Genomic DNA, 48,430 nt, shown 5'->3' on the forward strand with positions numbered 1-48,430 from the left:
ATTTCCAAAGTATTTAAAATTACGAATACTGATAAAATTCAAGTGAATCTGACAGAAGGTATTGGCGCAGGAGTACTTTATCCCAAAACTAATACTACTTTACTTGGCAAAGAGCGCCACGACGATTTTCATGTTTCAGGATATGGAGCTTCGGTAAAAGCAGGTGTAAATGTTACCTTTTTTAAACATTTTTATATTCAAGGAGAAATCAAAGGCGGTTACATCAACATGCCAGACATTCGCACGACGCAAAGCACCGCGGATCGTGCTTCACAAGATTTTTTCTTTTTGCAAAGAATCATAGCTTTTGGTGGAATATTTAAACTATAACACTTTCGCAACAATTCAAAGTACAAAAAAACAGATTCTATAATAAAGAGTCTGTTTTTTTGTTTAAGCTTAACATTAAAAATATTGTGATAAAATCATCCTACTTATTGATAAATATTGACTAGATTTGAAGTTAAACTCTTTGATAACCAAAACAAAAACTAAACAAATATTAATTTTTTATTTGGCTTAGAAATAGTATCATTTAGGTGAAACAATCATGACTAAAAACAAAGAAAATCCTGATCCTGCCGGAATTTATCATTTTGATAATTTCTTTAAAATATCTGCAGACTTTATTTGTATTGCAGGATTTGACGGTTATTTTAAAAGAATTAATCCTGCCGTATCCCAAACTTTAGGATATACTGATGCAGAACTTTATGCTAGACCAATAAGTAGTTTTGTGCACGAAGCTGATTTAAAAATTACAATTGAAACCAGGGATCAGGTCTACAAAAATAAACCTCTTCTCAATTTTGAAAATCGATACCTTACTAAAAGCGGAGAGATTATTTGGTTGTCATGGACTTCAATGCCAGTGATAGAAGAAAAATTAGTGTACGCAATTGCAAAAAATATAACGCATACCAAAAAGAGAGAGGAAGAACGTGATATTTTATTAGCAAAACTGACACAAATTAATAAAGAACTCACAGTACTTTCGCATAAAATTTCACATGACTTAAAATCGCCACTAAATAATATGATGGCTATTTTCAACTTGATAGATACATCTAAAATAGATGATAGCGAAACTCTAGAATTAATAAACATCTTACAGGAAACAAGTCAAAATTTAAGAAACACACTAAATGATTCACTTGATCAACTAGTGGTTAACGAAAATTTACACCCTCACATTGAAACCGTAAATATCCCCGAAACGTTGGCGTTAGTAACAGCCTCAATCAAATCATTAGTTTTAAACTCTAAAGCTACTATTGCAACTGATTTTTCTGCTTTTGATGAAATAAATTTTAACAAAGGCTATTTGCAAAGTATTTTTTTAAATCTGCTCAGCAATGCCATTAAATACTGTCAAGTTGCTAGTGCACCCAATATTGTAATATCCACAAAATTTAATGGTGGTACCAAACAATTAATTTTTAGCGATCAAGGAATTGGTTTTGATATGGAAAAAGTTAAAGATAAAGTTTTTGGTCTTTACGAAAAATTTCATGATAATTCAGACAGTAGTGGTATTGGATTGTATCTCGTTTACAATCATGTGAACAGCTTGGGTGGAAGTATTTCGGTTAATAGCAAACCGAATGAAGGAACCACCTTTACTATTTCATTCAAATAATATAAAACATAAAAAAGCCTGTCTCTTTCAAGACAGGCTTTTTTTGTAATTTCAAGTTTTAATTACATTTTCGCTTTTAAAGCTTTTGCTTCAGCAGTCATTTCAAGTGCATTGTAAACACCTAATAAAGTTTTAGATACATCTTGATTTGTTGGATTTAATTCAACCGCTTTTGCCAAAAATGGAATCGTCGCTTTGAACATATCTTCTCTTTTCTTTTTCAATTCGTCGTAACGTTTTTGATCTTTTGTAGAAGTTCCTAATTTATTCATCTCATCAATAATCACCTTCTCATCTTCCAATTTCATGGCAGCAAGATTAATGTAAGCATTCACGTATTGAGGATTGATATCGATTACTCTTCTGTAGTATTTCTCAGCATCAACTACATTTTTAGCATTTGCGCTAAGAACACCTAGGTTAAAAATTAGTTCGGAATCATTCGGATTCTTTTCTAAAATTTCAGAAACTAACTTTTTGTAAGTGTCATAATCTTTAGTTTCTAGGTACAAATTAGCTTCTGTTAAAGCTAGAGATCCATCTTCTGGATTTGTTTTACGAGCCTCAGAAATTGCTTTTTTAGCCTCATCTGTTTTTCCTTTTTCAACCAAAATTAAAGCCATGTTTTTGTAGATCTCTCCTCTTTTTGAAGGTACAACCTCTGTTCTTGGCTTTTCGTGTGTACCAAGTTTTACCAAACGGTCTCTTTCTTGTGCCGTTGAAAAGAAATCCTCTGCAGATGTCAGCTTGTTAACAGCAATAAAATTGGTTGCTTTACCAGAATAGTTCAATGTTTTCAATGTGCCGTAAAGTTCAAGTGCTTTATCGTAATCTTTAGCATTTACATAAGTTGAAGCTGCATAATACAAGTTGATTGTATCTTTTTTATCCAACAAGTAAGCATCATATAACTTTTTAGAACCCTCTGCAAATTTTTCAACTTTAGAATCTGCAATTGCACTATTGATTAATTTATATTTTATCTCAGTAACTGATTTTATTGCTTGTGCAGAAAATTTTGATTTCCCTGAAGCCTTTTCAGCATCAATTAAATCTTGAAATGCTTTGGCAGCGGCAGAAAGACTAGCGTCTGTGTTTACATTTTTATTAGCTAAATCTAAGTATGTATTACCCTTAACGAAAAAGAATTGTGCTTTTTCAGCATCTGCTGCATTAGCAATTAATGCCTCCGCCTCAGTTAAAAATGTTGCTGCCTCTTGAGATTTACCACCCTTTAAAGCCTTTTCAGCAGCTTTAATTTGGTCTTTTTGAGCAAAAGTAGTTACTGATATCAATAACGCTGATGCTAATACTACATATTTACTGTTCATGGTATTCTAATTTAATTTATAATTGTTTTAATTTATGTTTATTCTTCAGATTCTTCTTCGTCTTCAAGATCTTCATCGTCCTCGATAACTTCGTCTTCGTCGTCTTCATCCTCTTCAACAACTTCTTCTTCTAGTACTTCCATAACGGGTTTTACTCTTTCAATAGCCGCTGTTTCAACGACATTTCCATCTTCATCAACAACAACCTCGGCAACATCATCTTTCATTACTTTAGTTACCGCTGCAATAGAGTCCTTGCCTTTCAAGTTGATTAATTTCACTCCTTGTGTTGCGCGTCCCATAACTCGTAAATCTTCAATTGCCATTCTGATTGTAAGTCCTGATTTGTTAATAATCATCAAATCATCAGCATCTGTAACGGCATTAATCGAAATTAATTTACCTGTTTTTTCAGTAATATTGAGTGTTTTTACACCTTTACCACCACGGTTAGTAATACGGTAAACATCCTCTCCATCTTCGTCAACTAATTTGGTACGTTTTCCGTATCCGTTTTCAGTAACAACAAGAATTTGTGAATCGTTGATATTGTCCTTAGCAACAGTAACCATGCCAATTACTTCATCAGATTCGTCTTTTAAAGTTATTCCGCGAACTCCAGATGCTGTTCTACCCATTGGTCGTGTTTTAGTTTCCTCAAAACGAACCAATTTACCGGATTTAACCGCCAAAATAATTTGACTTTCGCCATCAGTTAATTTTGCTTCAAGTAACTCATCACCTTCCTTAATTGTGATAGCTGCCACCCCATTTACGCGTGGTTTTGAGTATTTTTCTAATGAAGTTTTCTTTACTTGACCTTGTTTTGTAACCATTATTAAGTTGTGACTATTGATATAATCTTTGTCCTTTAGGTCTTGGGTACAAATGAAAGCTTTCACTTTGTCATCGCTTTCAATGTTCACTAAGTTTTGAATGGCTCTACCCTTAGCTGTTTTACTTCCTTCTGGAATTTCGTAAACACGCATCCAGAAGCATTTCCCTTTTTGGGTAAAGAACATCATATATTGATGGTTTGTAGCCACAAACATGTGTTCTAAGAAATCTTGATCACGAGTTCCAGCGCTTTTTTGTCCAACTCCACCTCTATTTTGAGTTTTGTATTCTGTTAAGTTGGTACGTTTGATATATCCTGCATGCGAAATAGTAATTACTACATTTTCATCGGCAATCAAATCCTCAATACTAACGTCTCCACCAGAATATTGAATAGTAGAACGACGCTCATCACCGTACTTATCACGGATTTCTTCAAGTTCTTCCTTAATCAAAGCCGTTCTCAAATTAACATCCGCTAATAATGCTCTTAAATGATCAATCAATTTCATGATCTCATCGTACTCCGCTCTTAACTTGTCTTGCTCCAGACCTGTTAATTGACGCAAACGCATTTCAACAATGGCACGAGATTGAATATCAGATAACTGAAATCTCTCCATCAATTTGTTACGAGCTTCCTCTGTATTTTTAGACGCCTTAATTAATGCAATTACTTCGTCAATATTATCTGAAGCAATAATCAAACCTTCTAAAATATGAGCTCTTTCTTCGGCTTTACGCAAATCAAATTGTGTTCTACGAATAACCACATCATGACGGTGCTCTACAAAATAATGAATCATATCTTTCAGATTCAACATTTGCGGACGTCCTTTAACCAAAGCGATGTTGTTTACACTAAATGAAGATTGCAATTGTGTAAACTTATAAAGTGTATTCAAAACTACGTTTGGAGTAGCATCACGTTTTAAGATGTACACAATACGCATTCCGTTTCTATCCGATTCGTCGCGAATATTGGCAATACCATCTATTTTTTTATCGTTTACCAAATCAGCAGTACGCTTAATCATGTCTGCTTTATTGACTTGGTATGGAATTTCAGTTACAATGATACACTCTCTTCCATCTACTTCTTCAAAACCAACTTTGGCACGCATGACAATACGTCCTCTTCCTGTTTTGAAAGCTTCACGAACCCCTTCGTAACCATATATAATACCACCTGTTGGAAAATCAGGCGCTTTAATATGTGTCATCAACTCATCAATTTCGATTTCGTTATTATCGATGTAAGCTAATGTTCCGTTGATTACTTCGGTAAGGTTGTGTGGTGGCATGTTAGTAGCCATACCTACTGCAATTCCTGTTGCTCCGTTTATCAATAAAGTCGGAACGCGTGTTGGCATTACTTTCGGTTCATATAAAGTATCGTCAAAGTTCAATTGAAAATCGACTGTTTCTTTTTCAATATCTGCCATGATTTCTTCAGAAATCTTGCGCATTCTAGCCTCTGTATAACGCATTGCTGCAGGGCTATCACCATCAACAGACCCAAAGTTACCTTGACCGTCAATTAATAAATAACGCATGCTCCATTCCTGAGCCATACGCACCATGGCATCGTATACAGAAGTATCACCGTGTGGGTGGTACTTACCAAGAACCTCTCCTACAATTCTTGCGGATTTTTTATGGGCTTTATTTGAAAAAACTCCTAAATCATACATACCATAAAGAACTCTTCGATGTACAGGCTTTAAACCATCTCTAACATCTGGAAGCGCTCGAGATACAATTACAGACATTGAATAATCAATGTAAGCTGACTTCATTTCATCTTCTATGTTAATAGGAATTAACTTTTCTCCTTCAGACATAAGTTGTTATATTAAAATATTATATTAGTTTCAAAACGTGCCAAGATACACTTTTTAGATTTTTTTTTACCACTTTACAGCAACATATTTCAATGATTTATTAACAAAATCAAACCCGCTTTTAGTTGATAATTTAAGGTAAATTTAACTCTTAAATCGTAATATTTTTTGTCTCTTAGCTGACATGCGCAACAAGAGGAACGGTTTTTGTTTTTCAAATTGTAAATCATTAAATTTACGAGATTAAATATATAATATGGATGATAATTTTTCACCAAGAGTAAAAGACGTAATAACCTACAGTAAGGAAGAAGCCTTGCGCTTAGGTCACGACTTTATAGGTACTGAACATTTAATGTTAGGTATTTTGAGAGATGGCAGCGGAAAAGCAATACAAATTCTGAACAATTTAGATGTTGATTTAGACCATTTACGCCGCAAAGTAGAAATTTTAAGTCCTGCAAGCCCTACCCTAGAAATCAATGTAGAAAAGAAAAATTTACATTTGACTAGACAAGCAGAGCGTGCCTTAAAAACCACTTTTTTAGAGGCAAAAGTATTCCAAAGTACCTCGATTAGCACCGCACATCTACTTCTGTGTATCTTAAGAAACGAGAACGATCCTACAACCAAGCTATTGAATAAGCTCAAAATAGATTATGATATAGCTAAAGAACAATACATTAATATGACGCCAAACGACGAAGATTTCAGAGAAAATTTGCCACGCAATGAGTCTTACAACGACGATTCAGGACAAGATGACAGTTTGAAAGAAGGAACTTTCAACAATCCGACAAACAAATCCAATAAAAAGTCAAAAACTCCAGTTCTAGATAATTTTGGTCGCGATTTAACCGAAATGGCCGAAGAAGGACGACTTGACCCTGTTGTGGGACGCGAGAAAGAAATTGAGCGCGTATCGCAAATTTTAAGCCGTCGTAAAAAAAACAATCCTTTACTTATTGGTGAGCCCGGAGTGGGAAAATCAGCAATTGCTGAAGGTTTAGCGCTCCGCATTATTCAAAAAAAGGTTTCACGTACACTTTTTAACAAACGTGTGGTAACTTTGGATTTAGCAAGTTTAGTTGCTGGAACAAAATACCGCGGGCAGTTCGAAGAGCGTATGAAAGCGGTCATGAACGAACTAGAAAAAAACGATGACATTATTTTGTTCATTGATGAAATCCATACTATTGTTGGAGCAGGTGGTGCTACAGGCTCATTGGATGCATCTAACATGTTCAAGCCAGCTTTGGCCCGTGGAGAAATTCAATGCATTGGGGCTACAACTTTGGATGAATACCGTCAATACATCGAAAAGGATGGCGCGTTAGAAAGACGTTTTCAAAAAATCATTGTTGAACCTACATCTGTTGAGGAAACAATTACGATTTTGAACAATATCAAAAACAAATACGAAGATCACCACAACGTAACTTTTACACCTGAAGCCATTGAGGCTTGCGTAAAACTGACCGACAGATATATGTCTGAGCGATTTTTACCAGACAAGGCGATTGATGCTCTTGACGAAGCAGGTTCACGTGTACACATAACTAATATCGAAGTGCCTAAGCAAATCTTAGATCTAGAACGTCAGTTAGAAGAAGTTCGCGAGATGAAAAATGTAGTGGTCAAAAAACAAAAATACGAAGAGGCTGCAAAACTTAGAGATGATGAAAAACGCATCGAAAAAGATCTTGCTATTGCTCAAGAACAGTGGGAAGAAGATGCTAAAAATAACCGTATTCAAGTAACCGAAGACAATGTTGCCGATGTAGTTTCGATGATGAGCGGTATACCCGTAAATCGTATCGCACAAACCGAAAGTAACAAACTTGCCAAATTACCAGAGCTAATTGAAAACAAGGTTATTGGTCAAAAAGAAGCCGTTGTTAAAATAGCACGCTCTATTCAGCGTAACCGTGCAGGATTAAAAGACCCAAACAGACCAATCGGATCATTTATCTTCCTTGGCCAAACAGGAGTAGGAAAAACACAGTTAGCTAAAGTTTTAGCAAAAGAACTATTCGACTCAGAAGATGCGTTAATCCGCATTGACATGAGTGAATACATGGAGAAATTTGCCATTTCAAGATTAGTGGGTGCGCCTCCAGGATACGTAGGCTATGAAGAAGGCGGACAACTTACTGAAAAAGTAAGAAGAAAACCTTATTGTGTAGTATTATTAGACGAAATTGAAAAAGCACATCCTGATGTGTTCAACATGCTATTACAGGTATTAGATGACGGATTTTTAACTGACAGCTTAGGCAGAAAAATTGATTTTAAAAACACCATAATCATCATGACCTCTAATGTTGGTGCTAGACAGTTAAAAGATTTTGGTCAAGGCGTTGGATTTGGAACAGCTGCAAAAGTGGCCCAAGCAGATGACAATTCGAAAAGTATTATTGAAAATGCTTTGAAGAAAACATTTGCTCCTGAATTTTTGAACCGTATTGATGATGTTATCGTATTCAATGCACTTGAAAAGCATGATATTGATTTAATCATCGAAATCGAACTGAAAAAACTATATGCTCGTGTGGCTGAATTGGGTTACAATTTAAACCTTTCAGATACTGCAAAAGCATTTATCGCTGATAAAGGCTTTGACAAACAATTTGGTGCTAGACCACTAAAAAGAGCGATACAGAAATATGTAGAAGACACACTCGCCGAAGAAATAATTACTTCAAAAATTCTATTAGGCGACGAAATATTCATGGATATAGAAGAAGGAGCTCAGGAATTAACCGTAAAAGTACACAAAGCGGGCGAAGCAAGTAACTTGTAAAAACCACTTTTTAATTGATAATAAACCCGTTACGTTTTTATAACATAACGGGTTTATTCTTTACAGTAAACCAACATTTTGTGAAAACAAATAGCTACATTTGAATTTTAAAATAAGATTAAATCCGCAATTTATGTCAGATAATAAAGTAATTTTAGGTAGCGAAGAATGGTGTTCTTTTCCAGAATTAGGCATTCCTACCATAAAAGCCCGTGTCGATTCAGGTGCTAAAACATCAGCATTGCATGCTATTAACATCGCACCCTTTATCAAAAACGATAGCAACTGGGTAAAATTTGACATCAATCCCATTCAAAATAACTTAAAAACAGTAATTCACTGCGAAGCTCCACTAGTAGACAAACGTATTGTAAAAAGTTCAAGTGGTTTTAGAGAACACCGATATGTAATCCAAACTAATGTTCAACTTGGTAGCGGGCAATGGCCTATAGAAATGACTTTGACCAATCGTGACTCCATGGGTTTTCGTATGTTATTGGGTCGTGAAGCTATGAGCGGAAGAGTTTTAGTTGATCCTGAACAAAAATATTTACTAGGGCAGCCTTCGAGCGATACTTTAAAAGAATTGTATAAAAATTCAGAAAAAGCAAGTTCAGGATTACGCATCGGACTTTTGGCTAGTAACCCTGAATTGTACAGCAACAAACGTATTATGGAAGCCGGCGAAATGCGAGGCCATGAAATGCACTTTTTGAACATAAAGGAGTGCTACATGAAATTGGATGCTAAAACTCCTGAAATTCACTATCGTGGTGGTAAAATTTTAAATCAATTTGACGCTATAATTCCGAGAATTAGACCAAGTATCACTTTTTACGGCTGCGCCTTGACACGTCAATTTGAAGCTTTAAAAGTATATTGCTTGAACTCGTCTAACGCCATTACACAGTCGCGCGACAAATTATACTCATTACAATTATTACTCAATCATGGTGTAGCTATTCCTACAACTGGATTTGCAAATTCTCCTTTGGATACTGATGATTTAATTAAAATGGTAGGTGGATCTCCTTTAATTGTAAAACTACTTGAAGGAACACAAGGAAAAGGTGTTGTTTTGGCAGAAACTAAAAAAGCGGCGGAAAGTGTTATTAACGCCTTCAAAAGTTTGAATGCTAATATTTTGGTTCAAGAGTTTATAAAAGAAGCTAATGGTAAAGATATTAGATGCTTTGTAATTGACGGAAAAGTAGTTGCTGCTATTCAACGTGAAGCAATGCCAGGAGAATTCAGAGCCAATATTCACCTTGGCGGAACTGCATCTGTTATTAAAGTAACTCCAGAAGAAAAGAAGATCGCCATTCGTGCAACTAAAGCAATGGACTTAAAAGTGGCAGGAGTTGATATTATTCGGTCTTCAAAAGGACCATTGTTACTTGAAGTAAATTCTTCACCTGGACTAGAAGGTATTGAAGGAGCAACCAATAAAGACATTGCTGGCGAAATGATTAAGGCAATTGAAAAGAACTTCAGACAAAAAATAGAACTTAAATAAAAAGAGTCTATCTAAAACAAAAAAACCATTCTGAGAATGGTTTTTTTTATTTTTGATATTTTGCTTAGATAAAAATACGAAATAAGTAGTAGATAAGAGCTGCAAGAATTGCTGAGATTGGAATTGTCAGTACCCAAGCCCACATTAAACTTACTGTCATACCCCAACGAACTGCAGATACACGATTCGTTAATCCAACCCCAATAATCGATCCTGTTATTGTATGTGTTGTACTCACCGGAACTTTAAAATGCTCTGTAAAATATAAAGTTAAAGCTCCTGCAGTTTCTGCCGCTACACCTTCAAATGAAGTTACTTTTGTAATTTTAGACCCCATTGTTTTCACAATTTTCCATCCACCACTCAAAGTACCTGCTGCAATGGCAGAGTAACATGCTAAAGGAATCCATTCTGGCATTTTGAAAACACCCTCATCATTTGGCAAAACAACATCCAACCACTCAGGCATCATATCTTGCGAAATACCACTTGTTTGAATATACACCGTTACAGCAGCAGCAATAATTCCCATTACTTTTTGAGAATCATTTCCACCATGCCCTAAACTAAAGGCAGCAGAAGACAATAATTGCATCTTTTTTAACCATTCAGTTGATTGATGTAAGTTTAAACTACTAAAAATCAAACAAAAGGTACTAATTGAGAGTATAATAAAAGCTACTAAAAACCATTTGATGTTATGCGTTTCGAAAACTACGCTCCAAAAATGCGAATCGAAACGAGGTTTGGCTATATCCTCATAATATACCATTTGACTTTCTACAAACCAGATAGTTAACAAAATCACAAACCCAGTAAATATTTTTGGTCCAATTTCTCTTTTAGAGGCGTTGAGCAACCAAATAGAAATTAAATAGGACATTAAAGCACCCAATAAAGGAGCTAAAACGATAAAAGCAATAATTACAAGTACTCCAGAAGGAAAACCTCCACTTTTGCTTGCAGTGTACCAGTTTACAGTCTCATACCAGTAGGCTGTCTCCATTTCAGCACCTGTACCAGTCGTGTAAGACGAAAAACCATGTACTGCAATAGCGTGCGCAATCGCAGCTCCAGCAAAACCACCAATTAAGGTATGGGACGAACTTGAAGGAATACCTTGCCACCATGTGAATAAATTCCAAATGATAGCGGCAATGACTCCTGCGAGAATCACAACCAAATCAATTTCCATGGTATTGGCTGTTTTTGCAACAGTATCTGCAACACCAAAACCAAAAACCCAGTATGCCAAAAAGTTAAAAAAAGCAGCCCAAACAACGGCTTGAAAAGGTGTCAATACCTTTGTAGCAACTACTGTCGCAATCGCATTAGCAGCATCATGAAAACCATTGATGTAATCAAAAATTAATGCTAAGACTATGATTACTATTAAAAGAGTAAATTCCATATTTATGATTTCAGAATAAAACGGATTGAATTAAGAGTGCTTCACAGAAATAGATTCTAAAACACCTGCAACACTTTTGCATTTATCAGTTGCCGTTTCTAAAACAGATAATACTTCTTTGTACTTGATGATATTTTTTGCATCAGTTTCGTTTTCAAACAAATCTAAAACCGCTTTATCATAAACGTTATCTGATTTATTCTCTAATTTATTGATACGAGCACAAGCATCAGTGATATTTTTCATTTTTTTCAAATCTCTCAATTCGCGAATAGCCACATCGATATTTTGACATGCTTCTAAATTGATTTCAGTCAACTTACGAATCGATTTTGTGATTTTGTCAACTTGATACAAACGCATTCTACTTGCTGCACCGTGTAGGTTACCTGCAACGTTATCAATAGCAGTAATTAACGAGTGAATATCCTCTCTATCAAACGGAGTAATGAAATTTCTACTCAATTCTAAGTTAGTTTGACGTGCAATGTCCTCTCCTTTTTGTTCCAATACATCAATTTTTTGAAAAAGTATTTCACGCTCTTTCAAAGGTAAATTAACTGCTTCGTGTAAATTTTCAGCAATTTCAATCAAATTGCTTGAAGCTTCTTCAAAAAGGGGGAAGAACTTTTTGTCTTTTGGAACCAAAAATTGGAAAAAATTATTAATGTTCATTTCATTTAAATTTAGTTTGGCAAAATTACTTCATTATTCAGCGCGAATGTTAAGTTAACATTAATAAATCACTTTCAATATCGAAAGAGTTCAAAAAAGCAATTGTCTTTTCGATGTCATAATGCAATATTCTGTCTTCTTTAACAAATGGTACTTCGCCACGGTAAGCTGTCAAAAAACTTTCTATAAACGGACTAGATTGGAAAGGCCTTCTGTATGCTATTGCTTGAGCTCCTGTGAGCAGCTCAATAGCTAAAATGCGCTCCACATTTTCAAGAACTCGTAAGGCTTTCGTCGCAGCATTGGCACCCATACTCACGTGATCTTCTTGACCATTACTCGACACAATGCTATCAACGCTTGCAGGCGTTGCCAATTGTTTGTTTTGACTTGCAATACTTGCTGCGGTGTATTGCGGAATCATTAAACCCGAATTCAATCCCGGATTATCAACCAAAAAGGGAGGCAAATTGCGTGTTCCTGAAATAAGCTGAAAGGTTCTACGTTCCGAAATACTACCCAACTCCGCTAGCGCAATAGCCATAAAATCAAGCGCTAAAGCCAACGGCTGACCGTGGAAATTACCACCAGAAATAATCTAATCTTCGTCTACAAAAATATTTGGGTTATCGGTTACCGAGTTTATTTCTATCTTGAAAACTTGTTGTACATAAGCTATAGCATCTTTTGAAGCACCATGAACTTGCGGCATACATCTAAAAGAATACGGATCTTGTACCTGCACTTTTGGCTGTGAAATAATTGCACTACCTTCTAAAAATTCTTTAATCCTTTCGGCTGTTGCCAATTGTCCTTTGTGAGGTCTGATTTGGTGAATTAACGCATCAAACGGTTCTATCCTACCATCAAAACCCTCTAATGAAATGGCTCCAATTAAATCTGATAAATACGAAATTTTAGCTGCTTTTAAACTTAAATAAGCTCCATAAGCACTCATAAACTGTGTTCCATTTAATAAAGCCAATCCTTCTTTTGATTGTAAAACAATAGGTTCCCAATTAAAAAATTGCATTACATGTTCAGTCGGAACTATCTTGCCCTCAAAATACACTTCGCCTTCTCCTAATAATGGCAATGCCAAATGTGCCAGCGGAGCCAAATCGCCAGATGCGCCTAAGGACCCTTGCCCATATACCACAGGCCAAATTTTATTGTTGTACATAGCAATTAAACGCTCAACCGTTTCGAGTTGTACACCTGAATATCCATAACTCAAAGACTGAATTTTTAAAAGTAACATAAGCTGCACAATTGCAATAGGTACCTTATTTCCGATACCACAAGAATGCGACTTGACTAAATTTTCTTGTAATTGAGCTAAGTTATCTTTAGAAATTTTGACATTACAAAGTGATCCAAAACCTGTATTAATACCATAAATGGGTGCTGCATGCAACTCCATTTTTTTGTTTAAGTAATTTCTACAACTTAAAATTTTGTCCTTGCTCTCCTCTGATAAGCACAGTTTTTTATCTTGAGTGATTATTTTATGTAACAAATCAAAATCAAGAGTTTCACTTGTAATATAATGCGTTGAATTCATCGGTTTTCTATTTGGAAAGTAAAAGTGATTAATTCTTTAGGATTACACAATACCAGTTGCATTTTATTTCAAAAAAAGCTTCAACAAATCTTAATAATTTTGGTGAAAACTGTAAGTGAGATACATAGCTTTTAATAGAGCTCACAACTAGAATCCGAATCAAACTCTCATTTTTGAATATTGTTTCAGCTAAAAACTAGGATTTATTTCCTCTTTTTTCATGATTAAAAAAGGGATATAAATACGAATACTGAAAATTAACTATTCATAAAACAACCAATATTTAGCAATTATTAATTTAAAACTACAATAATCAAATATTCACAAAAAGAGCACTTTAGACTTTCATTTCTACAAAAAACCTTATTTTTGAAAAACAATCATGGAACAAAAAAATTACATACTAGTTTCTTCTAAATCGATCTCAACTGAGGCGGTTATTACCATGACGTTTACTACAACTACCACTACCCCTTTGGGGTAAACAAACTACATATAACCAAGTATTTTTATTTGTCTCCTATTTACAAAGAGACTAAACTACAGTTGTAAAAAGGTATTTACAACAATAAAATACGATGTCATTCAAACAAAAACAGCACACAACTTTATACATTACAACACATGAAAGTCTTAAAATTTGGTGGCACATCGGTAGCCAATGCACAAAACATAAAATTAGTTTTACAAATAATTGAAGAATCAAGATCAGGAGAACGCTTAGTTGTTGTGGTTTCTGCTTTCAGCAAAGTCACTGATTTACTGCAACTCGCATCGCAAAAAGCAGCACAAGGCGATGATAGATTCAAAGAAATAGTAGCCGAAATAGAAACCAAACATTTAGAAGCGCTTAAAGCATTGATTCCTGTGAGCGAGCAAAGTGCTTTGTTGAGTCATATAAAACGTATCATCAATCATCTTGAAACTTTATTGGATGGCTGTTTCTTGCTGGGCGAACTATCTGCTAGAACATCAGATACAATACTGAGTTTTGGTGAACTACTTTCAGCATACATTATTTCTGAAGCTTTACAGCAAAAAATAAAAAACAGCGGTTACAAAGACAGTCGCGAACTCATTAAAACTGATAGTAATTTCGGAAAGGCAAGCGTGAATTTTGAGGTAACGAATGCTCTAATTCAAGAGTTCTTTCAAACAAACAGTCAGGAAATTGTTATTATGCCTGGATTTATAGCTGCTTCAACAGAAGGAATTACTACTACTTTGGGGCGTGGAGGTTCAGATTATACGGCAGCAATACTTGCAGCAGCCTTGCGAGCGCATCAATTAGAAATTTGGACGGATGTAAACGGGATGTTTACTGCAAATCCTAAAATTGTAAAGCAAGCCAAACCTATTGCAAACTTGTCGTATCAAGAGGCTATGGAATTGTCTCATTTTGGAGCCAAAGTACTTTATCCGCCTACAATTCAGCCTGTTTTACGCGAGAGCATTCCGATTTTGATTAAAAACACTTTCGAACCCACTGCAATTGGTACTTATATTTCGAATGACATTTTTACGCAAAACAATCCCGTAAAAGGAATTACGCACATCGATTCCATTACATTGGTAACTTTGGAAGGTTCAGGAATGATTGGTGTTTCTGGATCATCAAAACGTCTTTTTGAAGTGCTTTCACAAAAAAACATAAACGTAATTTTTATCACACAAGCTTCATCGGAACATTCAATTTGCATTGGAATTTTAAATTCAGATGCTGATACAGCTGAAAATTCCATCAATAAAGCCTTTGAAGTAGAAATTTCTCAAAATAAAATTCAACCTTGCATCGTTGAAAAAAACTTATGCATCATCGCTTTGGTTGGTGAAAACATGAAAAACCATCAAGGTTTGAGTGGCCGAATGTTTAGTACTTTGGGTAAAAACAATGTCAATATTCGAGCCATTGCTCAGGGTGCTTCAGAACGAAACATATCAGCAGTGATTAATGAGCGTGATGTAAAAAAGGCTTTAAACACGCTTCACGAGAACTTTTTTGAAGAAAACACCAAGCAATTGAATCTGTTTGTGATGGGCGTAGGTAATGTAGGCGAAAAATTCATTGAACAAATTCACCAACAGAAAAAATTCCTAAAAGAAAAATTAAAAATCAACTTACGTGTTATTGCATTATCAAACTCACGTAAAATGTATTTTGACGAAGACGGAATTTCTTTAAAAGAATGGCAATTTTTGCTAGACACAGGTGATGCAGCTGATGCTTCTTTGTTTTTCAAAACAGCCAAAGACCTCAATTTACGTAACAGTATATTTGTTGACATTACTGCAAATGAAAGCGTTTCACAAACCTATGAACATTATTTAAAACAAAATATAGCGGTGGTAACTTGTAACAAAATTGCTTGCGCATCTGAGTTTGACAATTATAAAAAATTGAAAAAATTATCTCGCCAATACAATGCACCATTTTTATTTGAAACCAATGTTGGAGCGGGTTTACCAATTATTGATACCGTAAAAAATCTGGTTGCTTCTGGCGATAAAGTCAATAAAATTCAAGCCGTTTTATCGGGTAGTTTAAACTTTATTTTTAACAATTTCAATGAAAGTAGCAGTTTTCATGATGTGGTTAAAGAAGCAGGTGTACAAGGATTTACTGAGCCTGATCCGAAGATTGATTTGAGTGGAATTGATGTAGCGCGTAAAATTTTAATTTTGATTCGCGAAAGCGGCTACAAAATGGAGATTGACGAAATTTCAAACGAATCTTTCCTACCAGCGGCTTGTTTGGAAACAACTAACAACGAGGCCTTTTTTGTATCATTAATTTCGCATGCTGATCATTTTAACACCATATTTCAAGAGGCAATTGCCAAAGATTCGCGATTAAAATATGTAGCTCAGTTTGAAAATGGAAAAGCTAATGTTGGCTTGCGTTTCATCCCGAAAGACCATCCTTTTTATAATTTGGAAGGAAAAGACAATATCGTACTCTTTTTTACAGACCGATACTCCGATCAGCCGTTGCTAATTAAAGGAGCTGGTGCAGGAGCTGCGGTTACTGCTTCAGGTATTTTTGCTGATGTGATTCGAATTGGAAATATATAGAAAATAGTTTAAAGTCTTCTTTGTTTAAAGTTTCAATTTCAAGAACTGAAAACAACCATAAACTTTAAACCTGAAATAAAAAATCATGAACGAAATAAAGTTATTTTGCCCTGCAACAATTGCCAATTTATCCTGCGGATTCGATGTGTTAGGCCTTTGCTTAGAAACCGCCGGCGACGAAATGATTGTTCGAAAATCTACTGAAAAGGGAGTTAGAATCATCAAAATAGACGGTGCTTATTTACCTTTGGAAACCGAAAAAAATGTGGCGGGTGTCGCAGCTCTCGCGATGCTGGAGCAAATTGATTCCCCATTTGGATTCGAAATTGAAATATACAAACGCATCAAAGCCGGCAGTGGTATTGGCAGTAGCGCAGCTAGTTCAGCAGGGGCAGTTTTCGGCATCAACGAATTGTTAGGTCAACCTTTTACCAGAAAAGAATTGGTATTATTTGCCATGCAAGGCGAAAAGTTGGCAAGCGGAAATGCTCATGCTGATAACGTGGCGCCTGCCCTACTTGGCGGCTTTACACTCGTTAGAAGTTCGAGTCCGCTTGATATTGTAAAAATTCCAAGTCCAACCGATTTATATGCAACCGTTGTTCATCCTCAAATTGAACTCAAAACTTCTGATGCCCGCTCCGTCTTAAAGCAAACTGTTTCGTTAAAAAGCGCCATCACACAATGGGGAAATGTAGGCGGCTTAGTTGCTGGCTTGTACACGCAGGATTATGAATTGATTGGTCGCTCGTTACACGACGAAATTGTCGAACCACTTCGATCTGTATTGATTCCTGGTTTTGATCTCATTAAAAAAAGTGCTTATGTAAATGGCGCGCTCGGCTCTGGTATTTCAGGTTCTGGACCTTCAATTTTTGCCTTGAGCAAAGGACTTGAAACTGCTAATGCTGTTGCAAAAGGCATGAGCAAAGTATACGATGAAATGAACCTACCTTATGAAATACATGTTTCAAAAGTAAATGATGAGGGAATTAAAATCATATAAAAGAACAGTTCGATTTTCTTACATAGAAACAACTAAAAATTAAACAACTACTTACAAAATACAGCATGCAATACTATAGTTTAAACCACAATGCACCAAACGTTACTTTCCAAGAGGCCGTTGTGCAAGGATTAGCCAGCGACAAAGGTTTGTATTTCCCAGAATCAATAACACGACTTCCTGACAGTTTTTTCGAAAATATTGAAAAAATGAGCCATGAAGAAATCGCTTTCGAAGCCATAAAACAATTCGTAGGAGATGAAATTCCGGAAGCAATTTTAAAACAAATCATTTCAGAAACACTTTGTTTTGATTTTCCTGTTGTTGAAATAGAGAGCGGTGTTTTTTCGCTTGAATTATTTCATGGTCCAACCATGGCGTTTAAAGATGTTGGAGCAAGATTCATGTCGCGCTGCTTGGGCTATTTTAACTCTGATAAAAATAACAGCCACAATACCGTTTTAGTTGCTACATCTGGCGACACAGGAGGTGCAGTTGCAAGTGGTTTTTTGGGAGTTCCTGGCGTTGATGTAGTAATTTTATATCCTTCAGGAAAAGTAAGCGACATTCAAGAGCGTCAATTGACAACCTTGGGACAAAATATAACAGCACTTGAAGTTGATGGCTTTTTTGATGATTGTCAAGACATGGTTAAAAAAGCCTTTTTGGATGAATCATTACAACACAAAAATCTTACTTCGGCTAATTCAATTAATATTGCGCGTTGGTTGCCGCAAATGTTTTACTTTTTCTTTACCTACAAATCTTTAAAAAAATACAACAAACCTCTAGTATTTTCGTGCCCAAGTGGAAATTTTGGCAATATTTGCGCTGGAATTGTAGCCAAAAAAATGGGTTTACCTGTTCAACATTTTATTGCAGCTACAAATATAAATGATACAGTTCCATGCTTTTTAGAGGAAGGGAAATACAATCCTAAACCATCAAAAGCAACCATTTCAAATGCTATGGACGTTGGAAACCCGAGTAACTTTATCCGTATTCAGGAGCTGTATCAGAATGATTTAGCAGAATTCAAAAAAGATTTTAGTTCATTTTCATTTACTGACGAGGAAACCTTGATTGCAATGAAAAATATATTTGATAAATCAGGCTATGTTGCTGAACCTCACGGCGCGGTTGGCTACCTTGGTTTAAAACAAGAATTACAAAACCATCCTGATTCTATTGGTATATTTTTAGAGACAGCCCATCCCATCAAATTTTTAGATACTGTAGAGCCTGCTTTGAAGATAAAACTACCAATTCCGATGCAAATTGCACCCATATTAAACAAAGAAAAATTGAGTGTTTCAGTACGTAATTACGAGGATTTAAAGAGCTATTTATTACAGAATTAATTCATTAGAAACAAAATTATATCAGGATTTCAAATGTGCGGTTTACGATGCGCCTTTTTTATATCTTTGACATCCAAACACGCAAAAAAATATGATTACCAAAGCAACAGCATCTGATATAACAGCACTCAACGCATTGATAAATTCGGCTTATCGCGGCGAATCTTCTAAAAAAGGCTGGACCACCGAAGCCAACATTTTAGAAGGTTTGCGAACCACCGAAAGGGAATTAGCAGAAACCTTAAATGATCCGAAAAATACTATCTTAAAATACACTGATCAAGACAAAATTATTGGTTGTGTTTTGTTAGTTCAAAAGGAAAATCAACTGTATTTGGGAATGCTGACAGTATCACCCGATTTACAAAATGGAGGTGTTGGTAAAAAACTACTTCAAGAAGCTGAAATTCATGCCAAATCACTTTCATTACCCAAAATTGTAATGACAGTAATATCTGTTAGAGATGAACTTATAGCATGGTACAAACGTAATGGCTATACAGAAACAGGTGTGCGCGAGCCATTTCCTGCAAGTGAAGTTCATATTCCGATTACAGCTGAGCCACTAGAATTTTTAGTTCTCGAAAAAGTTCTTTAAGAAAATCATTTTGGCTACAAAACCATTTCTTCAAATAGGCGTTGGGTAGTTAAATCTAAATCATCGCACAGGCCCGCGTGCGGACGCGAAGTTTGTATCACAGAGCTGCGCAAGGCAGTTAACCATCTAAAACGAGAAGGAATATCAAACTGCGCTATCGGACCTGCTTGCTTTTCGCCATGCGCAATTTTTGCCAAAGCCTCGATATTTAATTGCAGTTGCTCAACGTCTAATTCTTTCGAAAATAATTCCAGTTTCAAGGCATTGATGGTATAAAGAACTTTGATAAATTTGGCTTTTTTACAAAACAGAATGACACCAACATTGAGAAATTCCTCGCGCTCAACTTGAGGTACCACTCGTATTACCGCGTACTCATATAAGTGTTTTTCTTGCATTTTGCGCTTCTTTTATAAAAATTTCAGAATGTTGTAATCGGGTCGTTAAAAAGTTGAAATATACTTGGCGGATTTGCTCTGGAGTTTCATCTGTATCTTCCCATTGCAACCAAACCTCAGGTATTAAATTGACAATTTCTTGTAAAACAGCAGTCGTTAAAAGAGCTTTACTCGCAGCATCTACTTCATCAAGTAATGTGGCTTGCGGCAAAAGCACATGATCTTTAATCAACCCAAATGGGCTTTGTGCATGCTTTTCCCAAGTGGTCCAAGAATGATGAAAGTACAAACTGGCACCGTGGTCAATCAACCACAATTCTTTTTTCCACAGCAACATGTTAGTATTTCTAAACGTGCGATCTACATTGGTAATAAATGCATCTAACCAGACAATTTGAGAAGCTAATTTAGCATCAACTTGCGTAACTACAGGATCAAAATTAATAGCACCTGACAAGTAATGCAACGCCAAATTAAGACCTTGACTACCTTGTAGTAAATCCTGAATTTCTTCATCTGCCTCCGAGCGACCAAAAGCTTCATCTAGGTTGGCAAAAACCAATTCAGGCATTTTCAAACCCAAAAAACGAGCAATTTCTCCCCCAATTAACTCGGCAATAAGTGCTTTAACACCATGCTCTGCTCCTTTAAATTTTAAGACATATTTAAAATCATCATCGGCTTCAGCTAATGCGGGCAACGATCCACCTTCCCGTAAAGGCGTAATGTAACGCGTCACGTTTACTGTTCTCAGATGCAGTGTTTTATCCATAATTTAATTGGCTAAGTCATTTTTACCTATTTGCAAATTTACAAATAAGTGCTGGGAAATTTTGGAATTAGTGCCATTACTATTTTTTAAACACTGATCATCGATAGAATTGCTATTTATTTTTCTAACCTTTAATATAAAAACAGACTACCGAAAACGATTGAAATAATCCCTCAAAGAACCTTTGTCACACCGAATAAAATCAATAAATTAGCCACTTAAAATTTTAGATTCAACACAATGAAAAATACTGCGCTAACGCACATACATGAAAGTTTAGGAGCAAAAATGCTACCATTTGCAGGCTTTAACATGCCTATTTTATACGAAGGAGTAAATGCTGAACACGAAACCGTACGTAACGCGGTAGGTGTTTTTGATGTTTCGCATATGGGCGAATTTTTGCTTACTGGACCAAATGCTCTAGCTTTAATCCAAAAAGTAACATCAAATGATGCCGCTACTTTAACTATTGGAAGAGCGCAATATTCTTGTTTACCAAATGCTGATGGCGGAATTGTAGACGATTTATTGGTGTACAAAATGAAAGAAGAACAATATCTTTTGGTAGTAAATGCATCAAACATTGATAAAGATTGGGAATGGATTTCTAGCCACAATGATTTAGGCGTGGATATGAAAAACCTTTCAGACGATTATTCACTTTTAGCTATTCAAGGGCCAAAAGCGGTTGAAGCTATGCAAGCTCTCACTTCTGTTGATTTAGCGTCTATTGCCTATTATCATTTCGAAGTAAGTGACTTTGCAGGGATTGAAAATGTTATTATTTCAGCAACGGGATACACAGGTTCAGGCGGCTTCGAAATTTATTGCAAGAATGATGAAGTAGAGCAAATTTGGAACAAAGTTTTTGAAGCAGGTACTTCATTTGGAATCAAACCAATTGGTTTGGCAGCTCGTGATACTTTACGCCTAGAAATGGGATTCTGTTTGTACGGAAACGACATTAACGATACGACCTCGCCATTAGAAGCTGGTTTAGGCTGGATTACAAAGTTCAATAAAGATTTTGTAAATGCTGCAAATTTAAAAGAACAAAAAGAAAAAGGAGTTAGTCGCAAATTAGTAGCTTTCGAAATGCAAGAACGTGCCGTACCAAGACACGATTACGAAATAGTGAATGCCGAAGGAACTGTAATTGGTATTGTAACTTCGGGAACTATGTCGCCTTCCATGAACAAAGGAATTGGATTAGGTTACGTTACTACAGAAAACAGTACTGTTGATAATGATATTTTTATCCGAATCAGAAAAAATGATGTTCCTGCGAAAGTAGTTAAACTACCATTTTACAAAAAATAATCCTAAAAAGGATCTTAAACAAAAAACCGGTAAGCAATAGCTTCCGGTTTTTTTTATCTCGAACTTCAAGAAGATTCTTTATTTTTTGTGAATTGTGATGCTTGCTTTCTCCCCTTTCTTTAAATTTGACATCAAGTCGAAAGAAGTATCTCCATCAAATAAAGTAATTTTGGCGGTATTAGGAGCAATTGTACCTTCGTTAATTGCTTCAATTTTAAACTCATTTTTAGCCCCATCAAGTATCACTTCGATAATTCTTTTTGCATTGGTTAATTTATGCTTAGCCAGAATTAATTTATTATTTTGATAAATATTTACAACATCGCCATCTTCTTTACCAATGTCGTAAATCTCCATTTTAAATTTATTCGATCCCCAGAAAACATTTAAATTTTCATCGTTACTCAATCGATTTGTTTTTAAACTGTCTAACACTTTCAAAGGATTAATATTCTCTTTAGTTTTTACATCAACCTTACTAGATTTTTGAATGCGATTATTTACCTTATTTACCAAATTATAAAGTTTAGTACTTCCTATTAAAACAAGTGTACCATCAATACACTTTTGTTTGTTTTTATAAAGTCCTTTGAAAGCTCCTTCCAATTTACTTGTACTTTGTACCAACTTTAATTTTCCTGAGAAATTAACAAAACAAAATGCACTCTGCTCAAACTTTGATTTGGTGTACACAATATTGGTTTCGCGGAACTCAAACAACTTTAGTTTTTTATTATAGCTACCTTCTATTAAATTCTTGGTTTCATGTTTACCAGCTAAATCAGTAATAGAGTAACCTTTTAATTTCCCGTTCAATTCTTCAAAAACCAAACGGTACGTGATGACACTTTTATCATTCCCATTCAGTTTTAATGCTCCAAGAAACTCGTAATTATTTTGTGAAAATGCATTTTCTACTGTCAGGAAGTATGCTAGAAAGGCCACAAAAAAAATTGTTATTTTTTTAATAAAAATATACATCGGTATTTTATTTTTTTATTTATATTTGGCACAAACTTAAACTTTTTCTTATGAAAATCAAATTACTTTTTACAGTTGTACTGTTATTTTTAGGTGTTTTAACAACAACCTACGCATCTTTCCCTGTGCAAAGAGCAACAAGTGAAAACACTACAGTGGTGAACACGCAAGAAGATGAGTTATCATCTCCAGCCGCTATTGCAAGCGGAAAAAGCCAATTGACAGCCTTGTTATTGGCTATTTTTGTTGGTGGAATCGGTATTCACCGTTTTTACTTAGGGTACACTTGGCAAGGAATTGTTCAGTTGTTGACATTTGGAGGTTGCGGAATCTGGTCTTTAATTGACTTAATTCGTATCATCACTGGAGATTTACAACCAAAAGACGGTTCTTACTCTAAAACACTTTAATACAACCTAAAAATGCGTAAAGCTTATTTTTACCTTTCGAATCTTGTATTGATATTAGCACCAATTGTTTTGCTCTTTTTACCAAAAACTTGGTTTGATAAAGGAGAAAGCACTTGCTTGTCTGTAGTTTTGGCTGGAATTGAATGTTATGCTTGCGGACTCACAAGAGCTGTAATGCATTTTATTCATTTTGACTTTGTAAAAGCTTGGGAATACAACCCACTTTGCTTTGTTGTAGTGCCGATGCTGTTTGTCATGTGGCTAAAAGCAATTTACGATATTCAGGGTAAAAAAATGCCAGGCATGATAGGTAGATTAACTTATCCAAAAGAGGCTTAGGCCTCTTTTTTTTGCTTTATTTTTTTATATTTGCACTTCAAAATAATTAATAGAAATGGGAAGAGCGTTTGAATTTCGAAAAGGAAGAAAAATGAAACGTTGGTCAGCAATGGCCAAAGCGTTTACCAGAATTGGTAAAGATATCGTGATGGCTGTTAAGGAAGGTGGACCAAATCCAGAAGCCAACTCCAGACTTAGAGCGGTGATCCAAAACTCGAAGGCAGTTAACATGCCAAAAGAAAATGTGGAACGCGCCATCAAAAAAGCAACTGATAAAGATACAGCTAACTACAAAGAACAATTATTTGAAGGTTACGCTCCACACGGAATTGCAATTTTAATTGAAACAGCAACAGATAACAACAATCGTACAGTAGCCAACATTCGCAGTTATTTTAACAAATGTAACGGTACTCTAGGAACACAAGGATCTGTAGAATTCATGTTTGACCATACTTGTAATTTCCGTATTCCAAATAACAATCAAGATATTGAAGAACTTGAATTAGAATTTATCGATTTTGGTGCAGAAGAAATTTTTGCTGACGAAGATGGTATTTTAATTTATGCACCTTTTGGAAGCTTTGGAACCATTCAAAAAGAACTAGAAAGCCGCGGAATCGAAATTCTTTCTTCAGGTTTTGAAAGAATTCCACAAATTACCAAAAAACTTACTGAAGCTGAAATGGCAGATGTAGAGAAATTGATCGAAAAAATCGAAGAAGATGATGACGTGATGAACGTGTATCACACTATGGAAGAATAAATTTCTTCTTATACAATTCTAAAAGCTCTTGTTTTACAAGGGCTTTTTTTTTTATGGAAATCAAGTACCAAAAAGCAAAAAAAACTCCAGATTGCTCTGGAGTTTTGTATGGAATTTAATTCAATATTGAATTATTTAATGAATTCGATTTTTTGAACTTCTTCTTCATTGATGCTATCAAAAAAGCCTTGCTCATTCATCCAATCATCGTTAAATACTTTGCTCATATATCGAGAACCATGATCAGGAAAAATAGCAATTACATTGCTGTTTTCATCAAACTCTCCTTCTTCAGCATATTGCTTGATGGCTTGCATTACTGCACCAGATGTATATCCTACAAACAAACCTTCTTTTTTGGTGATTTCACGAGCAGTATGAGCACTTTCCTCATCAGTCACTTTCATGAATTTATCAATGATATCAAAATCAGTTGCTGATGGAATTAAATTTTTACCTAAACCTTCAATACGATACGGATAAATTTCTTCGTTATCAAACTCTCTTGTTTCGTGGTATTTTTTTAACACCGAACCAAAAGCATCAACTCCTAAAATTTTGATATTCGGATTTTGCTCTTTCAAATATTTGGCTGTACCAGAAATAGTTCCTCCGGTTCCGCTACAAGCAACTAAATGAGTTATTAATCCGTTGGTTTGTTTCCAAATTTCTGGACCGGTAGAGTTGTAATGTGCATCAATATTCAACTGATTGAAATATTGATTGATGTAAACTGACCCTTTTGTTTCTTCATGTAAACGTTTTGCTACATTGTAATAAGATCGCTCATCATCTGCTGAAACGTGCGCTGGACAAACATATACTTTAGCACCCAAGCTACGCAACATGTCAATTTTATCTTTTGATGACTTAGAACTAACTGCTAAAATGCAATTATATCCTTTAATGATACTCACCATAGCCAAACTAAATCCGGTATTCCCCGACGTAGTTTCTATAATGGTATCACCTGGAGTTAATATCCCACGTTTTTCAGCTTCTTCAATAATATATAATGCAATTCTATCTTTAGAGGAATGTCCTGGATTAAAAGCTTCAACCTTAGCGTAAAAATTTCCAACTAGATCTTCAGTAACTTTATTAAGTTTAATAAGGGGTGTATTCCCTATTAATTCTAAGACATTATTATAAGCAGATATTTCTTTTTTCATAAAAAAATAGTTAGTCGCACCGACTATAAATTCGAACGCGCATGGTGCAAATTTAACAAAAATAATCTAATTAGTTTTTAATTTCTTCTAAATCTAACAAAAAACTGTATTCCTTAGCGAGTTCTTTCAATGCTTCAAAACGTCCTGAAGCCCCGCCATGACCCGCATCCATATTGGTATTCAAATACAAAACATTATCATCGGTCTTAAATGTACGAAGTTTGGCCACCCACTTGGCAGGCTCCCAATACTGCACCTGCGAATCGTGCAGGCCTGTAGTGACAAGCATATTAGGGTATTTTTGTGCTTTTACGTTATCATAAGGCGAATAAGACAACATATAATCATGGTATTTTTTTACGTTTGGATTTCCCCATTCGTCGTATTCACCCGTTGTCAATGGTATAGTATCATCTAGCATGGTTGTTACAACATCAACAAACGGCACCTGAGCAATTACGCCATTATACAATTCAGGAGCCATATTGACCACCGCACCCATTAACAATCCACCTGCTGAACCTCCTTCAGCGTACAAATGATCTGCAGAGGTGTAACCTTGCTCTATTACAAATTTCGAGCAGTCAATAAAATCAGTAAACGTATTTTTCTTTTTAAGCAATTTCCCATCTTCGTACCATTGCCTTCCTAAATCTTCGCCTCCGCGGATGTGTGCAATTGCAAAAACAAATCCACGATCTAAAATAGAAAGTCTTGTAGATGAAAAATAGGTATCCATAGTCACCCCATACGATCCATATGCATAAAGTAACAACGGATTTTTACCATCTTTCTTCAATCCTTTTCTGTACACCATCGAAATCGGCACTTTGGTACCATCCTTTGCAGTCGCCCACACACGTTCTTCGGTATAATTATCTTTATCAAATTTACCACCTAAAACTTGCTGCTCTTTTAGAATCGTCTTCTCCTTAGTTGTCATATTAAAATCAATAACCGAAGAAGGCGTAGCCAATGATTGGTAACTGTAACGCAAAACATCAGTATCAAAATCGATATTCGTTGTAGTAAATGCATTGTAGGTCTCGCTACCAAAAGGCAAGTAATAGTCCGCTTCTCCACTCCATGGCATAATTCGAATGTGATTCAAACCATTTGAGCGTTCTTCTACAACTAAATAGTTCTTGAAAATTTCAATGTCCTCCAGCAAAACATCTTCACGGTGTGCAATTACATCTTTCCAATTTTCTTTGGATGTAGCATTTTCTGGAGTTTTCATTAGTTTGAAATTGCTCGCCTTATCCTTGTTGGTTAGAATATAAAATGAATCTCCAAAATGCGAAATACTGTATTCAAGACCACGTACTCTTTTTTGAAAAATCGCAAATTCGCCGTCAGGCTGTTCTGCATTTAAAGTGCGGTACTCGGTTGTAAGTGTACTACCTGAACTAATTACAATATATTTTTTGGACTTTTCTTTTCCCACAGAAACACTAAATGTATCGTCTTTTTCATAAAAAACAACCACATCTTGATCAGCTGAAGTACCTACTTTATGTTTAAAAACCTTATCGGAACGTAGCGTAACCGTATCTTGTCGGGTGTAAAAAATAGTTTTATTATCATTTGCCCAAACTGAACTACCATCAGCATTTTCAATGGTGTCAGAGAATAATTCGCCCGTTTCTAGGTTTTTGATTTGAATGGTATAAATTCTTCTACCAACCGTATCTACTCCAAAACTAACCAATTTATTATCAGGGCTGATACTCATACCGCCAAGTTGAAAATAAGAGTGCCCTTTGGCTAATTCATTACAATCAAAAAGAATTTCTTCTGCAGCGCTCAGGCTTCCTTTTTTTCGAGAATAAATCGGATAATCTTTGCCAGTTTCGTAACGAGTAATGTAATAATAACCATTATACAAATACGGAACAGATTGGTCATTTTCTTTAATACGAGCCTTCATTTCTTCATACAAAGCCTTCTGAAAATCTTTCGTACCAGCAGTAGCAGCCTCGTAGTAGGCATTTTCTTGATTCAAATAATCAATTACTTCTGGATTCTCGCGATCGTTTAGCCAAAAATAATTATCGATACGTTTTTGATTGTGTTTTTCTAGCGTTTTAGGTATAATTTTAGCTTTTGGCTGAGTCATAGGAGTTACTATTTTTTGTGCTTGCACATTACTATTTACAAATGCAAAAATAAGACAAACACCACTAAGGAAGGGTGTGTTTTTCATGAATCTTTTATTGATAATGACTACGCAATATAGTAATTTTGTATCTGAATTAACTTAAAAATAGCTAAACATGGATTTAATGGGAATGATGGGCAAATTAAAAGAGACCCAACAAAAAATAGAAGACACAAAAAAGAGACTTGATACGGTATTGATTGACGAACAAAGTTCAGATGGATTGCTTAAAGTGACGCTAACTGCTAACAGAGCGATCAAATCAATTAGTATTGATGATGCACTTTTGGAGGACAAAGAGCAACTTGAGGATTATATGATTTTGGTTTTGAACAAAGCTATCGCAAAAGCCTCTCAAGTTAATGAAGCCGAATTGGATGCTGTGGCAAAAATGGATATGCCGATGATTCCAGGAATGGATAATTTGTTTAAATAAAAAAAAAGTTTAAGGTTTACCATTTTTTGAAATCAATAAAAACGGTAAACCTTAAACTTTAAAAAATTCTTGAATTAGCTTTACACTAATTTTTGAAGTGTTTCAAGCACATAAGTATGCATTACTTCTTTATAATCTAAATGAGTTACGATACGTAGTTTACCATGCCCCATTGAACTAATTAAAATATTTTTCTGCTTTAGCAGTTCGATTAAATTCTTCTCGATTACATTCGGAACCAAAGTAAAAATCAAAATATTTGTTTCTACTGGCTCTACAGAAGCTACCCAACTTACCCTTTTTAATACCTCTGCAATTTCTTTGGCTCTGCGGTGGTCTTCGGCCAAACGTTCAATATTATTATCTAAGGCATAAATTCCAGCTGCAGCCAAATAACCTACTTGGCGCATTCCTCCACCAAATATTTTACGGATGCGTAACGCACGATGAATTGTTGCTTTATCACCCAAAAGTACAGAACCAATTGGAGCACCCAAACCTTTTGATAAACACACTGAAATCGTATCAAAAATTTGCCCAAAAGCTCTAGGATCTTGTCGTTTAGCTACCAAAGCATTCCAAATTCGCGCGCCATCTAAATGGAATTTCAAATTATTCGCTTTACAAACTGCTTGAATTTTTTGTAAATCTTCAATTTCATAACAAGCACCACCACCTTTATTGGTTGTGTTTTCAACGCAAACCAAACTCGTTAATGGGCTGTGGTAAAATTCAGGATCATTAATCGCTGCTGCCACCTGATCTGCTGTAATCATTCCGCGTTTTCCGTCAAGCAAACAACAGGATACACCGCTATTAAACGAAACTCCACCACCTTCGTAATGATACACGTGTGCGTATTTATCGGCAATTAATTGCTCACCAGGTTGCGTATGTAATTTGATTGCCGTTTGGTTAGCCATCGTTCCTGAAGGAAAAAAAAGTCCAGCCTCCATACCAAACATCGCTGCTACTTTAGCTTCAAGAGCTATAACTGTAGGATCTTGCTTGTACACATCGTCTCCCACAGTTGCGTTTAACATGTGCACTAGCATTTCGCGAGACGGTTTTGTAATCGTATCGCTTATTAAATTTATTTCCATATTATATTTTTATTTAGACACGGTGCAGTACTTACAATTGCACCGTCGCATAATTTTCCTATTTTTGTGGCACAAATTTACACAATACGAATTGTTATTTCCAATAAGTTCCGTTAAATCTGAACTAATATTACACAGCAAAAACGTAATGAAGTAAAATGATAAAATAACAACCTAGTACACTAATTTTTATGACAACTACCGAACAAATAAAAGGTATTGTAGAGCGCCTTGGTGCGTTGAGGAGGTATCTTTGACGTTGATGCCAAACTAATTGAAATTTCTAACGAAGAAGAAAAAACATTTGCTCCCGATTTTTGGAATAATCCGAAAGAGGCTGAGCTTTTGGTAAAAAATCTTCGAAACAAAAAAAAATGGATAGAAGACTACAATAAAGCGGTTGAAATGACCGACGAATTAGAGTTAGCCTATGATTTTTATAAAGAAGGAGAACTTTCTACCGAAGAATTAGACGAGCAATACACCAAAACAGAAGCACATATTGAGGCCATTGAATTCAAAAACATGCTTTCTGACGAAGGCGACACATTGAGTGCCGTCATTCAAATTACAGCTGGTGCTGGTGGAACTGAAAGTTGCGATTGGGCCGAAATGCTTACGCGTATGTACATGATGTGGGGCGAAAAATACGGTTATAAAATCAAAGAACTGAACTTTCAAAAAGGAGAAGCCGCTGGAATCAAAACCGTAACATTAGAGTTTGAGGGCGATTATTCTTTTGGCTATTTAAAAGGAGAAAACGGCGTACATCGTTTAGTACGTATTTCGCCTTTTGACAGTAACGCCAAACGACATACTTCATTTGTGTCCGTTTACGTGTACCCGCTTGTTGACGATAGTATTGAAATTGAAATCAATCCTGCTGATATCGAAATTACTACCTCACGCTCTAGTGGCGCTGGTGGGCAAAACGTGAATAAAGTAGAAACGAAAGTACAACTGTTTCACAAACCAACCGGTATTCAAATTCAATGTTCAGAAACGCGTTCACAGCAAGATAACAGACAACGTGCCATGCAAATGCTTCGATCACAGTTGTATGAAATTGAATTAAAAAAGAAACAAGCACAACGAGCGGATATTGAAGCTGGCAAGATGAAAATTGAATGGGGCTCACAAATCCGAAATTACGTGATGCAACCTTACAAACTAGTCAAAGACGTCAGGACAGGCTACGAAACGAGTAATGTTGACGGCGTCATGAATGGTGAAATTGATGCGTTCCTAAAGGCCTATCTGATGATGATGGGACAAAAAGAAGAATAAATTTTAAAATCCTATAAAAGACTTTTTTGTAGGATTTTTTATATATTTTTACGACAAAAAAGACAAACATGAAAATTATAACTACTGCGATCCTACTATTTATCACAAGCTTTATGTGGGCACAACAAAAAGTTTATTTTAATGAAGATTTTAAAGAATTACCATCACAAACTAATGCCACTTACTACACCGTTTATGAACCAAATGGTAAAGGAACAATTAGAACTACTTATTACATCAACGATAGTATCTATTCTAAGGACTATTTCTCCAACTATAAAAAGAGAGAAATTGATGGTACGTCTGAAAGATGGTATGCAAACGGAAAAAAGGAGTATTTAGCGATTTATGTAAAAGGAAAACAAGAAGGTCCACAAACACGTTATTACGAATCCGGAAAGATTAAAAGAGTTGAAAATTATAAAAATGGGGAATTTGTAGATGGGAAATGTTTTGATGAAAACGAAGCAGAGATAGCGTTTTTTCCATACTACATAAAACCAGAATTTCCAGGAGGAGAAAAAGCATTTTATGATTTCATTGCCTCTGATTTTAAAAAACCAAATAATAGTATTGGACAAGTGATAATTGGTTTTTCAGTAGAATTGGATGGTACATTAAATCATTTTGAAGTAATAAAAAGTGTGAATAAAGAAATTGATTTAGCAGTAATCAAAACATTAGCAAGAAGTCCGAAATGGATACCAGGAAAAATTGATGGTAAGGCAATCGTGATGAAGTATAAAATTCCGATTACCGTAGAATCATTTGAGGGAAAACAATCAAAAAATGTTAGAACTAAAATGGAGGATTAATTAGGATAACTACGGGTAAATTCTTTTATTTGGAAAATATTTAACTCAAAAACTTCCAATTTTTCAATGAAATCCTATACAATTAACGAAATAAACGAAATTCTTAACGGAGAAATCGTTGGGTCAACCCTAACAAGCATTACTGCGCCTGAACAATTAGAAGCTGCAAGTATTACGGAGATTTCATTTATAGGAAACAAAAAATACGAAAAATTTTGGGCTACCTCAAAGGCTTGTGCTGCTGTTGTAAATGAAGATATTAGCATCGAACCAGGTGATAATCGAGCTTTTATCAAAGTAAAAAATGCCGACTTGGCTATGTCACAAGTTTTAGAACTTTTTGCTCCACCTACTCCAGTTTTTGCGGTAAGCATACATCATACTGCAACCATTGACGCTACCGCACAAATTTGTAATGGCGCAAAGATTGGCGCTGGATGCTACATAGGACCGAATGTAATAATTGGCGACAACTCAACTATCTATCCAAACGTAACCATTTTAGACGAATCAACCGTAGGTAAAAATACAGTAATTTGGTCGGGTACGGTGGTAAGAGAGCGCTGTCATATTGGTAACGATTGTATTATTCATCCCAACGCAACAATTGGTGCTGATGGTTTTGGTTTTCGACCTGATCCGCAACGTGGCTTGGTAAAAATTCCGCAAATAGGTAATGTCATCATTGGTAATAATGTTGAAATTGGCGCCAACTCTTGCGTTGACCGCGGTAAATTTAGCTCTACCGTTCTGGGTGATGGATGTAAAATAGACAACTTAGTACAAATAGGTCACAACAGTAAACTTGGTAAATTTTGTATCATGGCTGGAAATAGCGGATTGGCTGGATCTGTAACCTTAGGAAACGGCGTAATCATTGGTGGCAGCGCATCGATAAAAGACCACACGACTATTGGTGATGGTGCTATTGTTGGCGCAGGATCTGGTGTAACTGGCGATATTCCTGCCGGCAAAACAATGTTGGGTTACCCTGCGGTTGAAGCTAGAGATGCCTTAAAACAATGGGCCATCTTAAAAAGACTCGTTAACGAATCTAAAAATAAATAATTATTTTTTTTATCATATCCATAAAAAAACAGAAGTTCGCTTCTGTTTTTTTGTTTATATAGCAATCAAATACGCTATTTTTTTCACTAGAACACGACATTGATACTAATAATTAAGTTCCTTTTTGTATTTTAGCACAAACTTTTATAACTATAATTGACCATGGATTTGAACTTCAATAAAAACGAAGACCACAATAAACTTTTGTTATCTGCTTTGCGCCAAAAATTAAGCATTGTTAAACTTGGCGGCGGCGAAAAACGCATTCAAAAATTACATAGCGAAGGCAAAATGACAGCTCGCGAGCGCATAGATTATTTATTAGACCCGAAAGCAAAAAGTATAGAAATTGGAGCTTTTGTTGGAGAAGGAATGTACAAAGAACACGGCGGATGTCCATCAGGAGGTGTAGTGGTAAAAATTGGCTATATCAAAGGCAAACAATGCGTAGTTGTTGCCAATGATGCCACTGTAAAAGCGGGTGCTTGGTTCCCAATTACAGCAAAGAAAAATCTTCGCGCACAAGAAATCGCAATGGAAAACAGATTACCCATCATTTACCTTGTAGATAGTGCCGGTGTTTATCTGCCGTTACAAGATGAAATTTTTCCAGACAAAGAACATTTTGGTCGAATTTTCAGAAACAATGCGCAAATGAGCAGCATGGGTATTACGCAAATTGCTGCAGTTATGGGAAGTTGTGTAGCTGGTGGTGCATATTTACCAATCATGAGTGACGAAGCTATGATTGTTGATAAAACCGGAAGTATCTTTTTGGCAGGAAGTTATTTAGTAAAAGCTGCCATTGGAGAAAGCATCGATAATGAAACTTTGGGCGGTGCAACTACACATTGTGAAATTTCAGGTGTGACTGATTATAAAGCCAAAGACGATAAAGATGCTTTGGATAGAATTAAAAAAATAGTCGATAAAATTGGTGATTTTGACAAAGCTGGTTACAACCGTATTGCTCCAGAGAAACCAAAATATGACGAAAATGAAATTTACGGTTTGTTGCCAAAAGCGCGCAGCGAACAGTACGATATGATGGATATCATTCACCGATTAGTAGATAATTCTGAATTTGAAACGTATAAAGATGGTTACGGACAAACCATAATCACAGGTTATGCCCGCATTGACGGCTGGGCAGTTGGAATTGTGGCTAACCAACGTAAAGTGGTAAAAACCAAAAATGGCGAAATGCAGTTTGGAGGAGTTATTTACTCTGACAGCGCTGACAAAGCAACTCGTTTTATTGCTAATTGTAACCAAAAGAAAATTCCGTTGGTATTTGTACAAGATGTTACCGGTTTTATGGTGGGTTCAAAAAGCGAGCACGGCGGAATCATTAAAGACGGTGCTAAATTAGTTAATGCAGTTTCTAACTCTGTTGTTCCAAAATTCACAGTAATTGTTGGTAACTCCTACGGTGCCGGCAACTATGCCATGTGTGGTAAAGCTTATGATCCTCGATTAATTTTTGCTTGGCCAAGCGCTGAACTAGCAGTTATGGGCGGAACTCAAGCAGCCAAAGTTTTAGCTCAAATTGAAGCTTCATCGCTCAAGGCAAAAGGTGAACTGGTAGACGAAACCAAGGAAAAAGAACTATTCGACACCATCAAAGCACGTTATGACGAACAAGTTTCTCCTTACTACGCAGCTTCACGATTGTGGACAGACGCCATCATTGACCCTCTTGATACCAGAACTTGGATTTCTATGGGAATTGAAGCAGCCAACCACGCTCCTATTGAAAAAGCATTTAACTTAGGCGTGATTCAAGTATAAATCAAATTGATTGAATCGCAAATAGCAAAACACATAAAACAAAATAGCCCGATTTACAGTCGGGCTTTTTTTTGTGGAACTAAAAAATTTAAAAATCGATTAGCTCTTGTCTACAAATAAAAAAGTGAGTTGTTTCCAACTCACTTTTCTAACAAATTAAATTCAAAATCTAAACCAAATCAAAACGGTCAAGATTCATTACTTTAGTCCAAGCTGCAACAAAATCAGTTACAAATTTATCTTGACTTGTACTGTATGCATATACTTCGGCAAGTGCTCTTAATTCTGAATTAGAACCAAAAATCAAATCAACTCTTGTTCCAATCCATTTGATTCCACCAGCCATACGATCGCTTCCTACAAAAGCATCATCAGACTCAGAAACGGCTTTCCAAGTAGTACCTAAATCCAATAGATTCACAAAGAAATCATTAGTTAAAGCATCTACTTTTTTAGTAAATACTCCGTTTTGAGATTGATCAAAATTAGTGTTCAACACACGCAACCCACCAACCAACACTGTCATTTCTGGCGCAGTTAAAGTCAATAATTGTGCTTTATCAATAAGCATTTCTTCTGCTGAAACAGTATATTTAGTTTTTACATAATTTCTAAATCCATCAGCTTGTGGCTCTAAAACTGCAAACGACTCTACGTCTGTTTGTTCTTGAGAAGCGTCTGTTCTACCAGCTGCAAAAGGAACTGTGATAGGGTGTCCTGCATTTGCTGCTGCTTTTTCGATTGCAGCATTTCCAGCCAAAACGATCAAATCAGCAATTGATAAATGTTTTCCAGTAGTTTGCGCCGCGTTAAATTCATTTTGAATTCCCTCTAAAGTTTGTAAAACACGTTGCAATTGTGCTGGATTGTTAACTTTCCAGTTTACTTGTGGCTCTAAACGAATACGTGCTCCGTTAGCTCCACCACGCTTATCAGAACCTCTAAATGTAGATGCTGAAGCCCATGCCGTGCTTACTAATTCAGAAATACTCAATCCTGAAGCTAAAACTTTTGCTTTCAAAGCTGCCTCGTCTTCAGCATCTATTAAAGCATGAGTAACTGCAGGAACTGGATCTTGCCAAATTAATTCTTCAGCAGGAACTTCTGGTCCTAAATAACGAACTTTTGGTCCCATGTCACGGTGTGTCAATTTGAACCAAGCTCTTGCAAAAGCATCATTAAAAGCATCTGGATTAGCTAAGAAATGTCTTGAAATTTTTTCGTAAGCTGGATCTACTCTTAAAGATAAATCAGTAGTTAACATAAACGGCTGGTGCGTTTTGTTTGGGTCGTGCGCATCAGGAACTGTACCTGCTCCTGCATCACCAACTGGTTTCCATTGGTGTGCTCCACCTGGACTTTTAGTTAATTCCCATTCGTAACCAAATAAGTTTTCAAGGTAATTGTTACTCCATGTTGCAGGAGTAGTTGTCCATGCACCTTCTAATCCGCTTGTAATTGTATCCGCGCCGTTTCCAGTTCCGTAAGTGTTTTTCCAACCTAAACTTTGCTCTTCCATAGAAGCTGCTGCCGGCTCTGCGCCAACATATTTGTTAGGATCAGCGGCACCGTGCGTTTTTCCTAAAGTGTGTCCACCAGCAATAAGAGCAACAGTTTCTTCGTCATTCATGGCCATTCTACCAAAAGTCTCTCTGATATCTTTAGCTGCTAATAGTGGATCTGGATTTCCATCTGGTCCTTCTGGATTCACATAGATTAATCCCATTTGTACTGCTGCTAACGGATTTTCAAGTTCACGATCGCCAGAGTAACGGCTGTGTGGTTCTGTACTTAATGAAAGCCATTCTTTTTCAGGTCCCCAATAGATATCTTCTTGTGGTTCCCAAACATCAACACGACCTCCTGCAAAACCAAATGTTTCAAAACCAGCTACCTCAAGCGCACAGTTTCCTACCAAAACCATTAAATCTGCCCAAGATACTTTGTTTCCATATTTTTGTTTGATAGGCCAAAGTAATAATCTAGCCTTATCTAAGTTAGCGTTGTCTGGCCAGCTGTTTAAGGGTGCAAAACGTTGTGTACCAAAACCTGCTCCACCTCTACCATCGGCAATACGATAGGTACCTGCACTATGCCAAGCCAAACGAATGAAGAACGGACCGTAGCTGCCATAATCAGCAGGCCACCAATGTTGTGAAGTTGTAATTACCTCTTTAATATCATTTTTAAGAACCTCTAAATCAACTGATTTAAATGCCTCCGCGTAGTTAAAGTGCTCTCCCATTGGGTTTGAAGCCACTCCATTCTGACGAAGGATATTCAGGTTTAATTGATTTGGCCACCAATCGCGATTGATTTTACCATGACGTTCGCTTTGCTTAGGCGCATTTGCACCAGCAGAAAAAGGACATTTACTCTCTCCATTGACATTGTAAGAGGTAGGTCTTGAATTATTTTCCATAATATGTTTGATTTTTAATTTTCTAATTTCAAAGTTACCTAAAAAAATTCGAGCTTAATTAAAATTTCAATAGATAAAAACTATAATACAACAAAAAAAACATACTCTAGAGCAATGTTAAATTTCTCTTTCTACCTTTGAATCAAATAGATAAACTAAATTTTAGTTACAATTCGAAATCAACTATGGAAGCTTGCATTTTATGCTAAAGAAAGAAGTTGACATGAGAAAATCAATTAATGAGGCAGACGTTCTTTTAAAAGTCCATAAACCCAAGTACCAAAAATAGCAGCTAAAAGAGGAACTAACATCACAGTTGCACCGCTTCCAATTTGTGCAAATAAAGGACCGGGACAAGCACCTGTAAGTGCCCAACCGAAACCAAATAGTAATCCGCCTATAATTTGACCTTTGTGAAAAAGCTTGTCTTGAAATGTAATTGGCTGACCAGAAAATGTTTTGATTTCATATTTTTTGATAATAAATACAGAAAGCATTCCTACTACTACTGCACTACCAATTACACCGTACATATGAAAAGATTCAAAGCGAAACATTTCTTGAATTCGGTACCAACTAATGATTTCGGCTTTAATAAAAACAATTCCGAAAAGTATCCCTACGATTAAATATTTTAAAGAGTTTAAAAAGCTAACACGATTGTTATCCTGCTCCTTATTATTAGGTGTAATATTTTTAAATTGATTCATTGTATTAAAATTAAAGTGTTAAGATTAGAGGCAGGATAAAATGAACCATCAGCAAACCACCGATAAAAAAGCAACAAGTTGCAATTAAAGACGCTACTTGCAAATTGGATAAGCCTGAAATAGCATGACCACTGGTGCAACCTCCGGCGTAGCGCGAACCAAAACCAACAAAAAAACCTCCAAGCACCAAAACCACAAAACCAGGAATTGTACCTAAATTAGACCAAGCAAACAATTGTTCGGGAAGCAGGCCTTTAATTTCAGTAATACCATTTTGGGCTAAGTCGGTTTGTAATGATGAGGAGATTTGTATAGGATCTGAATTTGAAAGTCCAAAAAAGGCAATCACGCCTCCAAGCACAATTCCCAACACAAAAAATAAATTCCAAATTTCCTTTTTCCAATCGTATTTAAAAAAAGGAATATTTGCAGGTACACAAATAGCGCAGGCATGGCGCAAAGAGGAGCTAATGCCGAATGATTTGTTTCCAATTAGCAATAAAGCGGGAACAGTTAAACCTATCAGCGGGCCAGCGACATACCAAGGCCAAGGTTGTTGAATAAATTCTAAAATTTCCATAGTATTAATCATAAATTATTTTTGACAAAGGTGAAGTTTTGCACCAAAAAGTTCTGTTACTTTTGTCACACAAGTCCTTTTATTTGAAGATTCTTTTCAGGTTAATCTATCAAAAGATTACTTTACAGTCATTCTTAAAGTTTTAAATATTCAAGTTGGTAATCGCCTACGTGTTTTTTATTGTTAGCAATTGATTTTCGGTGAACAAAATAATTTATAATTCCGAAAACAAAAATGATCAATGAACTGACAAACAAGCCCAATTCGATATAAAAACTATTTGGAACTGCAATTAAATTTTTGAGGCTTAAACCTGCAATTAAAAAATACATAGCCGTTCGCATAAACGACAAAAAAGTAGATTGATTAGCCAGCGTCGTGCGCTGAAGGGCCAGTTTTTCTCGTAAAATGAGATCTTTATTTTTCTTTTGTTCTGAATCCATCGTGGTACTTATTTGTTTAAAATTGAATGCTAAGTTGCCCGCAAGAGAGTAAACTTGTTTTTCATCCCACACAAAAGTAAGAGCCCTATAAAACACACACAGTGACAAATGTTACAGAGGCAATAATTACAAAATAAAATTGAAAAGATTTGGAAAAGAATGATGGAAAATTTGCTCCAATACTACTATCAAAAGGAAATCAAGAATAAAAAAATGCGGGGAAAATATCTGGATAATACAAATAAAAAAAACCGTAAAACATACAATGAAGTTCTTACGGTTTTTTTTGTGGAGTCGCCGGGAATCGAACCCGGGTCCAAACAAGCAACTAAAAAGCTTTCTACGCGCTTATTTCCTGATTGAATTTTCGATAGTGTGCTCGGCCAGAAACAACCACACCCTACTTATCTTCTTAATGTCGAAATCCACCCGAAGCTCATGGAAATCTAGGTTTATTTTTACGGTTCCCCTGTACTGAACGCCACAAACCAAGGCTTTCAAGGAGAATCCAGCTTCCCTACCTTGTAGAGACGTGGCGTAATCGTACTATAATTCGGATTATGCAGCTAAAGCGTAGTTATTTTCGCCGTGTAAAAGTGTAAGATCTTATATTTACGAGCAAGGTCTCAATGCTCGACGTGCTTACTTATCAATTCGACTTGCTGTCAAAACCAGTCGACCCCAATTTTCTCATTTTTTTGAGAGTGCAAATGTACACTTTTTTATAATGTACTATTTCAAAAATAGTGCCTTTTTATTTATTCGTCCTGAAATTTAAAAGGATAATCTCCGAATAAAGTCGCCAGTTTTCTAACATCATACGTTTTACGTGTAAACTTATTTGAAAGTGCGATTATAGTCACGCCTTCCTTAGTCAAACTAATGTACGACGAAGTGTTCCCGTGCCACCAACCATTATGAAAATAAAAATTTTGCCCAGTCTCCCAATTAATCATTCTGATTCCAAGTCCGTAATTTTTAGTTCCCTTACGCTCGTTACTATACGGCTGGTACACTTGTTTATTTAGGTCTTTCGACAAAAAATGAGAACTGCTCCTAGCGCGATCAAATTTCAATAAATCTCGTGGTGTGGAGTAAATATTTTTGTCTCCGTACACTGCATCAAGATAATCCTTACCAATTTCTACTTTATTGCCTTTGTACGAAGTTACAGCAGAGTCTTTATCGCGTTCGTAATCAAAAACATAAGTATTTTTCATGCCTAGCGGCTCGAAAATAATTTTTTTCATTGCCTCTTCATAGGACAATTTTGTAATATTTTCAATAATTAGAGCTAACATTGCATAATTGGTATTGCAATACGCAAAACGAGTATCAGTTGCAAACTCTAAACCGATATCCTTAGTAGCCATAATTGTCAAAATATCTGTATTAGTCAAAGTATTGTGCCTGTCCCAAACCGATTTATCACGATCTGTAAAATAAGCATAGTTACGCAATCCGCTACGGTGATTCAGCAAGGTACGCACTGTCACTTCTGGGTAAGGAAAAGATTTTAAAATAGTATTTACTTTTTGATCTAAATTCAACCTTTTGGCGTTAACCAATTTTAATACTGCTGTAGCCGTTAAAACCTTGCTTACTGATGCAATATGCAAAGGAGTATTTGCTGTAATGACTGTCTCATCTCTAAAATTGGAGAAACCTTCGTATTTTTCATAAATGATTTGACCATTTTTGGCTACCAAAAAACTTCCATTTGCAGTTTGATTGGGCCAGTTTTTTTGGTAAAAAGAATCGATTTCAGCCCGTTTTACATTGATATATGATGCCGTAAGTTTTGGCTCAGCTGTTGCCAAAGGTTTCATAATTGGCAACCTATTTTTTGGCAATTGATCGTCTCGTAATTCTACCTTTACTTTCTCTTTGGCACAAGATCCAAAAATCAAAAAAAGGAGTGATATATGTAGTATATTTGCGTTTTTAATAAAATTCATTGTGGTATAACTAGAAAGACAAATATATAGAATCAGTCTGTTTTTGCTCCTTCTTTTTTTTAAACCTTAACAGTATTTTATCAGTCCTACAAGGCTTTTGGAATGCTACCAAATTGTACATCAGTGCATACTTGAATAAAAACTATCGAATTTTTCGAAAAAAAATTAAAAAAGAAACGGCATTTGTTATATTTGTAACAAATAGCATTATTAAAGTTATATTATAATTTAGAAAAAACTTATAAAATGAAGTTTGGAATCATAAAAGAAAGAAAAAAACCAGCAGATCGTAGAGTGGTTTTTTCTCCAGAGGCATTAGTACAATTAAAAAATCAATATCCAAGCATAGAAATTCTTGTTGAAACTTCAGATTGTCGCATTTTTACAGACGAAGCCTATGAACAAGCCGGAATTGAAGTTGGTACTGATCTTAGTACATGCGATGTTTTGTTGGGAGTAAAAGAAGTTCCTGTTGAAGCACTAATTCCTAATAAATCGTATTTCTTTTTTTCGCACACTATTAAAAAACAGCCGTACAATAGAAATTTGCTACAAACCATTTTAAAAGAAAACATTTCATTGTTCGACCACGAAACTATCGTGAATACTAAAAACCAACGACTAATAGGTTTTGGTCACTATGCTGGCATGGTTGGTGCATACAACGGAATTCGTGCTTTCGGAATCAAATTTGAATTGTTCAAATTGCCAAAAGCAGAAACCCTTTCGGGAAAAGAAGCGCTGATTGCACAACTGAAACGTGTGATTTTACCTCCAATTAAATTTGTAATTACCGGTAGCGGAAAAGTAGGCAGTGGCGCCAAAGAAATACTCGATGCCATGAAAATCAAATCAGTAAACGTAGAGAATTATTTAACTAAAAATTACACTCAAGCCGTTTACACTCAAATTGATGTTTTAGATTACAACAAACGAAAAGACGGTCAAGTTTTGGATCATTATGATTTTTACCAAAACCCAACTGAATACGAAACCAATTTTGAACGATTTACCACTGTTTCTGACATCTATATTTCAGGACATTTTCATGCCAATGAAGCTCCAATGATTTTGACACAGGAGATGTTAAATTCAAAAGATTGTAAGATCAAAATTGTGGCGGATGTTTCCTGCGATGTCAACGGTCCAATTGCTTGTACTTTACGTGCCTCAACAATAGCAGAACCTTTGTACGGTTACTTGCCTTTAGAAAACAAAGAGGTTGATGTTTTTCATCCAGGTGCGATAGTGGTCATGGCAGTTGATAATTTACCTTGTGAGTTACCTAAAGATGCTAGCGAAGGATTTGGGCAAATGTTCCTAGAGCATGTGATTCCGGCTTTCTTCGATGGGGATAAAGACGGTATTTTACAACGTGCACAAATTACTCAAAACGGCAAATTGACCGAGAGATTTAGCTACTTGCAAGATTATGTAGACGGTCAATAAGCAGATTCTTACGTATATTGGTAACTCATAATTAATATGCTTCCAATAAAATTAATAATAAAATTCATACTTATTAGCCTGTAGCCTTTGGTTACAGGTTATTTTTTTTCATATCGGTATTGTGACAATTACCATTCAATTAACAATCCGTAAAGACTTGCAAAGGGAAGTATTGCTTAATTTTGTAAAAAAAATACAATGTCAGCATCTCTTCCTATTTCGATTTTAGAATTGGCAATTATTGCCGAGGATAGCAACGCTACTGCAACTTTAGAAAGAACTAAACTACTAGCTCAAACAGCCGATAAATTGGGTTACAAGCGCTTTTGGCTGGCCGAACACCACAATATGGCACACGTTGCCAGTTCAGCAACCGTAGTTTTAATTGGTCATATAGCTTCGCAAACGCAAAACATTCGCGTAGGTTCTGGCGGAATCATGTTACCCAACCACGCGCCGCTAATTGTTGCTGAACAATTTGGAACATTAGCCACTTTGTACCCCAATCGTATTGATTTAGGCTTAGGGAGAGCACCGGGCACCGATGGTTTAACAGCGCAGGCCATTCGTAAAGATTTTGTAGAACAGTCGCAACGTTTCCCAGAAAACGTAACGGCTTTGCAAGACTTTTTTAACGTCGATAATGCTTCCGCAAAAGTACGAGCGTTTCCTGCAGAAGGTGTTTCTGTACCTATTTGGATTTTAGGTTCTAGTTTAGACAGCGCCGCATTGGCAGCAGCTAAAGGTCTTCCGTACGCGTTTGCAGGTCATTTTGCTCCAAAACTCATGCATCAAGCATTTCAATATTACCGCGATCATTTTGAACCTTCAGCATATTTGCAAAAACCCAAAATCATGGCTTGCGTTAATGCCGTAGCTGCAGATACAGACGAAGAAGCTGCGAAACTTGCCACAAGTTTAACTCAAATGTTTTTGAACTTAATTCGGAATGATCGCAAACCCTTGCAACCGCCTGTTGAAGCTATTAATGATCTAATGAACGAAGTAGAAATATTTCATGTAGATCAAATGACAGCCTGCTCTTTTGTAGGAAGCCCTAAGAAAATTGCGCGCGAGCTGCAACAATTTGTACAATATACACAAATAGATGAGCTGATGATCACGAGCCCGATTTATGATTTTGATGCTAAAATAAGAAGTATACACCTCATGAAAACAGTGGCGGAATCTATAGTCAATTCAAAAAAAGAAAATCTTGTACTGTAGCGTAAAAGATTTTCTTTTTTTATTCTTGAGCCAAAACAATCTAATCAAGCAGACTATTTTAATTTACCCACCATTTCTTTTGGTCGAACCCATTCGTCAAATTCTTCATCGGTGACATATCCCAATCGAACAGCTTCTTCTTTAAGAGTAGTTCCGTTTTTATGTGCCAACTGTGCAATTTCTGCCGATTTATAATACCCAATTTTAGTGTTTAAAGCTGTCACCAACATCAAAGAATTGTTAACCAACTCAGCAATCCTTTGGTAGTTAGGTTCGATTCCTTGCGCGCAATGCACATCAAATGACAGACAAGCATCCGCTAATAATCGTGCTGATTGTAAAAAATTAGCAGCAATCATGGGTTTAAAAACATTCAACTCGTAATGACCCTGCATTCCTCCTATTGATATAGCCACATCATTACCTAAAACCTGAGCGCAAACCATCGTTAAAGCTTCGCATTGCGTTGGATTCACTTTTCCCGGCATTATTGAGGAACCAGGCTCATTCTCCGGAATAAATAATTCTCCAATACCAGATCGCGGTCCAGATGCTAACATTCTGATATCGTTTGCAATTTTATTTAGAGAAACAGCCAATTGTTTTAATGCGCCATGGGTTTCTACCAGCGCATCGTGTGCAGCCAAAGCTTCGAACTTATTTGTAGCGGTTACAAAAGGATGACCGGTAAATTGTGCGATATATTTTGCAACTTTTATATCGTAACCATCAGGCGTATTCAAACCCGTTCCTACAGCGGTACCTCCTAAAGCTATTTGAGAGAGATGATCCAATGTATTTTCTAAAGCTCGAATTCCAAAATTTAATTGGGCCACATAACCCGAAAGTTCTTGTCCTAAAGTTAGCGGTGTTGCATCCATTAAATGTGTACGACCTATTTTGACAACGTCGCGAAACGCAATGGCTTTATTGTGCAAAGTATCGCGAAGTTGCTGCACCGCAGGAATTGTTTTTTCAACCACAATTTTATAAGCTGCTATGTGCATTGCCGTGGGAAATGTATCATTTGACGATTGCGATTTATTCACATCATCATTTGCTTTTACAAAAGGTTCATTAATACCAATTTGTAAACCCGCCAAGACTTGTGCTCGATTGGCTATTACTTCGTTGACATTCATATTACTTTGCGTTCCAGAGCCTGTTTGCCAAATCACAAGTGGAAATTGGTCAGCTAAACTACCCGCTAAAATTTCATCGCAAACGGCACTGATAGCCTCTTTTTTATCTTCTGATAAAACACCCAAGTCGAAATTGGCGTGCGCTGCCGCCTTTTTCAAATAGGCAAATCCCTCAATAATTTCAATGGGCATTGAGGCTGCAGGTCCAATTTTAAAATTGTTCTTCGAGCGTTCTGTTTGGGCACCCCAGTATTTATCATGAGGTACTTTTACCTCGCCCATGGTATCTTTTTCAATTCGGTACTTCATTTCAATTATTTTTAAGTTGTTGTAGGGAATCTAAAATAACTATAAACCTCATCAATTCAGCATTTTAAAAACAAATCAAAGTCGTTTTAATTTTCCAAGAAAGTAAGTTACGATATTTATTATAAGGTTGAAAATTGTCATCAGTTTTTATGAAAAATTATTGCTATCACAAAGAATTAAACTTACATTTGTAGCAACATTCAAAATTCCGGAAAACATGTTTGAATTTTCACAGTACTTAGGCTTTTTACTTTTCTTGACCATTTTAACTATCGGTTTTTGGTTGATGTTTTTTCTAGTTGGTTTCGTATCCTATTGGGTTGGCGGAGCTAGTTGGGAAGCTTTTAAAGAGAAAAGAGCAAAAAAGAAGCAAGAACAATCAGCATAAGCTTTTTGTTATTATAAAAAAGGACATCCAATGGGTGTCCTTTTTTTTTGGGTTTCAATCTAATTTACAAGAATAAAAAAAAGGACTCATTTTCATGAGTCCTTTCTGTTTTATCCTTGGTAATCGCCTTCGCCGTCACCTTGCATTTTACGCTCTGGCTTCTCGCGCTCGTTTTTCGGTTTGTTGAAACGGTAAGTAAATGATAAGTTGATTTGACGCACTCTCCATTGCATTTCGCTGTATGAAGTTAAACGTCCTGGAATAAATGTTTCCATCAATCTTTTTCTTGAATTAAACACGTCACTTACATTAAATGACAATGTTCCTTTGTCTTTTAAAACATCTTTACTGAATGCCAAGTTGGCTGCAAATACACCTAAACTTCTGCCTTGGGCATTATCTTGAGGACCGTTGTAAGTAGCGTTTGTCTGCCAATCAATTTTATAAGGTAAAGTAATTTTTGATGTAATTCTGGTAAACCATGAAGTTGCTATGTTATTAAAATCTTGTACCACTTCATCACCGTTAAAATCAGTATATGTAGACGATCCTTGCGTTTCGTTTCTAAAAAAGTTAAAATTTCCATTCAATTTCCACCATTTGTAAGGGGAATAATTCAGCGTAAACTCAAACCCAGCGCGATATTCAATACCCAAGTTAAAAGGAGTACTAATGATAACAGGAATTCCGTTTACAATATCACCTGAGTCTCTTCGTGCAAATTGAAAAGCATCAGTTGTTTTGTTTAAATACAATGAGGTGTTAAAAGTCAATTTTTCCCAACGTTTGATATATCCAAAATCAAGTGCATCCGTAAACGCAGGATTTAAATCTGGATTTCCTACAAAGATGTTAATGTTACTTGATAAATTGTTAAATGGATTCAGAAGTCGACCTCTTGGCCTTTGTACACGTCGGCTGTAACTTACAGATGCGCTACTTTTATCTGATAGCTCGTAGGTTAAGAAAGCACTTGGGAAAAAGTTATTATACTTTTTGGTATTAAAATCATTTGTTCCTAATTGGTTTACGTCGATGTTTGAATCTTCAAAACGTAATCCTAGTAATACTGAAAACTTATTGAATTTCGTTCCGTACTGCGTATACAAAGCATTTACTTTTTCTTTGTATTGCAATATATTAGTAAATTCTGGTTTTACTACGCCTTTATTTTGTACATTAAAATCTGTAGTTGTTTCTAAAAAATCTCCACGATATCCTGCCTCAAATTGACTTGATTTACCAAGCGGTAAAACATAATCTGCTTGAATTAAGTTTCTACTTTGTTTCTGATCATTTAAAGTAGTATCGAATGTTACTTCGTTTGTTCGTGTATCAGTATCAGTAATAAAAGCATCGTTCAATTCATTACTTGTAGAAAAAGATCCATCAATGGTTAACTTATGCCCGTCTTTTTTAAATTTTTTGATGTAATTGGTATTGAATTCAACACTCTCATTGTCGCTTCCTTCCAAATTGATACGACTTCTTAAATAGTCGAAAGAACCATCCGCGTTAAAGTTATTCTGAAAAACGTTATCGGTATTGTCGCCGCTACTTTTTCGGTAATTAATAGAGTTCGTCCATGAAGTACTTTCATTCAAAAACCATTCCACACCAAAATTTCCATTGTATCCTTTACTTAACCTTTCATTAGTACGAGATTCATTAACAGAACTTGTGATTTCGTTAGCATCATTTAAGTAATCTGTATTGGTAAACGCATTTCCGGGATTGTTACGGTCATTGTATCCTTGTGTAGTAAAAAGGTTAAAATTTTTAGACTTGTAGTTCAAAGTACCACTCAATCCGTAATTTCTAGGATCACCTACAGAAGCAATTACAGTTCCGTTCAATCCTTGATTTTTTCCTTTTTTCAAGATGATGTTTAATAATCCTCCTCCACCTTCAGCATCATAACGTGCAGATGGGTTTGTAATTACTTCCACTTTTTCGATTGCATCAGCAGGAATTAAACGTAGCGCCTCAGCGATATTAATCGCATTTGATGGGCGTCCATCAATTAATACACGTACATTTTCGTTTCCGCGCAAACTTACATTTCCTTCTACATCTACAGATACTGATGGGATATTATCAAGTACATCACTCACAGTACCACCTTTAACCATAAGGTCATTTCCTACACTGTATACTTTTTTATCTAACTTGATATCTACAGTAGTTTTTTCAGCTCGAACTACAACTTCATTCAACTGATTGGCATCTTCATCAAGGCTAATAACTCCTAGATTAGTACTTTTTTGCAAAGCTTTTTGTTTGATGTCATTGGATTTAAAGGATATAAATTCAATTTTTATATCATACACACCTGGTTTAACCTCAATGTCAAATTGACCTGTTGCATTGGTGATTCCGCCCGCTACTGGTTTCGAATCATTGGGTAGCATAAAGGTAATAGTTGCGTACTCTAATGGCTGCTTGCTTACTTTTTCAACAACCTTACCTGATATTTTAATTTTTGATCCTGCAGCGCCCGGTTGTGCAAAAGTGAAGAGCGATGTAAAAACAAGAACAAGAATTAAAACGGATTTGATTTTTTTCATTTTTTAAAACTTTGGTTACACTTTTTTAGATGACTAAACCGATTAATGGTTTAATAAGGAGAATCACAAAAAAATGTTAATAAAAAAATACGTACTTAAATTGCTAAAAAATCTTGAAGCAATTTTTCATCCCGACCCACAATAGCTTTGTTACCGTCAATTACAATCGGACGTTCAATTAAAATAGGATACTGTACCATTGCTTGAATAATAGCTTCATCAGTCATTTCAGTTCCTTTGAAATTTTCTATCCATATTTTCTCTTTTTGTCGAATCAAATCAATTGGCTTGTAGTTTAATTTTAAAAGTATTGTTTCTAATTCATGAAAAGTTGGCGCTTCTTGCAAATAATTAACAACTTCAAAATCGATATTTTTAGCGGTCAATAAAGCCAAACATGTTCTGGACTTACCGCAGCGGGCATTATGAAAAACTTTTATCATGAGATATATTTTTTAAGATAACTATTAGAAAAATTCTGATTATTTACTGTAACAAAAGTAGCATTTGTTAAACTTATTTAAGAAATAATTAAACTTAATTGTATGTACATCGAACAAGGAATACAAAACAAAAATTCTTTTTGGGGCTATATGCTGGGTTCTCTGGTATTGATAATTGCATCGTTTATTGGGCAAATGTTATTTGTAGGAGCGCTTTTTATTGAGTCGCAGTCAAACAACCTTCCCTTTCCGACTTCTGAAAAAGGAATGATGCATTATTTCGATTCGAATACAACGCTATTTTTTCTTTTGA

38 protein-coding genes, 1 other RNA gene and 2 pseudogenes (1 of these 41 running past the window's edge) are annotated in these 48,430 nt (G+C 35.8%); 21 read left to right on the forward strand and 20 right to left on the reverse strand.

What is annotated here, in order from left to right:
• Positions 1-330, forward strand: the 3' portion of a protein-coding gene (locus tag KBJ98_RS09440; protein WP_210789964.1) for a hypothetical protein. It extends 516 nt beyond the left edge of the window; only the last 330 of its 846 coding nucleotides appear in the window; its start codon lies off the left edge, out of view; the stop codon is at positions 328-330.
• Positions 331-550: 220 nt separating this feature from the next.
• Complete coding sequence (locus KBJ98_RS09445; protein WP_210789968.1) at positions 551-1,639, forward strand: PAS domain-containing sensor histidine kinase; 1,089 nt, start codon at positions 551-553, stop codon at positions 1,637-1,639.
• Positions 1,640-1,701: 62 nt separating this feature from the next.
• On the opposite strand, the gene KBJ98_RS09450 is transcribed toward KBJ98_RS09445, so the two are convergent.
• Positions 1,702-2,970, reverse strand: a complete 1,269-nt coding sequence (locus tag KBJ98_RS09450; protein ID WP_210789970.1) for a tetratricopeptide repeat protein — start codon at positions 2,968-2,970, stop codon at positions 1,702-1,704.
• 38 nt (positions 2,971-3,008) lie between these two features.
• Complete coding sequence (gene gyrA / locus KBJ98_RS09455; RefSeq protein ID WP_210789974.1) at positions 3,009-5,651, reverse strand: DNA gyrase subunit A; 2,643 nt, start codon at positions 5,649-5,651, stop codon at positions 3,009-3,011.
• A gap of 256 nt (positions 5,652-5,907) precedes the next feature.
• Between gyrA and KBJ98_RS09460 the strand changes: the two genes are divergently transcribed.
• Both KBJ98_RS09460 and rimK read left to right on the forward strand, forming a co-directional pair.
• Positions 5,908-8,454: an ATP-dependent Clp protease ATP-binding subunit gene (locus KBJ98_RS09460; RefSeq protein WP_210789978.1), complete on the forward strand. Its 2,547-nt coding sequence runs from the start codon at positions 5,908-5,910 to the stop codon at positions 8,452-8,454.
• A gap of 133 nt (positions 8,455-8,587) precedes the next feature.
• Entirely contained in the window at positions 8,588-9,970 is a 1,383-nt protein-coding gene (gene rimK, locus KBJ98_RS09465) for a 30S ribosomal protein S6--L-glutamate ligase (RefSeq protein ID WP_210789980.1), read from the forward strand.
• A 64-nt stretch (positions 9,971-10,034) separates the two neighbouring features.
• Here rimK and KBJ98_RS09470 read toward each other — a convergent pair whose 3' ends face one another.
• The 3 genes and pseudogenes from KBJ98_RS09470 to hutH form a co-directional block, all read right to left on the reverse strand.
• Positions 10,035-11,381, reverse strand: coding sequence for an inorganic phosphate transporter (locus KBJ98_RS09470; RefSeq protein WP_210789981.1), 1,347 nt, complete (start codon positions 11,379-11,381; stop codon positions 10,035-10,037).
• 30 nt (positions 11,382-11,411) lie between these two features.
• Positions 11,412-12,056 carry a DUF47 domain-containing protein gene (locus KBJ98_RS09475; protein ID WP_166133731.1) on the reverse strand — a complete coding sequence of 215 codons (645 nt, stop codon included), beginning with the start codon at positions 12,054-12,056 and terminating at the stop codon, positions 11,412-11,414.
• A gap of 49 nt (positions 12,057-12,105) precedes the next feature.
• Positions 12,106-13,620: pseudogene (gene hutH, locus KBJ98_RS09480) on the reverse strand (histidine ammonia-lyase).
• 624 nt (positions 13,621-14,244) lie between these two features.
• On the opposite strand from hutH, the gene thrA reads away from it, so the two are divergent.
• The 4 genes from thrA to KBJ98_RS09500 all read left to right on the forward strand — a co-directional run bounded on the left by thrA (position 14,245) and on the right by KBJ98_RS09500 (position 19,657).
• Positions 14,245-16,692, forward strand: coding sequence for a bifunctional aspartate kinase/homoserine dehydrogenase I (gene thrA / locus KBJ98_RS09485; protein WP_210789982.1), 2,448 nt, complete (start codon positions 14,245-14,247; stop codon positions 16,690-16,692).
• Positions 16,693-16,777: 85 nt separating this feature from the next.
• The gene (locus KBJ98_RS09490; RefSeq protein ID WP_210789983.1) at positions 16,778-17,698 is read left to right on the forward strand and encodes a homoserine kinase; all 921 of its coding nucleotides are present in this window, start codon (positions 16,778-16,780) and stop codon (positions 17,696-17,698) included.
• Positions 17,699-17,763: 65 nt separating this feature from the next.
• Positions 17,764-19,059, forward strand: a complete 1,296-nt coding sequence (gene thrC, locus KBJ98_RS09495; RefSeq protein ID WP_210789984.1) for a threonine synthase — start codon at positions 17,764-17,766, stop codon at positions 19,057-19,059.
• 91 nt (positions 19,060-19,150) lie between these two features.
• Positions 19,151-19,657, forward strand: a complete 507-nt coding sequence (locus KBJ98_RS09500) for a GNAT family N-acetyltransferase (protein WP_210789986.1) — start codon at positions 19,151-19,153, stop codon at positions 19,655-19,657.
• Positions 19,658-19,671: 14 nt separating this feature from the next.
• Here KBJ98_RS09500 and KBJ98_RS09505 read toward each other — a convergent pair whose 3' ends face one another.
• Positions 19,672-20,055 (reverse strand): DUF3037 domain-containing protein, encoded by a 384-nt coding sequence (locus KBJ98_RS09505; RefSeq protein ID WP_210789990.1) that lies wholly within the window; start codon positions 20,053-20,055, stop codon positions 19,672-19,674.
• Positions 20,033-20,827 carry a HipA family kinase gene (locus KBJ98_RS09510; RefSeq protein ID WP_210789993.1) on the reverse strand — a complete coding sequence of 265 codons (795 nt, stop codon included), beginning with the start codon at positions 20,825-20,827 and terminating at the stop codon, positions 20,033-20,035. Before KBJ98_RS09510 ends, KBJ98_RS09505 begins: the two co-directional genes overlap by 23 nt.
• Before the next feature lie 240 nt (positions 20,828-21,067).
• On the opposite strand from KBJ98_RS09510, the gene gcvT reads away from it, so the two are divergent.
• Positions 21,068-22,150, forward strand: coding sequence for a glycine cleavage system aminomethyltransferase GcvT (gene gcvT, locus KBJ98_RS09515; RefSeq protein ID WP_210789996.1), 1,083 nt, complete (start codon positions 21,068-21,070; stop codon positions 22,148-22,150).
• Between the two features lie 78 nt (positions 22,151-22,228).
• On the opposite strand, the gene KBJ98_RS09520 is transcribed toward gcvT, so the two are convergent.
• Positions 22,229-23,095, reverse strand: a complete 867-nt coding sequence (locus KBJ98_RS09520) for a hypothetical protein (RefSeq protein ID WP_210789999.1) — start codon at positions 23,093-23,095, stop codon at positions 22,229-22,231.
• An 86-nt stretch (positions 23,096-23,181) separates the two neighbouring features.
• Here KBJ98_RS09520 and KBJ98_RS09525 point away from each other — a divergent pair, with 86 nt between their 5' ends.
• The 3 genes from KBJ98_RS09525 to KBJ98_RS09535 are packed head-to-tail and all read left to right on the forward strand — an operon-like array spanning position 23,182 to position 24,646.
• Positions 23,182-23,541 (forward strand): TM2 domain-containing protein, encoded by a 360-nt coding sequence (locus KBJ98_RS09525; protein ID WP_210790002.1) that lies wholly within the window; start codon positions 23,182-23,184, stop codon positions 23,539-23,541.
• 12 nt (positions 23,542-23,553) lie between these two features.
• Positions 23,554-23,880, forward strand: coding sequence for a DUF2752 domain-containing protein (locus tag KBJ98_RS09530; RefSeq protein WP_210790005.1), 327 nt, complete (start codon positions 23,554-23,556; stop codon positions 23,878-23,880).
• A gap of 55 nt (positions 23,881-23,935) precedes the next feature.
• On the forward strand, positions 23,936-24,646 hold the full coding sequence (locus KBJ98_RS09535) for a YebC/PmpR family DNA-binding transcriptional regulator (RefSeq protein WP_166133708.1): 711 nt from the start codon (positions 23,936-23,938) through the stop codon (positions 24,644-24,646).
• Positions 24,647-24,777: 131 nt separating this feature from the next.
• Here the strand turns inward: KBJ98_RS09535 and KBJ98_RS09540 are convergent, their stop codons facing one another.
• Together KBJ98_RS09540 and KBJ98_RS09545 are read right to left on the reverse strand one after the other, a co-directional pair.
• Positions 24,778-25,818, reverse strand: coding sequence for a PLP-dependent cysteine synthase family protein (locus tag KBJ98_RS09540; RefSeq protein ID WP_210790008.1), 1,041 nt, complete (start codon positions 25,816-25,818; stop codon positions 24,778-24,780).
• Positions 25,819-25,888: 70 nt separating this feature from the next.
• Positions 25,889-28,024, reverse strand: a complete 2,136-nt coding sequence (locus KBJ98_RS09545) for a S9 family peptidase (RefSeq protein WP_210790010.1) — start codon at positions 28,022-28,024, stop codon at positions 25,889-25,891.
• A 70-nt stretch (positions 28,025-28,094) separates the two neighbouring features.
• Here KBJ98_RS09545 and KBJ98_RS09550 point away from each other — a divergent pair, with 70 nt between their 5' ends.
• Entirely contained in the window at positions 28,095-28,415 is a 321-nt protein-coding gene (locus KBJ98_RS09550) for a YbaB/EbfC family nucleoid-associated protein (RefSeq protein ID WP_210790012.1), read from the forward strand.
• Between the two features lie 80 nt (positions 28,416-28,495).
• On the opposite strand, the gene KBJ98_RS09555 is transcribed toward KBJ98_RS09550, so the two are convergent.
• Positions 28,496-29,518, reverse strand: a complete 1,023-nt coding sequence (locus tag KBJ98_RS09555) for a threonine aldolase family protein (protein WP_166133700.1) — start codon at positions 29,516-29,518, stop codon at positions 28,496-28,498.
• A gap of 191 nt (positions 29,519-29,709) precedes the next feature.
• Between KBJ98_RS09555 and prfB the strand changes: the two genes are divergently transcribed.
• The 4 genes from prfB (at position 29,710) to KBJ98_RS09575 (ending at position 34,479) form a co-directional block, all read left to right on the forward strand.
• Positions 29,710-30,805 (forward strand): peptide chain release factor 2 gene (gene prfB / locus KBJ98_RS09560; RefSeq protein WP_210790014.1). Its coding sequence is split into 2 segments (ribosomal slippage): positions 29,710-29,772 and positions 29,774-30,805, totalling 1,095 coding nucleotides; the frame shifts between segments, so codons are not numbered across the junction.
• Between the two features lie 68 nt (positions 30,806-30,873).
• Positions 30,874-31,620 carry an energy transducer TonB gene (locus KBJ98_RS09565; RefSeq protein ID WP_210790015.1) on the forward strand — a complete coding sequence of 249 codons (747 nt, stop codon included), beginning with the start codon at positions 30,874-30,876 and terminating at the stop codon, positions 31,618-31,620.
• Positions 31,621-31,686: 66 nt separating this feature from the next.
• A complete protein-coding gene (gene lpxD / locus KBJ98_RS09570) occupies positions 31,687-32,688 on the forward strand; it encodes a UDP-3-O-(3-hydroxymyristoyl)glucosamine N-acyltransferase (RefSeq protein ID WP_210790016.1) in 1,002 nt (333 codons plus the stop codon).
• 162 nt (positions 32,689-32,850) lie between these two features.
• Positions 32,851-34,479: an acyl-CoA carboxylase subunit beta gene (locus KBJ98_RS09575; RefSeq protein WP_210790017.1), complete on the forward strand. Its 1,629-nt coding sequence runs from the start codon at positions 32,851-32,853 to the stop codon at positions 34,477-34,479.
• 169 nt (positions 34,480-34,648) lie between these two features.
• On the opposite strand, the gene katG is transcribed toward KBJ98_RS09575, so the two are convergent.
• The 6 genes from katG to KBJ98_RS09605 form a co-directional block, all read right to left on the reverse strand.
• The gene (gene katG / locus KBJ98_RS09580; protein ID WP_210790018.1) at positions 34,649-36,901 is read right to left on the reverse strand and encodes a catalase/peroxidase HPI; all 2,253 of its coding nucleotides are present in this window, start codon (positions 36,899-36,901) and stop codon (positions 34,649-34,651) included.
• 236 nt (positions 36,902-37,137) lie between these two features.
• Entirely contained in the window at positions 37,138-37,611 is a 474-nt protein-coding gene (locus KBJ98_RS09585; RefSeq protein WP_210790022.1) for a YeeE/YedE family protein, read from the reverse strand.
• A 10-nt stretch (positions 37,612-37,621) separates the two neighbouring features.
• Positions 37,622-38,185 carry a YeeE/YedE family protein gene (locus KBJ98_RS09590; RefSeq protein ID WP_210790055.1) on the reverse strand — a complete coding sequence of 188 codons (564 nt, stop codon included), beginning with the start codon at positions 38,183-38,185 and terminating at the stop codon, positions 37,622-37,624.
• 140 nt (positions 38,186-38,325) lie between these two features.
• On the reverse strand, positions 38,326-38,634 hold the full coding sequence (locus KBJ98_RS09595; RefSeq protein ID WP_210790025.1) for a DUF202 domain-containing protein: 309 nt from the start codon (positions 38,632-38,634) through the stop codon (positions 38,326-38,328).
• 286 nt (positions 38,635-38,920) lie between these two features.
• Positions 38,921-39,317: a transfer-messenger RNA gene (ssrA, locus tag KBJ98_RS09600) on the reverse strand.
• Between the two features lie 75 nt (positions 39,318-39,392).
• The gene (locus KBJ98_RS09605) at positions 39,393-40,592 is read right to left on the reverse strand and encodes a serine hydrolase domain-containing protein (protein WP_210790027.1); all 1,200 of its coding nucleotides are present in this window, start codon (positions 40,590-40,592) and stop codon (positions 39,393-39,395) included.
• A gap of 246 nt (positions 40,593-40,838) precedes the next feature.
• On the opposite strand from KBJ98_RS09605, the gene KBJ98_RS09610 reads away from it, so the two are divergent.
• The gene (locus KBJ98_RS09610; RefSeq protein ID WP_210790030.1) at positions 40,839-42,041 is read left to right on the forward strand and encodes an NAD(P)-dependent oxidoreductase; all 1,203 of its coding nucleotides are present in this window, start codon (positions 40,839-40,841) and stop codon (positions 42,039-42,041) included.
• 198 nt (positions 42,042-42,239) lie between these two features.
• Positions 42,240-43,268, forward strand: coding sequence for an LLM class flavin-dependent oxidoreductase (locus KBJ98_RS09615; RefSeq protein WP_210790033.1), 1,029 nt, complete (start codon positions 42,240-42,242; stop codon positions 43,266-43,268).
• A gap of 53 nt (positions 43,269-43,321) precedes the next feature.
• Here the strand turns inward: KBJ98_RS09615 and fumC are convergent, their stop codons facing one another.
• Positions 43,322-44,719, reverse strand: coding sequence for a class II fumarate hydratase (fumC, locus tag KBJ98_RS09620; RefSeq protein WP_210790035.1), 1,398 nt, complete (start codon positions 44,717-44,719; stop codon positions 43,322-43,324).
• Between the two features lie 217 nt (positions 44,720-44,936).
• Here fumC and KBJ98_RS09625 point away from each other — a divergent pair, with 217 nt between their 5' ends.
• On the forward strand, positions 44,937-45,107 hold the full coding sequence (locus KBJ98_RS09625) for a hypothetical protein (RefSeq protein ID WP_166133677.1): 171 nt from the start codon (positions 44,937-44,939) through the stop codon (positions 45,105-45,107).
• A 110-nt stretch (positions 45,108-45,217) separates the two neighbouring features.
• Here KBJ98_RS09625 and KBJ98_RS09630 read toward each other — a convergent pair whose 3' ends face one another.
• The gene (locus KBJ98_RS09630) at positions 45,218-47,674 is read right to left on the reverse strand and encodes an outer membrane beta-barrel family protein (RefSeq protein ID WP_210790039.1); all 2,457 of its coding nucleotides are present in this window, start codon (positions 47,672-47,674) and stop codon (positions 45,218-45,220) included.
• 95 nt (positions 47,675-47,769) lie between these two features.
• Entirely contained in the window at positions 47,770-48,117 is a 348-nt protein-coding gene (locus tag KBJ98_RS09635) for an ArsC/Spx/MgsR family protein (protein ID WP_210790042.1), read from the reverse strand.
• 102 nt (positions 48,118-48,219) lie between these two features.
• On the opposite strand from KBJ98_RS09635, the pseudogene KBJ98_RS09640 reads away from it, so the two are divergent.
• A pseudogene (locus tag KBJ98_RS09640) lies at positions 48,220-48,430 on the forward strand (CPBP family intramembrane glutamate endopeptidase); the annotation flags it as partial.

The organism is Flavobacterium erciyesense, from assembly GCF_018069925.1.
GTDB classification, from domain to species: domain Bacteria; phylum Bacteroidota; class Bacteroidia; order Flavobacteriales; family Flavobacteriaceae; genus Flavobacterium; species Flavobacterium erciyesense.

Bases quoted from the DNA above. Each gene is read 5' to 3' on its own strand.
- KBJ98_RS09630 (WP_210790039.1), bottom strand. From the start codon at position 47,674: ATGAAAAAAATCAAATCCGTTTTAATTCTTGTTCTTGTTTTTACATCG.
- KBJ98_RS09625 (WP_166133677.1), top strand. From the start codon at position 44,937: ATGTTTGAATTTTCACAGTACTTAGGCTTTTTACTTTTCTTGACCATT.
- KBJ98_RS09540 (WP_210790008.1), bottom strand. From the start codon at position 25,818: ATGAAAAAAGAAATATCTGCTTATAATAATGTCTTAGAATTAATAGGG.
- rimK (WP_210789980.1), top strand. From the start codon at position 8,588: ATGTCAGATAATAAAGTAATTTTAGGTAGCGAAGAATGGTGTTCTTTT.
- KBJ98_RS09575 (WP_210790017.1), top strand. From the start codon at position 32,851: ATGGATTTGAACTTCAATAAAAACGAAGACCACAATAAACTTTTGTTA.
- katG (WP_210790018.1), bottom strand. From the start codon at position 36,901: ATGGAAAATAATTCAAGACCTACCTCTTACAATGTCAATGGAGAGAGT.
- KBJ98_RS09475 (WP_166133731.1), bottom strand. From the start codon at position 12,056: ATGAACATTAATAATTTTTTCCAATTTTTGGTTCCAAAAGACAAAAAG.
- KBJ98_RS09535 (WP_166133708.1), top strand. From the start codon at position 23,936: ATGGGAAGAGCGTTTGAATTTCGAAAAGGAAGAAAAATGAAACGTTGG.
- KBJ98_RS09610 (WP_210790030.1), top strand. From the start codon at position 40,839: ATGAAGTTTGGAATCATAAAAGAAAGAAAAAAACCAGCAGATCGTAGA.
- KBJ98_RS09615 (WP_210790033.1), top strand. From the start codon at position 42,240: ATGTCAGCATCTCTTCCTATTTCGATTTTAGAATTGGCAATTATTGCC.
- fumC (WP_210790035.1), bottom strand. From the start codon at position 44,719: ATGAAGTACCGAATTGAAAAAGATACCATGGGCGAGGTAAAAGTACCT.
- KBJ98_RS09445 (WP_210789968.1), top strand. From the start codon at position 551: ATGACTAAAAACAAAGAAAATCCTGATCCTGCCGGAATTTATCATTTT.
- KBJ98_RS09510 (WP_210789993.1), bottom strand. From the start codon at position 20,827: ATGGATAAAACACTGCATCTGAGAACAGTAAACGTGACGCGTTACATT.
- KBJ98_RS09525 (WP_210790002.1), top strand. From the start codon at position 23,182: ATGAAAATCAAATTACTTTTTACAGTTGTACTGTTATTTTTAGGTGTT.
- KBJ98_RS09490 (WP_210789983.1), top strand. From the start codon at position 16,778: ATGAACGAAATAAAGTTATTTTGCCCTGCAACAATTGCCAATTTATCC.
- KBJ98_RS09595 (WP_210790025.1), bottom strand. From the start codon at position 38,634: ATGGATTCAGAACAAAAGAAAAATAAAGATCTCATTTTACGAGAAAAA.
- gyrA (WP_210789974.1), bottom strand. From the start codon at position 5,651: ATGTCTGAAGGAGAAAAGTTAATTCCTATTAACATAGAAGATGAAATG.
- thrA (WP_210789982.1), top strand. From the start codon at position 14,245: ATGAAAGTCTTAAAATTTGGTGGCACATCGGTAGCCAATGCACAAAAC.
- KBJ98_RS09555 (WP_166133700.1), bottom strand. From the start codon at position 29,518: ATGGAAATAAATTTAATAAGCGATACGATTACAAAACCGTCTCGCGAA.
- KBJ98_RS09545 (WP_210790010.1), bottom strand. From the start codon at position 28,024: ATGAAAAACACACCCTTCCTTAGTGGTGTTTGTCTTATTTTTGCATTT.
- KBJ98_RS09505 (WP_210789990.1), bottom strand. From the start codon at position 20,055: ATGCAAGAAAAACACTTATATGAGTACGCGGTAATACGAGTGGTACCT.
- KBJ98_RS09605 (WP_210790027.1), bottom strand. From the start codon at position 40,592: ATGAATTTTATTAAAAACGCAAATATACTACATATATCACTCCTTTTT.
- KBJ98_RS09565 (WP_210790015.1), top strand. From the start codon at position 30,874: ATGAAAATTATAACTACTGCGATCCTACTATTTATCACAAGCTTTATG.
- KBJ98_RS09460 (WP_210789978.1), top strand. From the start codon at position 5,908: ATGGATGATAATTTTTCACCAAGAGTAAAAGACGTAATAACCTACAGT.
- lpxD (WP_210790016.1), top strand. From the start codon at position 31,687: ATGAAATCCTATACAATTAACGAAATAAACGAAATTCTTAACGGAGAA.
- gcvT (WP_210789996.1), top strand. From the start codon at position 21,068: ATGAAAAATACTGCGCTAACGCACATACATGAAAGTTTAGGAGCAAAA.
- KBJ98_RS09550 (WP_210790012.1), top strand. From the start codon at position 28,095: ATGGATTTAATGGGAATGATGGGCAAATTAAAAGAGACCCAACAAAAA.
- KBJ98_RS09585 (WP_210790022.1), bottom strand. From the start codon at position 37,611: ATGAATCAATTTAAAAATATTACACCTAATAATAAGGAGCAGGATAAC.
- thrC (WP_210789984.1), top strand. From the start codon at position 17,764: ATGCAATACTATAGTTTAAACCACAATGCACCAAACGTTACTTTCCAA.
- KBJ98_RS09470 (WP_210789981.1), bottom strand. From the start codon at position 11,381: ATGGAATTTACTCTTTTAATAGTAATCATAGTCTTAGCATTAATTTTT.
- KBJ98_RS09450 (WP_210789970.1), bottom strand. From the start codon at position 2,970: ATGAACAGTAAATATGTAGTATTAGCATCAGCGTTATTGATATCAGTA.
- KBJ98_RS09500 (WP_210789986.1), top strand. From the start codon at position 19,151: ATGATTACCAAAGCAACAGCATCTGATATAACAGCACTCAACGCATTG.
- KBJ98_RS09635 (WP_210790042.1), bottom strand. From the start codon at position 48,117: ATGATAAAAGTTTTTCATAATGCCCGCTGCGGTAAGTCCAGAACATGT.
- KBJ98_RS09530 (WP_210790005.1), top strand. From the start codon at position 23,554: ATGCGTAAAGCTTATTTTTACCTTTCGAATCTTGTATTGATATTAGCA.